Raw genomic sequence first — 55,558 nt, forward strand, 5'->3', positions numbered from 1 at the left:
CGCCGAAGCGCCGATCTTCAGCGTGGCCGACTACGGTCTCGTCGGCGATCTGTTCTCGGTCGTGCCGGAACTGGTGAAAGAGCTCGGCTAAACCGCGCCGTGTGAGTCGAACACTCGCCATATAAAAAGAGGAAAGGGCGCGACGAACGTTGCGCCCTTTTTTTGTACCCGAATACGCGATTGGGAGGAGACAGGACCATGAGCTACCGCGCACCGGTCAAGGACATGTTGTTCGTAGTGAAGGAACTGGCGGATATCGACAGCATCGCCGCGCTGCCCGGTCACGAAGACGCGGGCTTCGACACGGCGCACGCCGTCGTCGAGGAAGCCGCGCGCTTTTGCGGCGAAGTGATCGCGCCGCTGAACGTCGACGGCGACCGCAATCCCAGCGCGTGGGCGAATGGCGAGGTCACGACGACGCCCGGCTTCAAGGACGCGTTCCGTCAGTTTGCGGAAGGCGGCTGGCAAGGCGTCGTGCATCCGGCGGACTTCGGCGGCCAGGGCTTGCCGAAACTCATCGCGACGCCGTGCATCGAAGCGCTGAACTCCGCGAATCTCTCTTTCGCGTTGTGTCCGCTGCTCACGGATGGCGCGATCGAGGCGCTCCTCACCGCCGGCAGCGACGAGCAGAAGGCGCGCTATCTGCCGAAATTCATCACGGGCGAATGGACCGGCACGATGAATCTGACCGAGCCGCAGGCCGGTTCCGATCTCGCGCTCGTGCGCACGCGCGCCGTGCCGCAAGGCGACAACACGTACAAGGTCTTCGGCACGAAGATCTTCATTACTTACGGCGAACACGACATGGCGAAGAACATCGTTCATCTCGTGCTTGCGCGCACGCCGGACGCGCCCGAAGGCGTGAAAGGCATCTCGCTTTTTCTCGTGCCGAAGTTCCTCGTCAACGACGACGGCTCGCTCGGCGAGCGCAACGACGTGCACTGCGTGTCGATCGAGCACAAGCTCGGCATCAAGGCGAGCCCGACGGCCGTGCTGCAATACGGCGATCACGGCGGCGCGATCGGGTATTTGATCGGCGAGGAGAATCGCGGCCTCGAATACATGTTCATCATGATGAACGCGGCGCGGTTCGCGGTTGGCACGCAGGGCGTCGCGATCGCGGAGCGCGCGTATCAGCAGGCGGTTTCGTATGCGAAGGAGCGCGTGCAAAGCCGTCCCGTCGATGGCAGCGCGAAGGAGCCGGTGACGATCATCCATCATCCGGACGTGCGCCGCATGCTCTCGACGATGCGCGCCTATACCGAAGGCGCGCGCGCACTCGCTTACGTCGCGGCGGCGCACAGCGATCTCGCGCAGGACCATCCGGATGAGGACGCGAAGAAGAGCCATCAGGCGATCTACGAATACCTCGTGCCGATCGTGAAGGGCTTTTCCACGGAAATGTCCGTCGATGTCGCGAGTCTCGGCGTGCAAGTGCATGGCGGCATGGGCTTCATCGAAGAGACGGGCGCGGCGCAGCATTATCGCGATGCGCGCATTCTGCCGATCTACGAAGGCACGACGGCGATTCAGGCGAACGACCTCATTGGCCGCAAGACCGTGCGCGATGGCGGCCGCGTGGCGCAGGCGCTGCTCGCGCAGATCGATCAAACCATCGCGGCGCTCGCCGAGGTGGATGGCCAGCCGTTCAAGTCGATGCATCGTCACTTGAGCGCGGGAAGTTTGTCGTTGGCGCGCGCGATCGAGTTCGTCGTCGCGAAGATCAAGAGCGATCCCAATGCCGTGTTCGCGGGCAGCGTGCCGTATCTGCGGCTCGCGGGCATCGTGTTGTCGGGATGGCAGATGGCGCGCGCGATGCTCGTCTCGCAAGCAAAGCGTTCGGAAGACGAGCGCTTCCATTCCGCGAAAATCGCGACGGCCGAGTTTTTCGCGGCGCACATCCTGTCGCTTGCGCCGGGGATCGAGGCGTCGATCGTTAGCGCGAACGGCAACGAAGGCGTGCTCGCGCTGAGCGAAGATCAGTTCTGAGGGTATCTCCGCAAACGAAAACGGCGCCTCGAAGGCGCCGTCTTTTTGCGATGAAGCGAATTACGCGTTCGCGTATCCCGGACGCGTCTTCACGCCGACATCGCCGTAGTAGCGATGCACCGACAGATCGTCCGCACGGATCGCGGGCTGCTTGCCCGACATGAGATCTGCAAGCAATTGACCCGAACCGCACGACATCGTCCAGCCGAGCGTGCCGTGGCCCGTGTTGAGGAACAGGTTCGGCACCGGCGTGCGGCCGACGATCGGCGTGCCGTCCGGCGTCATCGGACGCAGGCCGGTCCAGAACGTGGCGCTCGCGGTGTCGCCGCCGCCCGGGAACAGGTCGTTCACGCACATTTCGAGTGTTTCGCGACGCGCCTGTTTCAGCTTCTTGTCGTAGCCGACGATTTCCGCCATGCCGCCCACGCGGATGCGGTCGTTAAAACGCGTGATCGCAATCTTGTACGTTTCGTCGAGCACGGTCGACACGGGCGCGCGATTTGCATCGACGATCGGCGCGGTGATCGAGTAGCCCTTCAGCGGATAGACCGGAATCTTCACGAGATCGCCGAGGAGCTTCGGCGAATACGAGCCGAGCGCGACGACATACGAATCCGCCGTCACCAGTTCCTTGCCGCAATGCACGCCGGCGATGCGGCCATTGGCGAGCGCGAGCGCGTCGATCGGCGTGTTGTAGCGGAACTTGACGCCGAGCGCTTCGGCCATCGCGGCGAGGCGCGTGGTGAACATCTGGCAGTCGCCGGTTTCGTCGTTCGGCAGACGCAGCCCGCCCGTCAGCTTGTGCGACACGGCGGCAAGCGCGGGTTCGGCCTTCTTGAGTTCGTCGGCGGTGAGCAACTCGAAGGGCACGTTCGCGTCCTTCAGCACGGCGATGTCCTTGCCCGCGCCATCGAATTGCTGCTGCGTGCGGAACAGTTGCAGCGTGCCGCCCGTGCGCCCTTCGTACGAAATGCCGGTGTCGGCGCGCAGCGCCTGCAAGCAGTCGCGGCTGTATTCGGCGAGACGGACCATGCGGCCCTTGTTCACCGTGTAGCGGTCTTGCGTGCAGTTGCGCAGCATCTGCCACATCCACTGCAACTGGTTCACCGTGCCGTCGAGACGGATCGCGAGCGGCGCGTGCTTCTCGAACATCCACTTCACGGCCTTGAGCGGCACGCCCGGCGCGGCCCACGGCGATGCATAACCCGGCGAGATCTGTCCGGCATTCGCGAAACTCGTTTCGAGCGCGGGTCCGGCTTCACGATCGATGACCGTGACTTCGTGACCGGCGCGAGCAAGGTAGTACGCGCTCGTCACGCCGACGACGCCGCTTCCGAGAATAACGATTCGCATGTGATCTCCGTCCAGATTCGTGAAACTTCCGTCTGCTCGCGCTATAAGCTGATCGACGCGACAAACTGAAGCTCGTATAGTGTTATCGACTATGGTATGGACTTCGAGGCAGTTTTAGTTATTGTATTTGGTCGATTTTCAGGAAATAACTAATGCGAACACAGCGAAATCCGGTCCGCACACTCGACAAGCTCGACCACAAGATTTTGAACATTCTTCAGGAAGACGGGCGCATCGCGATGAAGGACCTGGCGGAGCGCGTCGGACTGTCCGTTACGCCGTGCATCGAGCGTGTGAAGCGCATGGAGCGCGACGGCGTCATCCTGGGCTATTACGCGCGCGTGAATCCGACCGAGCTGGGTGCGGCGCTGCTCGTGTTCGTCGAGATCACGCTGGATCACAAAAGCGGGAACATGTTCGAGCAATTCCGGCGCGAAGTGCAGAAGATTCCCGAAGTGCTCGAATGTCATCTCGTGTCGGGCGATTTCGACTACCTGATCAAGGCGCGGATCGGCGAGATGGCGGACTATCGCAAGCTGCTCGGGGACATCCTGCTGCAATTGCCCGGCGCGGTGCAGTCGAAGAGCTACGTGGTAATGGAGGAAATCAAGGAGACGCTGAAGATTCTCGTCGAGACGTGATTTTCCGCTTGCGACGAAGCCATGATACTGTATATTTATACAGTATTAATTGTGGGATTTTTGTCGCAATGTCATCGCCGGATCGTGAATATCCTGTCGCGCCGCCCGCTCCGTTGAAGGGGCGCGGCGCGGTCACGAATGTCCAGGGCCGCTACGAGAAAGACGAGCGCGAGCGTGTCGACGACGGCTGGCTGCATGCCACGGACGCGGAGAACGAAAGCGCGCCGCCGCTGCGCACGCAGGTGTTCGAGGAGCGCGCGAAAACCATCCTTACGCGCAACAGTTCGCCGGACATCCCGTTTTCCGTTTCGCTCAATCCTTATCGCGGATGCGAGCACGGCTGCATCTACTGTTTCGCGCGGCCCACGCACAGCTATCTCGGGCTCTCGCCCGGACTCGATTTCGAAAGCCGCATTTACGCGAAGATCAACGCGCCCGAATTGCTCGAACGCGAACTGGCGAAGCCGAACTACGAGCCCGAGCCGATCGCGCTGGGCGTCAACACGGACGCGTATCAGCCGGTCGAACGCGATCTTCAACTCACGCGGCGCGTCATTCGGGTGCTGCACGACTGTGGCCATCCGTTCGCGGCGATCACGAAGAGTTCGTTGATCGAGCGCGACATCGACCTGCTCGCGCCGATGGCCGAGCGCGGCCAGATGATGGCGGCGATCACCGTCACCACGCTCGATGCCGATATCGCACGCACGCTGGAGCCGCGCGCGGCCACGCCGTCGCGACGTCTGCGCACGATTCGCACGCTTGCCGAAGCGGGCATTCCGGTGGGCGTGAGCATCGCGCCGGTCATTCCGTTCGTGACGGAACCGGACATGGAGCGTGTTCTGGAAGCGTGCGCCGAGGCGGGTGCGACGAGCGCGAGCTATATCGTGCTGCGTCTGCCGTGGGAAGTCGCGCCGCTCTTCAAGGACTGGCTCGCCGCCCATTTCCCCGACCGCGCGGAGCGGGTGATGAGCCGCGTGCGCGACATGCGCGGCGGCAAGGATTACGACTCGAATTTCGCGACGCGCATGAAAGGCGAGGGCTTGTGGGCCGACATGCTGAAACAGCGTTTCCAGAAGGCAACGAAGCGACTTGGCCTGAACGCGCGACAGCGCGGCATTCTCGATATGTCCGAGTTTCAGCGGCCCGCGCAACGAGCGTCGCCGCCGCCCAGCCCGCAACTCGATCTATTTTGACGTTTTATTGCGACAGGGTTTTCGCCGCTTCGACCTGGCTTTCGAAATAGGTCTGGAACGTGAGCGCGAGACCGGTCATCAGCAGGAATGCGCCGAACAGCAGCGAAAAGATCACGACGAAGATGACCGTCCAGCCGGAGTTGCTGCTGCGGCCCGTGTGCGCGTTGAATTGCGCGTCCCATTTGGCGTCGGGCCGCAGGCCGTACACGATGGCCGAAAGGAACGCCGCGAGCAGCGAAACCGCGCCGGGAAACGCCAGCACCCAGCCGAGAATCGAGGTGCGCTCCGTCTCGGCGAGCAGCAGAAAGCCGAACGCGCCCATGACGATGCCCACGATATGCGCCCAGCCGTACTTGTCGCGCATGCCATACAGATAGAAGCGATGCAGGCCGATATAGCCGAACAGAAACGCCAGCGCGGCGGTCAGCGTTTTCGAGCGGAAGTACGGCGGAACAGGCTTGCCGGCCGGCTTCGAGCCGGATTGCGTGGCGATGGACGAGGAAGTCATCAGCGAAAGCGGTGGTGGGAAGAGGCGGAAGCCGCTTGGCGAGCCGGCGTTGGTCCGCCATTTTAAGCCCACGGCCGGGCGCGCCACCATTGACGTCGCCGCATCGGCGCGATTTTCGGTATCAGGAAAACGCGTCGAATTCGTGCCGAACGTCACGTGACATCCAAAAAATGCGTTAAGTGTTTGGTAGGGCGTCGGAATCCAGCTATAATCGCCTGTTCTCGTTGTTCCGAACCCCCGGTTTTCAAGGATTTCAGCATGGTCATCATCCGCTTGGCTCGTGGCGGCTCGAAGAAGCGCCCGTTTTACAACATCGTTGCAACCGATTCGCGTAGCCGCCGTGACGGCCGCTTCATCGAGCGCGTTGGTTTCTACAACCCGGTCGCGACCAAGGGCGAATCGCTGCGTATCGCGCAAGATCGCCTGACGTACTGGCAAGGCGTTGGCGCGCAACTGTCGCCGACGGTCCAGCGTCTCGTCAAGCAAGCTCAGCAAGCCCAGCCGGCTGCTTGAGCGCACTGCGTCGACACCGTATCAACTGCTTGAAACCTGCCCAAAGGTTCGCCGATGTCCGCTCGCGATTCTGAATCCGGCCGCGCATCGGAAAACATCGGCCGAACGAAGCCGGGGCAAGATGAAGGCTCCGCCACGTTTGGCGCGTTCGTCCGCAAGCCGGGCGCGCGCCGCGTGGCGGGCGACGTTTCGAGCGCCGAAAGCGGCAACGACCAGCCAGAGGCAGTGATCGAGCAGGTCGAGGCTTTGCCTGAAGACGCCGTCGAAGTCGGCTTCATCGTCGATTCTTACGGTCTCAAGGGTTGGGTCAAGATCGTGCCGCACGCGAACGGCAAGCAGGGCGGCGACGCGCTGCTGAGCGCCAGACGCTGGTGGCTCGTCAAAGGCCGCGATCGCAAGTCCGCGCGCTGTCTGCAGTCGAAAGTGCACGCCGATACCATCGTCGCGCGCATTGCCGGCTGCGACGACCGCGATGCGGCGCTCGCGCTGAAGGGTCATACGGTGAATATCGCGCGTAGCGATTTCCCGAGGCTCGACAGCGACGACGAATTCTACTGGGTCGATCTGATCGGCCTCGATGTCGAAAATGAAGCAGGCGTTGCGCTTGGCCGCGTCGCCGATCTGATCGACAACGGCGCGCATTCCATCCTGCGGATCGAGTATCCGGGCACGGACAAGGATGGCAAGCCCGTCACCGAAGAGCGGCTCATTCCGTTCGTCGGCGTATATGTGAAGACGGTGGACCGGGCGGCGAAGCGTATCGTCGTCGACTGGGACGCCGATTTTTGAACATCGGCACGTTACGGAGAGAGCGATGCAGTTCGATGTCGTGACGCTCTTTCCCGAAATGTTTCGCGCGCTGACCGACTGGGGCATTACCAGCCGGGCGGTGAAGCAGGAGCGGTTCGGTCTGCGCACGTGGAATCCGCGCGATTTCACTACGGACAACTACCGCAACGTCGACGATCGCCCGTACGGCGGCGGCCCCGGCATGGTCATGCTGGCGCGCCCGCTGGAAGACGCGATCCACGCGGCGAAGGCTGCGCAGCGCGAGCAGGGCATTGCGTCGACGCGCGTCGTGATGATGTCGCCGCAAGGTGCGAAACTGGATCACGATCGCGTGATGCGCCTGGCGCAAGATCCCGGTCTCGTGTTGCTGTGCGGCCGTTACGAAGCGATCGACCAGCGCCTGATCGACCGCGAAGTGGACGAAGAAGTAAGCCTCGGCGACTTCGTGCTATCCGGCGGAGAACTCCCCGCGATGGCGCTGATGGACGCCGTAGTGCGCCAGTTGCCGGGCGTGCTGAACGACGCGCAGTCGGCGGTGCAGGACAGTTTCGTCGACGTGTTGCTCGATTGTCCGCACTACACGCGTCCGGAAGAGTACGACGGCGTGCGTGTTCCCGATGTGCTGCTCGGCGGCCATCACAAGGAAATCGACGCGTGGCGTAGGCGCGAAGCATTGCGCAACACATTCAGCAAGCGGCCCGATCTGATCGAGCGGGCCCGCAGAAGCAAGATGTTGAGCCGTGCCGACGAGGCGTGGCTCGCAGAACTCGCGAAGAACGCGTCGAAGCCTGCATAGGTTTCGAGCGGACGAGCGGGAAAATGGGGGCGTCGAGTGGTATCGGCACCTGAAGCAAACCCATCCTCTACCGGGGCCTGACTCAGTTCAAGGCACACAACTCCGGCAAGATGGCACAAGGAGTCAGTAATGAATCTGATTGAGCAACTCGAGAAGGAAGAGATCGCACGCGTTCTGGGCGAGAAGAGCATCCCCGACTTCGCGCCGGGCGATACCGTCATCGTCAACGTGAACGTGGTCGAAGGCACGCGCAAGCGTGTTCAGGCTTACGAAGGCGTCGTCATCGCCAAGCGTAACCGTGGCCTGAACTCGAACTTCATCGTCCGCAAGATCTCGTCGGGCGAAGGCGTCGAGCGTACGTTCCAGACCTACTCGCCGCTGCTCGCGAGCATCGTCGTGAAGCGTCGTGGCGATGTTCGTCGCGCGAAGCTCTACTACCTGCGCGAGCGTTCGGGCAAGTCGGCTCGAATCAAGGAAAAGCTGGTGTTCAAGAGCAAGCCTGCTTCCGCAGAGTAAATTCTTGGCCAGACGCAGTACGGAAAAAGCACCCTCGCGGGTGCTTTTTTCTTTGGTGTGTTCAAATTGAGGCTTCGACAGCCCGACTCCCGACCCGTGTCCACCGGAAAGACTTCGACTCCCCGCATTCTCGAACCCGAAAAGATGCCCGTCCTCTCGACGGGTGAGACACTCCCGTCGGTTCCGCCCGAGCGCCTCACGCCGGAAGGCTTGCGCGCGCGTTTCGCGATGAATCTCGACTGGGCGCAGGAAGAGCGCGAGCAGCGCATCAAGGCGATCGGCGGCGATCCGCGCGTGGCGTCCGTGCTGGTGCCGCTCGTCGTGCGCGAGGGCGGGCTGACCGTGCTGCTGACTCAGCGCGCCGATCATTTGTCGGATCACGCCGGTCAGATCAGCTTCCCGGGCGGCCGCAGCGAGCCCGAGGACGCGGACGCCGCCGCCACCGCGCTGCGCGAAGCTTTCGAAGAAGTGGCGCTGGGCGCGCAACATTGCGAGATCATCGGTTCGATGCCCGAATATCTGACGGGCACGGGTTTCAAAGTGACGCCGGTCGTCGCGCTGGTGAATCCGCCCTTCACGTTGAAGGCCGATACGCGCGAAGTCGCCGATATTTTCGAAGTGCCGCTCGCGTGGCTCATGAATCCCGCGAATCATGAAGTGCGTGTCTTTCGCTGGGAAGGCGGCGAGCGTCGTTTTTTTGCCATGCCATATAGTCCCGGCGAAAGGAAGGCTCCTTATTTCATCTGGGGCGTAACGGCCGGCATGTTACGCAATTTTTATCGCTTCCTCGTGGCTCGCGCGTGAGCACGCGGAAAATCCGCGTGCCTGCTGTGCGTGGCGCAATTACTCGGCGCGTCGAAGGCGTCGGGCGCTGTGCTATCGTTACGCGAAACTCGAACTAATCCGACCGTTTCGGCGCTTCGCATGACTTTTTTCTCCGTATTGCTGGCTCTCGTCATTGAGCAAATGCGCGCGTTATCGCCGCACAATCCGATTTCGGCGTTGCTTCAATATCATGCGGAATCCACCGCGCATGGTTTCGATGCCGGCAAGGAAAAGCATGGCATCGTCGCGTGGCTCGTCGTCGTCTTGCCGTGGACGCTCTTCGTGGGCCTCGTCTATTACGTGCTGTATCGGATCAACTTCGTTCTGGCGTTTTTCTGGAACGTGGTGATCGTGTACTTCACGCTCGGCTTCCGGCAGTTCAGCCACTATTTCACCGATATCCACCTCGCGCTCAACAACGACGACGTGCCGCGTGCGCGCGAAGTGCTGACCGAATGGACCGGCATCGACACGGTCGACATGCCTGTGAGCGAAATCGTGCGGCACACGCTGGTTCACGCGGTGGTGGCGTCGCATCGGCATGTGTTCGGCGTGTTCTTCTGGTTTCTGATTCCAATAGGCCCGGCGGGTGCGGTGCTCTATCGCATCGCGGAATACCTGGCGCGCGCGTGGTCGAAGCCGAATCCCGAGCGCACCGCGGAATTCTCGTCGTTCGCCCAGCGCGCGTTCTTTTTCATCGATTGGGTGCCCGCGCGTCTTACGGCGCTCGGCTTCGCGATCGTCGGCAATTTCGAGGATGCGATCTACGCGTGGCGCAATCACGCGCGCCAATGGCCGGACGCGAACGAAGGCGTGTTGCTGGCAGCGGGCAGCGGCGCGCTGGGCGCGCGTCTCGCGGGGCCGCTCGCCGAGCCGCTTTCGGTCGAAGCGCTTGCGGTTGGTGAAGCGAGCCCGCTGCCGGTCGGCGACGACTGCACGCCGCGCACGCTGCAATCGGCCGTCGGCCTCGTATGGCGCGCGGTGATTCTGTGGATGTTGCTGCTGCTGATGCTGACGATCGCCGTGTGGCTCGCGTAATCAGTCGTCGAGAGGATCGCGCGCCGTCTGGCAATTCCAGCAGACGGTGAACTGCGGCTCCAGCCATTCACCGCAATGCATGCATTTCCAGGGCCGGGCGTTCGCGTCCGGCCCTTTTCTCGCGCGCTCCAGAAGGCGCAAGGCCAACGCTTCGTCGCGATCGTCGACGATCCATATTTCCGGCGCGCACTGATCCGCCGGAATCTCGCCCATCGCGCCATTCAGATATCGGTTGTGCAGCTGGCACGGCACGCCCGCGGCCGCCAGCACGTTCACCCAATGCTGCGCCGTGATGAGATTGGGGGCGCGCGTGAGCCGCTTCATCGAACGATCTGGCTGGCTTCGTGGACGAGTTGCACATAGAGCGCGTGGCGCGCGGGACGGATCTTGCCGGCGTCGACGGCTTCGAGCACCGCGCAGCCCGGCTCGTGCAGATGATGGCAGTTGTAGAAGCGGCAGTGTCCGAGATAAGGCCGGAAATCCGCGAAGGCGCGTTCGAGCTGGCCTTCCGACAGATGATGCAGGCCGAACTCCTGAAAACCCGGCGAGTCGATCAGCGCGCCGCCGCCGGGCAAGTCGTAGAGACGCGTGAACGTGGTCGTGTGACGGCCGCTGTTGAGCGCGGACGAAATCTCGCGCGTGGCGGCGTCGGCGTCGGGAACGAGCAGGTTCACGAGCGTCGATTTGCCCATGCCCGACTGGCCGAGCAGGATCGTCGCGCGGTCTTTGAGGCGCGCGTCGAGTTGCGGATGAACCTCGCCGGGCGCCATCTTCGCTGAAAGCTCGATCACCGTGTAGCCGAGTTCGCGATACGGCGCGAGACGCGCGCGCGCGGGCGCAAGCGCGCTTTCGACGTCGATCTTGTTGAGCACGATCAGCGATTCCAGCCCGTGCGCCTCAGCCGAAATCAACGCGCGGCCGAGCAGGTCTTCGCTGAAGTGCGGCTCGGTCCCGAGCACGATCAGCAGTTGATCGAGATTCGCCGCGAACAGCTTCGACTTGAATTGATCCGAGCGATAGAGCAGGTTGCGCCGCTCGCCGATCTCGACGATCACGCCTTGATCCGCCGACGACTGCTCGTAGACCACGCGATCGCCGACGGCCAGTTCGCTCTTCTTGCCGCGCGGGAAGCACTGAAGCATTGCGCCGCCGTCTTCGGGCGTGACGAGATAGTGGCGTCCGTGCGCCGCGATTACCGTGCCTTCGAAGCGCGCGCCCACGCTCGGACGCTTGAACTCGCGCGTCATGCGGCGTGTTGCATCAAGCGGTCGATGCGCTGCGAGGCGGGCGGATGCGAGTAATAGAACGCGGTGTAAATCGGATCGGGCGTGAGCGTCGACGCGTTGTCCTCGTACAGCTTGACAAGCGCGTTCACGAGATCCTTCGGATCGGTCTGACTGGCGGCGAAGGCGTCGGCTTCGAACTCGTTCTTTCGCGAAGTCAGGCTGCCAAGCGGCGTGATGAAGAACATGAACACCGGCAGCACGAGCATGAACAGCACCAGCGCAAGCCCGTTATTGCTGCCGACGAGCGACGGCCGCACGCCGAGGCCTTCATAGAACCACGTCGTCTGGATGAGCCAGCCGAGCAGCGCGAGCATCGCGAGGCTGATGCCGAACATGACGATCATGAGCTTCAGCACGTGGCGGCGCTTGAAGTGACCGAGCTCATGCGCGAGCACCGCTTCGATCTCGTTGCCCGAAAGACGCGCGAGCAACGTGTCGAAGAACACGATGCGCTTCGCCGCGCCGAAGCCGGTGAAATACGCGTTGCCGTGCGCCGACCGGCGGCTGCCGTCCATCACGAACAGGCCTTTGGCGGCGAAGCCCGTGCGCGACATCAGATTCGTGATGCGCGCGACGAGCGCCTCGTCTTTCAGCGGCTCGAACTTGTTGAAGAGCGGAGCGATGAAGGTCGGATAGATGGTCATCGCGAGCAACTGGAAAGCGACCCACACCATCCACGTCCAGAGCCACCAGAACGTGCCCGCGCGGTCCATCAGCCAGAGCGTGAGCAAGAGGAGCGGCGCGCCGATCACGATGGCGAGCACCGTGCCCTTCACGAGGTCGACGAAAAAGAGCTTCTTCGACATGCGGTTGAAGCCGAACTTTTCTTCGACCACGAAATGGCGGATGTAATCGAACGGCAGGTCGATGACGCTCGTGATCGCAACGACCGACGCCACCAGCGCGATCTGCCCGAGATAGTCGCGGCCGAGCCAGTCTGAAATGGCGAGATCGAGCGCCTGGACGCCGCCGAGCAGCGTCAGTGCAACGAGCACGACGGCGCTCGTGACGACTTCGATCATGGTGAGGCGCGTGCGCTCGACGGTGTAATCCGCGGCGCGCTGATGCGCCGTGAGCGGGATCGTGCCGCTGAACTGCGCGGGCACGCCATTGCGATGCGCGGCGACATGGCGAATCTGGCGCGACGCGAGCCACAGCTTGGTCGAAACCATGGCGACCAGGGCGACGACGAATATCGTCGAGAAGGCTTGGGTGAAGTTGGTCATCCGGGATTCCGATTGAACTATGCGAGAATTATAGGTTCTAGGCCGTGCCGGCGCGCATTGGCTTTACCCAACTCTCAGGCCGCTTTTCATGACCGACATCTCCGCCACGTCCGAAGCAGACGAAAACGCGCTCGTGCGCAGCGACATGAACCTCGTGTGGCTCGACATGGAGATGACCGGCCTCGATCCGGACAACGATCGCATTATCGAGATCGCGGTGGTCGTCACGAATTCGACGCTCGACAAAATGATCGAAGGCCCGGTGTTCGCGATTCATCAGACGGACGAAGCGCTCGGCCGCATGGACGAGTGGAATCGCAACACGCACGGGCGCTCGGGGCTGATCGAGCGCGTGAAGGCGTCCACCGTCGACGAAGCCGAAGCCACGCGTCAGATTCGCGATTTTCTCGGCCAGTACGTGCCGCCCGGCAAGTCGCCGATGTGCGGCAATTCCATCTGCCAGGACCGCCGCTTCATGGCGCGCTGGATGCCCGAGCTGGAAACGTTCTTCCACTACCGCAATCTCGACGTCAGCACGCTGAAGGAACTGTGCCGCCGCTGGCAGCCGGCGATTTACAAGGGCTTCCACAAACGCGCGATGCACACGGCGCTCGCCGACATTCACGAGTCCATCGACGAGCTCAAGTACTATCGCGAGCATTTCCTGATTCCGTCGGCGCCCGCCGCCGCGTCTTAATTCTTCGACGGGCGCAGCGCGCTTTTCGGACGGAACGCGGCGACCACTTCGGGCCGCGTTTCGATATACGGCCCGGCGATCAGATCGATGCAATACGGCACGGCCGCGAAAATGCCCGGCACTTTCGTCTTGCCGTCCGCGTCCTTCAAACCTTCGAGCGTTTCGCGGATCGACTTCGGCTGGCCGGGAAGATTAATGATCAGCGCGGCGTGATCGGCGGTTTCGCGAATTGCCGCGACCTGCCGCGAGAGAATGGCCGTCGGCACGAAATTCAGGCTGATCTGGCGCATTTGCTCGCCGAAGCCGGGCATCGGCTTCGTGGCGACGGCGAGCGTCGCCTCGGGCGTCACGTCGCGGCGCGACGGGCCGGTGCCGCCCGTCGTCAGCACGAGATCGCAGCCGTGGGTATCGACGAGTTCGACGAGCGTCGCGGAAATGGTCGCGGCGTCGTCCTGAATCAGCCGCGTTTCGGCCCGAAACGGCGTCGTGAGCGCCTCGCCGAGCCAGTCCATGAGCGACGGCAAACCCTTGTCCTCGTAGACGCCTTGCGACGCGCGATCGCTGATCGACACCAGTCCGACTATCAGCTCGTCACGCGTCGTCATCGCGATCGTCCTCGTCTTCTTCGATATCGTCGTTTTCAGCGCCCGCCGCGTTCTTGATCCACTGGAAGAGTTCGCGGTAATAGCGCGGCGGCTTCTGCTGCTCGCGCTCCTTGCGCGTATTGCGGATCAGCGTGCGGCCTTCCTGCGGATCGGCGCCCGGATGAGTGCGGATGAATTCGGTGAGGGCGGCGTCATCGGCGAGCAGTTGTTCGCGCGTGCGCTCGATCCAGTGCAGGCGCGCGGTCTCGCCCTTGTTGACGCCGCGATACGTGTCGAGCGCCGTGCGCAGCGCCGCGATTTCTTCTTCGTGCAGCGAGCGCATTACCTTGCCGACGTACTGCACCTGACGGCGCTTGCCTTCGTGGTCGGTGATGCGGCGCGCCTCGCGCACGGCGTCGTCGAGATGCTCGGGCATCGGCATGCGTTTGAGCGCGTCTTTGGGCAGCGCGATAAGCGCCTGGCCCAGCTCCTGCAGCTCGTGCATTTCGCGCTTCAGCTGAGATTTGCTCGGACGGTCGTAGCCGTTTTCGTCGGGCTCGCGCTCGTCGTCGCGGCCGGATTCGATCGGTTGAATGCGGGTTTTTCGGTTCATCCCGACATTGTAGCTCGCGGCCCGAATGCGTCCGAGCCTTGGCGCTCGAACCACGCGCCGACGCTGCGACAAAGCTTGGCGGGTGAATGCACGCGGTCCTTGCTATGATCGCGTGATACGCCGGTCCCGCTGCCCGACGCTGGTTGACGAGCGCATCGGCCGGGAATCCCGAAGCAATCACGACATGCGCGGGCGCGACACGCCCGACTTCCAAAGGCAACCGAAAAATGGCAGCAGACATGGACGTCAAGCAACGCTACTTCCCGCATACGCAGGACGAACTGAAGGAGATCGCCTCCGACATCCTGCGCTATGCGAAGGAACTCGGCGCGAGCGATGCCGCGACCGAGATTTCAGAAGGCGAAGGTCTGTCGGTGAGCGTGCGGCGCGGCGATGTGGAGACCATCGAGCACAATCGCGACAAGATGGTCGGCGTGACCGTGTTCATCGGCAAGAAGCGCGGCAACGCGAGCACCGCGGACTTCACGCGCGACGCGCTGCGCGACACGGTCGCGGCCGCGTACAACATTGCGCGATTCACGGCGGAAGACAGCGCGGCGGGCCTCGCCGAAGCCGAATTGCTGGAGAACGCGCCGCAGGACCTCGATCTTTATCATCCGTGGGATATCGACGCCGAAGAAGCCGCCGAGATCGCGCGTCGCGCCGAAAGCGCCGCTTTCGCTGTCGACAAGCGCGTGACCAATTCGGAAGGCGCGAGCGTGTCCGCGCAGCATTCGCAGTTCGTGCTCGCGACCTCGCGTGGCTTCATGGCGGGCTATCCGTACTCGCGTCACTACATCGCGTGCGCGCCGATCGCCGCCGCTGGCCGCGACATGCAGCGCGACGACTGGTACACGTCCAAGCGCGATGCGTCCGCGCTCGCCGCGCCCGAAGCGGTTGGCCGCTACGCCGCCGAGCGGGCGCTCGCGCGACTCAACGCGAAGAGCCTCGACACGCGCAAATGCCGCGTGCTGTTCGAGGCGCCGCTCGCCGCGGGCATTCTCGGCGCGTTCGTGCAGGCGGTGAGCGGCGGCGCGCTGTATCGCAAGACCACGTTTCTCGTCGACAGCCTGGGCAAGCCGGTGTTCGCGCCGCATATCCAGATCGTCGAGGACCCGCACGTTAAGGGCGGCATGGGCAGCGCGCCGTTCGACGAGGAAGGCGTGCGCACGCAGCGGCGCAGCGTGGTCGAGGATGGCATCGTGCAGGGCTATTTCCTGTCGACGTACTCGGCGCGCAAGCTCGGCATGCAGACGACCGGCAACGCAGGCGGTTCGCACAATCTGACGATGACGAGCACGGACACGAAGCCCGAAGACGACTTCGAGGCGATGCTCAAGAAGCTCGATACCGGCCTCTTGCTCACCGAACTGATGGGGCAGGGCGTGAACTACGTGACGGGCGACTATTCGCGCGGCGCGTCGGGTTTCTGGGTGGAGAACGGCAAGATCGTGCACGCCGTGGAGGAAATCACGGTGGCGAGCACGCTGCAGGAAATGTTCCGTCACGTCGAGGCGATCGGCGCGGATACCGTCGTGCGCGGCACAAAGGAAATCGGCTCGGTGCTGATCGAGCGGATGACGGTCGCGGGCCAGTAAGGCGCGTCCGTCGATAAAACGAAGGCTCCGGAGCGCATCCGGAGCCTTTTTTCATTCCGAAGGCGCAATGCGCTCGTAGGTCACGAACGCAAATGCGAAATCGTTCGGCGCGGCCGCGCGATGCGTTTCGCGCGACACTTCGCGCCACAACTCCGGATCGGCGGCGGGAAAGCGTGTGTCGCCGTCGAAATCGGCGTCGATCTCCGTGATGATCATCTTGTCCGCACGCCCGATGGCGTCCTGATACAACTGCGCGCCGCCGATCAGAAACGCTTCCTTCGCCGGTTCCAGCGCGAGCGCCGCTTCGAGGCTCGTCACCACGTCGCAGCCCTCGTAGCGGCGCGTGCCGTCGCGTGACACGACGATATTGCGTCGCCCCGGCAGCGGCCGGCCGATGGATTCGTGTGTCTTGCGGCCCATGATGATGGGGGCGCCCATCGTCGTGCGCTTGAAGAAGGCGAGGTCTTCGGACAGGCGCCAGGGCAGTTGGTTATCGCGTCCGATCACGCCATTGCGCGCGCGGGCGACGATCAGGGTCAGCGTCGTCATGAGAGTAGAGGTCGGGCGAACTGGCGCGCGCGGACCGCGCGGCCGGGGTCACGATTCTAACCGACGCGGCCGGCGCTCGACGCGCCGCGCGGGTTCACGCTTCCGGCGATTCGTCGGCGAGCGGCCGCGTCGTGTGCGACGGCGCGGGCGGGATTTCGTCCCATAGCGTGACGCTGACGCTCGAACCAATCGGGCGATTGTCGGGCAGGCGCGTCGCGGACAGTTCGTCCGCCTCCTCGCCGTTTTGTTGCGCGCCGGGTGTTTCACCGCGCCTTAAAGAACTATCGCGTGCCATCGTGACGACATAACCAAGGTAATTATTCCCGCGACGGAAATATCCGGAAATAAAGTAATCGTTCGACCGGTATAAACGAATAAGCGGGAGTTGATTGCAGGAAAAATTTGAACGCTCGTTCAGCAATGGTATTTCTTACCTTCCGGCGCGATACAAATCGAGCGAATTGCGTGCCATCGCCCGCAGACCATTGCTGCGCAACGAATCGAGAAAATCGGGAGAAAGTCCACTGGGGGAATTCAGGTGAAAACGTTTCACTGCTGAAACATGAAGGCAGAAAAACATGAAGTTCCCGTGAAATCGGTATAAGATTTTGTCTTATTAAATTGTGCGCAAAGTTTTTAATAATCGTGTGAGAAATTCTTGACAAGCCCGTCCTGTCAAGGTTTTGTGGCTAATCCGGTGCCTCTCGCGATATTTGTTTCCGGGGCTGCTGGGTTATAGTAGTCTCTCAAAAACAGCACAGAATCAGGCATAAAGGGTTTCGTGGAAGGGTGCGTGGTGTTTCGCGCCGTGTCCCGGGGGGCGGCATATCGAGTGGCAATTCCCTCTTAAGGCGTTTGCGAGAAACGTGCGAGGGCAGCGAAGTCTGCGATGTAGCGCGAGCCTTGAACTACGTGACCTTTTCAACGAATGTTGAACAAAGGATCTGAATAATGGACGTCGCTCGGCGGCAACTCATCTATGTGACTCGCGAACCAAGCGAGGCGCTGTGCGCGCGATTCGAGGAGCGCGGCTGGCATATCGAAATCGTCGCGAACGCGCGCGACACGCGCAAGGCTTTGCGCAGCGATCTGGCGACCGGCGGGCTGCTGGATCTGTCGAGTCATTTCGAATCGCATGAACTGGCGGCATTTGAATCGTCGCTCACGATGACCAACGTGGGCTGGGTCGCGGCCACCGTTGCCGGACAATTGGAAGACGCTGCCGTGCGGCGTCTGATTCGCGACTATTGCTTCGATTACGTGACGCTGCCGACGTCGAACGACCGTATCGTCGATTCCGTCGGTCATGCGTATGGCATGGTTTCGCTGCATGACGCCGCATCGAACGACGCGCGCAGCGAAGGCCGCGCCGAGGGCGAGATGGTCGGGTCGTGCGACGCGATGCTCGCGCTGTTCCGCTCGATCCGCAAGGTCGCGATGACCGATGCGCCCGTGTTCATCTCGGGCGAATCGGGCACCGGCAAGGAACTGACGGCCGTCGCCATTCACGAACGCTCCGCACGCCGCGATCAGCCGTTCGTCGCGATCAACTGCGGCGCGATTCCCGCGCATCTTCTGCAATCGGAGCTCTTCGGCTACGAACGCGGCGCTTTTACCGGCGCGAACCAGCGCAAGATCGGCCGCGTCGAAGCGGCTAACGGCGGCACGTTATTCCTCGATGAAATCGGCGATTTGCCGCTCGAAAGCCAGGCAAGCCTGTTGCGGTTCCTGCAGGAGCGCAAGGTGGAACGTCTCGGCGGACACGGCTCGACGCCGGTGGACGTGCGCATCATCTCCGCGACGCACGTCGACATGCAGACCGCGATGATCGAAGGGCGGTTCCGCGCGGACTTGTACCATCGGCTGTGCGTACTGCAGATCGACGAACCTCCGCTGCGCGCGCGCGGCAAGGACATCGAATTGCTCGCGAAACACATGCTCGACCGCTTCAAGAAGGACGCGAGCCGGCGGCTGCGCGGCTTCTCGCCGGATGCCATTGCCGCGATCCACAACTACGGCTGGCCGGGCAACGTGCGCGAGCTCATCAATCGCGTGCGGCGCGCGATCGTGATGTCGGAAGGGCGTCAGATCACGGCGCGCGATCTCGAACTCGGCGAATACGTCGAAGTCGCGCCGGTGTCGCTCGCGCAGGCGCGCGAGGCGGCCGAGCGGCAGGCGATCGAACTCGCGCTTTTGCGTCATCGCGGACGTCTCGGCGACGCGGCCCACGAGCTGGGCATTTCGCGCGTGACGCTGTATAGGCTGTTGAGCGCGCACGGAATGCGTCACATCGAGGTCGATGCGCCCTCGGAGCATGCCACGCGCGGCTGACAGCGAAACTGCGGTCATCCACCGGACGGGCGCCATAAGGCGCCCTTTTTTCGTGCCGCTGCTCTAAGCGCCCGCATCCATCGCTTGGTAAAATCTCGTCTTTACGCCTTCCGTTCGCGAGGGCGCGCAGCATATCCCAGGGAACATCGAATGAAACAGTATCTCGAGCTCGTCCAGACGATTCTCGATACCGGCACTTGGCAGGAAAACCGCACGGGCATCCGCACGATCAGCATTCCCGGCGCGATGCTGCGTTTCGACCTGCAGCAAGGCTTTCCGGCCGTGACCACGAAAAAGCTCGCGTTCAAGTCGGCGATCGGCGAACTCGTGGGCTTCTTGCGTGCGGCGAAGAGCGCGGCGGACTTCCGCGCGCTCGGCTGCAAGGTCTGGGATGCCAACGCCAACGAGAATCCGGAGTGGCTCGAAAATCCGTACCGGCAAGGCCCGGACGATCTCGGCGACGTCTACGGCGTGCAATGGCGCAAATGGCCCGCGTACAAGATCGTCGACGCCTGCGCGGGCGATCAGATCGCCGACGCGACGAATCGCGGCTTCCAGGTCGTGACGAGCTTCGTCGAAAACGGGCGCGAGCAGGTTCTGCTGTACAAGGCGATCGATCAGTTGCGTCAGTGTCTCGACACGATCATCGAGCGCCCGACCGACCGGCGCATTCTGTTTCACGCATGGAACCCGGCGAAGCTCGACGAAATCGCGCTGCCCGCGTGCCACCTGCTGTATCAGTTCATCCCGAACGCGGTGACGCGCGAGATTTCGCTGTGTCTGTACATTCGCAGCAATGACGTCGGGCTCGGCACGCCGTTCAATCTGACCGAGGGCGCGGCGCTTCTGCATCTCGTCGGCCGGTTGACGGGCTATAAGCCGCGCTGGTTCACGTATTTCATCGGCGATGCGCATATCTACGAAAATCAGCTCGACATGCTGCACGAGCAACTGAAGCGCGAGCCGCTGCCGTCGCCGCAGTTGATCATCTCGGATCGCGTGCCGGATTACGCGGTGACGAAGCGCTACGAGCCGCAGTGGCTGGAGAAGATCGAGCCGAAGGATTTCGCGCTCGAAGGCTACAAGCATCACGACGCGCTCACGGCGCCGATGGCGGTGTAGGCCGGGTTGCGTCGGTTCGCTTGCGAAAACGCGCGGTCGAGGCCGCGCGTTTTTTTTGCGCCCTCAACCGCGATGATGCTCGTTGCCGCCGCCGTGCTGCTGCGGTTGTTGCTGCGGCTGCTGAGGCTGCTGCGCCTGTTGCGGCTGCTGATGAGGCTCCTGACGTTGCATCTGCTGCGGCGGCGCCTGACGCGCTTCCTGATGCATCGGCTGGCGCGGCGGCTCCTGATGGATTGGCGGCCGCTGCGCTTCCGGCTGCGGACGAGGCTGCGGCATCTCATGACGCGGTTGCTGCTCGACCCGCGCCTGACGATAGGCCTCCGGCTGCGGCTGATGCTGTGGCGGCACGTGTTGGGCGAATGCAGGCTGCGCCGATGGATTGGGCGCACCGCGCTCGACGTGCGGCGCGTGATTGGGCTGCGGCTGCATCGATTGCATGGGCATACCGGGCGCGCCGTGATCGACACGCGGCGCGTCGTTCGCGTGCTGCGGCGGCGCCATCGGCGGCTGTGCCTGTCGCGGTGACGGACCTGGCCGGAACGCTTGCTGCGGCGCGCGCGGTTCACCAGCGACAGCATGCCCGCGCGATGGATCGCCGTGCGAAAAGCGCGGATCGTCGCCGCCGGGTTGCGCAGCTTGAGGCGGACGCGGAACGCCATTGCCATGCGGCGGCGCAGGCTGTGCGGGGACAGGCGCGGACGGCGCACCGCGGGCAATGACGGAACGCGCCGGTCCGTGCGTCGCCACGAGATGGACTTGATCGTTGCGCGCACCGTACCCATGCGCATCGCGATCTTGCTGCGCGTACCGGTCATGGAAACCCGGCGGCGCGACCGGCGCGCGCGTCGCGACCACCGGACGGCCGAATCGGCCCTGCGGCGGCCGATAATCCGCCCGCCGCGTGCCGGGCGCAAAACTGTCGCGCGTCGGCGCGATGCCCGGCGCGCCCGCGAAAAAGCGCGGATTGCGCCAGCGCGACGGATCGACCGCATAGGGCTGGCGTCCGACCGGCTGACCACGCACGAACATGTTCGCCGGGACAGCCGTCAGCCCGCGGCGCTCGCGATAGTTCACATACGTGTTGTTGATGTGCACCGACCGCTCGACATAGACATTGCGGTTCACGCGCTCGAAGTAGCGCGGACTCCAGCCATCGTGATGTGGACGCCACGCTTCGCCCGGGCCGAGCGGGAACCACGCGATGCCGGCCGCCGCGATGCCGCCGGCCGTCAGCGCGACGTTCCAGTCGGGGCCGCCGCCATCGCCATCGCCGACAAAGCCCACGAGCGCGGGCGAATACGCGGGCGGCGCGCTTGCCTCCATCGGGCCGGGCACCCACGCCCATTGCGATCCGATGGACGCCCATCGGCCATAGTGATACGGCGCGAAGCCCCACGGCGCGTCGTCGATCCAGGTCCATCCCCACGGGTTCTGCCACGCCCAGTGTCCCTGCCGATACGGCGCCCAGTCGGCGGAAACGGCGGTCGGCACCCAGACCGGACCGTACGATGGATCGTTGCGCCACGTGCCATTGGCATCGAGATCCTGATAACCGGGGACATCGCGCGATACGTACCGCGCCGAGACCGAGCGATCCTCGGATGCGTCGCGGCCCGCAGCCCATTGATCGAACGCGTCCGGCGCGGGCGCCGCATTCGCCGATGCCTGCTGCAGATTCGTGCCCTCGAAGGTCATCTGCTGACCGCCCGCGAGCTGCACCGAGCCGCCGTCGCCATACGCGGTGACGCCGCCGCTTCGCACCGTCACGGTCGTCGCGCGGCCATCGGGCGCGACGTCCACGCGCACGTCGCCGGGCGTCGTGATGGCGAGCGCGGTGTTGGGCGTGTCGATCTCGTAGCGCGTGCCGGGCGGCAGTTCGCGCACGCGCGTCGAGAGCGTTCCCTGGGGGACTTTGAGTTGCGCGGTGTCGTCGTCGAGCGCGAGGACCGACAGAGCGGTCGACGAGCCGAGCCGCACCGCCGTCGAGCCGATATGCAGTTCGGAGCGCGCGTTCTCGTCGTTCCAGAGCTGATCGCCGGTCGTGAGCGGACGATTGATCTGCGCGTAGGTCCATTCGGACGCGCCCGCGGGTTCGGTCGTCACCGTGCCCGCCGTGTAGTTCAGCCGCGCGATGCGTCCGGGCGGATCGCCCTGTCCGGGCTGGACCGCCACCGTGGACTGAGACTGCGCAAACGCGCCGATCCCCGATGTAGATAACACCGCGCACAAGGTGGCGGCGGCGATGGTCCTGATTTTCATTGTGTTCTCCGGCGGCCGCGCGTTCGTCCCGTTCGACGCGTGGGGTTCGCGCGGCCTACCGGATCAATGTATCGCCCGCGCCTGTATCCGTACGATGCCGTTTGTAACGGCGCGCAGGTGCGCGTAACAAAGCTTTATCGCGCGGAGAGGAAGTCTTCGAAGTGCCGATGTCCCGACGGCGTCACGCGCAATATGCGGCGTTTCGCCGTGTGCTCGATCCAGCCGCGCGACTCGCACGCTTCGAGAAAGGCCGCGCCGAGCGCGCCGCCCAGATGCGGCCGTCGCTCGCTCCAGTCGATGCACGTGCACGCGAACCGTCGCCGCCGCGCGCGCTGCGCCTTCAGATCGATGCCGAGTTCGGCGAAGGCTTGCGCGCCTTCTTGAGTCGCGTCGAGCGCGGCGGGGCCGTGCGCCTGTTCGCGACGATCGGCGGCGAGCCAGTTGCGCGCGAGCATCCGGTCGAAGAGCTGCACGGCGAGTTCGCCCGCGAGATGGTCGTAGCAGGTGCGCGCGAAACGCATCTCCACGGGCACGGCGCACGGCGGGCGTTCCGGCGTGCGCTGCGGCGCGCTCGCCCGCGCGAGATTGGCGAGCGCTTCGATGGCGGCGGCGATATCCGGCGTCGCGATCCGGTAGTAACGATGCCGCCCGCTCACTTCGAGCGCGAGCAGTCCGCCTTCGGTCAGCCGCGCGAGATGCCCGCTCGCCGCCGACGGCGACAGCCCCGCGATCATCGTCAGTTCGCCGGCGGGACGCGCGGTGCCGTCCATCAGCGACCAGAGCATGGCGGCGCGGCCCGGATCGGCGATCAGCGCGCCGATGCGCGACAGTCCGGGAAAATGCCGCGCGCGGGACTCGGCGTTGTCGAAAGCGGGGTTCATGGCGATGTCCGTATCGGGCGAAGTATTCGATGCGCCCACTCTAGCGCGACCGGGCAACCGACGTTTCACCGCGCGCCGAAATGTCGATGCGCGAAGCGCGGCGCTAGAATGACCGCTGGCATTTCGAAGCAGCAGGGGAGATTTCCATGTCCAGATTCATTCTCGCGAGCGCGATGGGCGTTCTCATGCTCTGCGCGGGCTGTGCGGGCGCGCCGTCGTCATCGGCGGGCGGCGGCGGCAGCATGACGATGTACGGCACGATCGATCAGGGCATTACCGTTCACGATTGAATATTGCCGATCCTATAATCGGCATTTATTCGCAGCCTGAGACGGGTTTCCCATGAATACGCCGACCTCATCTCCGATTCCCGCGGTCCCGAAAAGCCGCGCTGAAACCACCTTCCGCTTTCTCGCCGAGCCGACTTCGGTGAATTTCGGCGGCAAGGTGCATGGCGGCGCGCTGATGAAATGGATCGACGAAACCGCCTACGCCTGCGCCGCGATGTGGTCCGGGCGCTACGCGGTCACGGTGAGCGTGGGCAATATCCGCTTCCGGCGGCCGATTCTCGTCGGCAATCTGGTCGAGTTACGTGCGCGCGTCGTGACGACGGGGCGCACCAGCATGCACATCCACATTTCCGTGCATGCGGGCGATCCGAAAGTCGGCGAGCTTGAGCAGACGACCGATTGCCTGATGGTTTTCGTCGCCGTCGACGAAAAAGGGCAGCCGACGCCCGTGCCCGCCTTCGTGCCGGAATCGGAAGAGGAGAAGCGTCTCGCGAAATACGCGATCGACGTGAAGGACGCGCTCGATGCGATCGTCGAGCTGAAGCCGGAAGAGGTCGCGGCGGGAAAGGTCTGATCCCGCCGCGTCTTCAAATTTGAACGCGCTTACCTTTTCCCCACCATATCGCCCGGCTTGACCCATTCGTCGAACTGCTCGCCGGTCACATAACCGAGCGCGAGCGCAGCGGCCTTGAGCGTGGAGCCGTCCTTGTGCGCTTTCTTCGCGATCTGCGCGGCTTTGTCATAGCCGATGTGCGGATTCAGCGCCGTCACGAGCATCAGCGATTCGTTGAGCAGACTGTCGATGCGCTTCAAGTTCGGCTCGATACCCACCGCGCAGTTGTCGTTGAAGCTTTGCGCGCCGTCCGCGAGCAGGCGGATCGATTGCAGCACGTTGTGCGCGATCATCGGCCGGAAGACGTTCAGTTCGAAGTTGCCGCTCGCGCCGCCGAAATTCACCGCGACGTCGTTGCCGAACACCTGGCAGCAGAGCATGGTCACGGCTTCGGATTGCGTCGGATTGACCTTGCCCGGCATGATCGAGCTGCCCGGCTCGTTCTCCGGAATCGACAGTTCGCCGAGTCCGCAGCGCGGTCCGCTCGCGAGCCAGCGGATGTCGTTGGCGATCTTCATCATGCTCGCCGCGACCGTCTTCAACGCGCCGTGCGCGGCGACGAGCGCATCGGCGGCGGCCATTACCTCGAACTTGTTCGGCGCGGTTTCGAAGGGCAGGCCGGTGAGCTTGCCGATTGCCTGCGCGACCTTGGTCGCGAATTGCGGATGCGCGTTCAGTCCCGTGCCGACCGCCGTGCCGCCCTGCGCGAGCTGATACAGATGCGGCAGCGCCGCCTCGACGTGCTTCATGCCGTGATCGAGCTGCGCGACGTAGCCCGAGAACTCCTGCCCGAGCGTGAGCGGCGTCGCGTCCTGCAGATGCGTGCGGCCGATCTTCACGATTGTGTCGAACGCCTTGGCTTTTGCGTCGAGCGTATCGCGCAGCGTCTTGAGCGACGGAATCAGATGCTTCTTGATCGCCACCGCCGCGGCGACGTGCATCGCGGTAGGAAACACGTCGTTCGACGACTGGCCGCGATTCACGTCGTCGTTCGGATGCACGAGGCGCTCCTCGCCGCGCACGCCGCCCATGATCTCGCTCGCGCGATTGGCGATCACCTCGTTGAGGTTCATGTTGGTCTGCGTGCCCGAGCCGGTTTGCCACACGGCAAGCGGAAATTCATCGGGATGCTTGCCGTCGATGATTTCCTCGGCCGCCTGAACGATCGCGCGCGCCTTGTTCGAATCGAGCACCTTCAGCCCTTCGTTCACTTCGGCGGCCGCGTGCTTCACGATCGCGAGCGCCGTGATCAGCTCGGGCGACTGCTTTTCCGTGGAAATCTTGAAGTTTTGCAGCGAGCGCTGCGTCTGCGCGCCCCAGAGTTTGTCGTTCGGCACGGCGATCTCGCCGAACGTGTCCTTCTCCATCCGTACGTCGCCCTTCGCGTTGTTTGACATGGCGTGAAATTCCTTACGAGTTGAATCAAAGCTGCGAGTCGACGGGCAGCAACATGAAGAGGCCCGTCATCGCGTTGCGATAAAAACCTGCTTCGGGATCGAAATTGTAGGTGACGAGACTGCCGTTCGCCTCGCCGATCCAGACGAGGCCCGACTGCGGCGCGCCCGTGCGCCGAAGCTCCTCTGTCACCGCCGCGCTCGCCAATTGCACCTGCCAGCTCACCTTCGGCGAGATGCCGTTCGCGAACAATCTGGCGGTTTCTTCCGCGATCGGCTTGCTGTGAATCACGAGCGCAAGCTCGGTGTTCAACTTCGCCGAACGCGGATCGAGATTCATGGAGCCGATCACGAGGATACTCCGATCGATCACATAGGCCTTCGCATGCAGGCTCGCGCGCGACTTCGAGCCGAACAGACCCGCGCGCGGACTGCTTTCGCCTTCGGCCTGAATCGGCTTGAATTCGTACAGCTCGACGCCGTTTTGCAGCATCGGAATACGATATGGCCCGTAGCCCGCCTGCACGGCGACGGCATCGGTCGCGGCGAGCGAATTCGTCAGCACCGCGACGCGCACGTGACGCTTGGTCACATCGGCGAGCGCCTTCACGCCCACGTCGTGCGGCACGAAATAGGGCGACAGGATCAGGAATTCGCTCTGCGCGTCTTTCAGAAGATCGACGAGACGCTCCATCGGCGGACTTTTGTAGTCGTCGCTCGGATGCTCGATCTTCGACGGCGAATCGACCCAAAACTCGGTCGGCGCCCACACGAGGCCCATTTCCTCGCGCGAAATCTGCTGCGCGAGCGGTGTCGCGTTGAGCGGTTTCGCGTTCAGCGGTTCGGCTTGCTGGCGCCAGTGCGCGCGCAGGTCGTCGCGGGTTTTGTCGAGTTCCGCGGAATCGAACTTCTGCTTGTTCAGCGCGCGCAGCGGATAGGCGAGCGAGCTGTTCCAGTAGTCGTCGAAGCTCGCGGAAATTTTCTGCGTCACCGGGCCGGCGGCGAAGACGTCGAGATCGCGGAACTGCAAGGTCGGACTCGCGCTGAAGTACTCGTCGCCGAGATTGCGCCCGCCGACGATCGCGATCTGGTTGTCCGCGATCATCGCCTTGTTGTGCATGCGGCGCGTGAAGTGGTCGAGATTCGTGAATAAATTCTGCGTGCGCTCGGAGAAGCTGCGTTGCGCGCTGCCGAACGGGTTGAAGACGCGAATCTCGATCTTGTCGTGCGAGTTGAGCGCCGCCATGATCCGGTCGATGTCCTTGAAGTTCAGATCGTCGACCAGCATGCGCACGCGCACGCCGCGATCCGCCGCGTACAGCGCCGAGCCGAGCAGAAGCTTGCCCGTGTTGTCTTCGTTGGCGATGTAGTACTGCATGTCGAGCGTCTTCGTCGCCGCGCGTGCGAGCGCGATGCGGGCCTGCAGCGCGTCGGTGCCGGTTGGCAAGAGACGCACGGCCGATTCATCCGGATGCTGCTTTTCGAGCGGCGCGAGGGCGGCCGCGAGCGGCGTCGCCTCGGCCGCTGACAGCGCGCGGCTCACCGGCCGGTCGAACGCCGTCGCGGGCGGACGCGTCGCGCAACCGGCGACGAGCGTCGTCATCGTCAGGACGACGGCTAGCTTGCGCGCGGCAGCGCTGAGTCTTCGTTTCGGCGTGACGCGCTGGTCCGCGTCCTCGTGATTTCCGTCACACTGCGCAACTTCCCACCATCCCCGGTTTTCCGACACTTCGATTCCTCGTTATGGTCGTCGCGACTTGGCGCGTTTCGACGTTTTCGTGTTTGCGGCACAAGGAAGCAAGGAGCGTTCTCGGGCCGAATTTCGAAATGATTCTATGGGAAATCGGAAAAGGACCGAATGTCGAACTGCGCGATGGGATACAGACGAAAAAAAGCCCGCTGGTTAGAGCGGGCTTGCAACCCCTGTCACAGATGTCTCAAGGAGGAGACGGGTTCATCCTAGCAATGCGTCCCACGCCGACCAACCAAGCATTGGTGCTATGCAAATCGGCGCGCGACTCGGGTGCTTATCAGACGTGGCCGTGCGGCGCGGCGCTGGCGGCGTCGGCGTCTTCCGGTTTCGGCGCGATGCCGGTCTCGATGAAGCGCCGGCTGATGCGATGAAACCGCAGCGTCATCAGCACGGCGACGCTCGCGAGCCCGGCGGCGAGTCCCCACCACAGGCCCTTTGCGCCGAGTTCGAAGTGAAACGCGAGCACGTAGCCGGTCGGAAAGCCGACGCCCCAGTAGCCGAAGGCGGCGGCGAGCATCGGAATGCGCGTGTCTTTCAGGCCGCGCAGGCAGCCGGAGCCGACCGTCTGCATGCCGTCGACGATCTGGAACACCGCCGCGACGCCGAGCAGCGACGCCGCGAGCGCGACGGTATGCGCGTTGGCGGGATCGTCGAGATGCAGATACAGGCCGACGATCACGCGCGGCACGGTGAGCAGCACGAGCCCGGAGCACATCATGAAGCCGACGCCCAGCGCCACCGCGACGAACCCCGCATGCCGCGCCGCTTCGGGCACGCCCGCGCCGACCCAGTAGCCGACGCGCACATTGGCTGCCTGACCGATCGCGAGCGGCACCATGAACGCGACCGACGCGACGTTGAGCGCGATCTGATGCGCGGCGAGCGGCGCTTCGCCCAGCAGGCCGACCATCATGCCGGTGGCGAGAAAGAGCGTCGATTCGACGCCGTAGGTGATCGCGACCGGCCAGCCGATGCTGAAAAGCTCGCCCATCAGCGGCAGGCGTGGGCGCGCGCGCACGACGAAATGCCGGTAGCGCGGCCGCAGATGCAACACTGCGACGAGCGCGATAGCAATGCCCCAGACGGTGATCGTGGTCGCCACGGCCGAGCCGAGGAAGCCTTCGCGCGGCAGGCCGTAAGCACCGTGAATCAGACCGTAGTTTAGAAAGCCATTGACGAACACGCCGCCGATCGAGATCCACAAGAGCCTGCGCGCCGCGCCGATCGCGGGCAAAAACGCGCGCATCATTCCGGCCCCGATGAGGCTGGCCGGCGTCCCCCAGCGCAGCACCGCGCAGTATTCGCCGACGTTCCTCGCGAGCGTCGCGGGTTCGTTGAACGCAAGCAGAATCGGTTCGGCGTAGCTCAGCAGCGCGAACGCGGGCACGGCGAGCAGCACGGAGAGCAGCAGCCCGGTCCAGTAGATGCCCGGCACGCGGTGATCGGCATTCGCGCCGCGCGCGTGCGCGACCGACACGGAGACGGACGTCAGCACGCCCTGCAACAGCGTCACGACGACGAAAAAGAGGTTCGCGCCGAGGCCGCCCGCAGCAAGCGCATCGGGGCCGAGCGAGCCGAGCAGGATGGTGTCGGTGACGCCCATCGCCATCTGCGAGAGCTGCGCGATGGCAAGCGGCGCGGCGAGGCGCGCCGTATCGACGGCGTGGCGCGAGAGGCTCGGCGGTCCTTGATGCGCGCGCGCGGCGCGCGTGACTTGCGGTTGCATAACGGGTCGGATCGAAACAAAAGCGGCACGTCAGTCAGTGCACTGAGCGTCGCGGACTGGAATGCGAGGGGGCACAAGCGGAGCGCAGTGCGCCACGTGCGCTGGCGGAAAACCGACGCTACAAACCCGGCGCTGAAACACGAACGAAAGACAACTAGCTTATTGCCTCGCGCGCGGCGTGTCGATGACGCGTTCGCTTATTGCCGGATTTTGGCAATCGCGCGGCGTGTGCGCGCAAGGCCGTGCGCCAAGTCGTGGCGCGGCTACTCCGGCGCGCGCACGTGGATCGTCTGGCCGTCGAGTTTCACTTTCTGACCCGCGCGGATTTTGCAGGTTTTGCGCATCTCCACACGACCGTCGACGGAGACATCGCCCATTGCGACGCGCGCCTTCGCCGAGCCGCCGCTGTCCGCGAGACCCATCAGCTTGAGCAGATTGTGGAGTTCGATGAAGTCGCCCGTGAGCGTGAATTGGAGTGGCGGCATGAGGCGGGGCGACGCGCGAAACGCGGAAGAAAGACTCAATGATAAACCACGCCCGGGCATGCGCCGTGCGTATGGCCATTGCGGGACCGGTAATCGGAACGCAAGGGAAGTGGTTGGCAATTGTAGCCAGATGAAACCGTCGGTAACAGTGACTGGTTTTCGAGAACTCGCCCGATTAGTCGCCGGTCCGACCGTTTGATCGATGCAGCTTCGGTCATCTTTCGAATCGACAAAAGTCGCGCGGATCGCTCGTTTCATTGTCTCGGAGCGCCGCCGACGCCAACTAAAGAGAGGACTAGCTCATGACTCGCACACGAATCCTTTTGATCGGCACAGCCATCGCCACGTTCGCTGCCTCGGGCGCCTACGCGCAAACCGCGACGCAGCCCGCGCCGGTTCAACCGCAAGCAATGCAGGCCCAGACCACGCAACCGATGACACCGCCGCAGCAGAATCTCGTCGCGCCCGCGCCGACCGATCCGCTCGTCCAGCGTCGTAACGCGAACGCGCAGGCGAATGCCGAATATCGCGCGTCGAAGAAGGCGTCGAAGTCCGAACTGAAGGCGGAGAACCAGCAGGCCAAGGCGCAATACAAGGAAGAGGTGCAGAACGCGAAGATCAACCGCAAGGCCGACAAGGATGCCGCCAAGGCCGAATTGAACGCGACCGCGCCGACCGCGCCGAAGGACACCGGCCTGCAACACTGAGCCTGAATCGCCGCGAGGCCGCGTTTCACGGCGCTCGCGGCATCGAAAAAGGGAGAAGACCATGAATCGAAAAACCAATGCATTGCTGGCCGCGCTGATCGCTGGAACGTTCGCTAGCGCGAGCGTGGCATCGTTCGCACAGACGACGTCCGACGCCCCGAGCGCCGCTGATCAGAAGGCCGCGAAGGAACAGAGCAAGGCCGACAAAAAGGGCGCTGTCGCGCAAGCCAAGGCCGACAAGAAAAAGACCGAAGCGCAGTCCGACGCCAACGAAGCCGCCGCCGACGCGAAAGTGAAGAACGCGAAGAAGGCAGACTAACGCCGTCTTTTGCGGCAATCCGAGCCCGGTTCCTCGCGAACCGGGCTCGTTGCTTTTGGGGCCAAAACCTTAGCCACGCCAAAGACTTGCGCGCGCGGGTTGTATGGATATACAGTGTGCGTCACTCATTTCCCGCCGCCTTTCCGCCACGTGCTCACGCTCCCCGACACCGCTGAATCCACCGCTGAATCTGCCGCTAAGCAAGTCGCCGACTACCTCGCGAAGCTCAATGAGGCGCAGCGTCAAGCCGTCGAATTCGGAGTCGACGAACCGGGACGCGCGGGCGGGCCGCTGCTCGTCATCGCGGGCGCGGGCTCGGGCAAGACGAATACGCTCGCGCATCGCGTCGCGCATCTGCTGGTGAAGGGCGCCGATCCGCATCGCATCCTGCTGCTCACGTTTTCGCGCCGCGCGGCGCTCGAAATGACGCGGCGCGTGTCGCGCATCGCGACGAACGCGCTCGGCAAGCGAAGCGCCATCGCGCAGGGTCTCACGTGGTCGGGCACGTTCCACAGCGTCGGCGCGCGGCTTCTGCGCGATTACGCCGATCTCGTCGGACTCGCGCCGTCGTTCACGATCAACGATCGCGAGGATTCCGCCGATCTCATGAACCTCGTGCGGCACGAGTTGGGTCTGTCGTCGAAGGAAAAGCGCTTTCCCGCGAAATCGACATGCTTCGCGATCTACTCGCGCGTCGTCAATACGGGCGCGTCATTAGCGACCGTGCTCGATCAGTCGTATCCGTGGTGCCGCGAATGGGAAGCGGATTTGAAGCGTCTGTTCGCCGCATACGTGGCCGCTAAACAGGCGCAAAGCGTGCTCGATTACGACGACCTGCTGCTCTATTGGTCGCATCTCGCGGCGGAGCCATCGGTGGCGGCGGATCTCGCGAGCCGTTTCGATCACGTGCTCGTCGACGAATATCAAGACACGAACCGGCTGCAGGCGTCCATCCTGCTCGCGATGAAACCGGACGGGCGCGGCCTCACGGTTGTCGGCGACGATGCGCAGTCCATCTATTCGTTTCGCGGCGCGACGGTGCGCAATATCCTCGATTTTCCCGGCCATTTCGATCCGCCGGCCGCGACCGTCACGCTCGATCGCAACTACCGTTCGACACTGCCGATTCTCGAAGCGTCGAACGCCGTGATCGGGCTCGCATCGGAGCGCTACACGAAGAATCTGTGGACCGACAAGGCATCGGCGCAGAAGCCGCGCGTGGTGTGCGTCGCCGACGAAGCCGACCAGGCGCGCTATGTCGTCGAGAAAGTGCTGGAAGCGCGCGAGGCGGGCATGAAGCTCAAGGCGCAAGCGGTGTTGTTTCGCGCCGCGCATCACAGCGCGACGCTCGAAATCGAACTCACGCGCCGGAACATTCCGTTCGTGAAGTTCGGCGGGCTCAAGTTTCTCGATTCCGTCCACGTGAAGGACGTGCTCGCGGTGCTGCGCTGGGCGGAGAATCCGCGCGATCGCGTCGCGGGCTTTCGGGTCGCGCAGTTGTTGCCGGGCGTCGGGCCCGCGATCGCCGGGCGCTTGCTGGATAGCGTGAGCGCGCCCGACGCGGTGGCATCGAACGCGATGGCCGCGTTCGCCGCGCCCGCGCGCGCCAGCGAGGACTGGCCGCGCTTCGTCGGCCTGATGGCGAAGCTTTGCGGCCGTGAATCGGGCTGGCCCGCCGAGTTCGAAATGATCCGGCGGTGGTACGAGCCGCATCTGGAGCGCAATCACGAAGACGCGGCGATTCGCATCGGCGACGTGTTGCAGATGGAAAGCATCGCGGCGACGTATCCCACGCGCGAGCGCTTTCTCACCGAGCTCACGCTCGATCCGCCCGACGCGACCAGCGACGAATCCGGCGTGCCGATGCTCGACGAAGACTATCTGATTCTCTCGACGATCCATTCGGCGAAGGGTCAGGAATGGCGCAACGTGTTCGTGCTGAACGGCGTCGACGGCTGCATTCCGTCCGACCTGGGCACGGGCAGCGACGAGGAAATCGACGAGGAGCGGCGGCTGTTATATGTTGCGATGACGCGCGCGAAGGAAGATCTGCACATCGTCACGCCGCAGCGTTTCTACGTGCACAACCAGACGCATCTCGGCGACCGGCACGTGTGGGCGCAACGCACGCGCTTCATCCCGGAGCATCTGATGCGCAATTTCGAAGCGGCCGCGTGGCCGCCGGTGATCGCGCCCGCCGCGCCGACGGCAGCGGGTCTGGCGGCGGCCGCGAAAGCGAAGATCGATATCGCGGCGCGCCTGAAAGGAATGTGGGACTGACTCGAAGCGCGCTCAGCGCTGCGCGCCCGAGGCACGCGGCGCGCGCGGCGAAGGCGAGAAAATGCTGCGCAGCCACGCGGCGAAGCGCGTGAAGCCGTCGTACGGTTCGTCGATGAAAAGCTCCGGCCGCAGCGCGCGCAGATATTCCAGCACTTGCTGCGCTTCCTGCTTCTGGATCGAGCCGTAGACAATGCCGAGCCGCAGCAGACAACGCAATTCGCCGAGCTTCTCGCGCGCGGTCGAACCGACGCTCGTTTCCACCGAAATCTTCGTTTCGTACACGCGCTGACGCAGCGAATCGGCGAGACGCCACGCGGGCGTCTGCATCTTCTCCTCGACTTCACGAATATCCGCCGCCGCTGATTTGATCTGCGCGGCGAGCACGTCGACCTGCGACACGTCGCCGTTCGCCTCGGTGACGATCGCCGTCGCCCATTCGCGCGACGCCCTGACGAGATCCTCGGCGGTCCAGTCGGCGCGAATCGCGAACGCGAAGCCGTGCTCCGCCGCCTGGCGGATCAGGATTTCGACGACGTCCGGAAACTCCTTGTCGAGCGCGCGCTTGGCCCACGCATATTGACCGTGCGTGAGCATGCGCTGCACCGCCTGCTCGGTGAGCGGCGTGTTGTTGTCGAGGAGCTTCGCGCGCAGGAAGTCCTCGAACGACGGCGTGACGAATTGCGGATCCAGCTTCAGCGACAGACGCGTGAACGCTTCGAAATCGCGATGCAGCGAAGCGATCGTTTCGTCGCGAAACGAAAGTGTGATTTGACGCATGTTGGTTCCCGGTTCCGCCTCCGGATTTCGAAGGCGGGAAAAGCTGTCGGCGCCGCTTCTCGGGCGGAGTCCATTCGTTTCTGATATCGGCGCGCTTTCCGGGAACTTGAGGATTCTTCGATGCTTTTTGAAAGCCGTTTAATGGCTGATCGGGCGGAAACGTCTAACGCAGCACGGCGAACTGCCACACGAAAAACACCGCGAGCGATACCGCGATGGTCAAAAGCGGCCGTTTCGTGAGCACGCAAACGATAATCGCGACGATCGCCGCCACGAGTTGCGGATTGCGCCAGGTGATTTCCGCGCCGTTGCCGTGCGGCGAGACGGTCATCGGCACGATGATCGCGGTGAGCACCGTCACCGGCACGAACGAGAGCGCGGTGCGCACGATCGGCGGAAAGGGCAGGCGTTCGCCCAGCACGAACACGGCGGCGCGGATCGCGAACGTAACGGCCGCCATGCCGAATATCAACGTGACGTAGTTCATTGCGTGCGCTCCTTGGCGTTCTTCAGACGATGCTTCGCTTGCGGCCGGTTTTCCATCAGCGTGAGCAGCATGCCCACCGCCACGCCGACGAACACCGCCGCGAGCAGGCCGAGCTTGTACGGCCAGCCTTGCCACGCGAACGACAGCACGCCCGACGCGAGCGCCGCCGCGACGAAGCGCACGGCGACCAGTTGCGGCACGATGATCGCGATGAACGTGGCGACCATCGCGAAGTCGAGTCCGAGCGACTTCAAACCGGGAAACGCCGCGCCGAACAGCAGGCCGAGGAGCGTCCACAACTGCCAGTTCAGGTACATCGCGACGCCGGAGCCGAAGAAGTAATGCGGTCCGGTTTCGCCCGGCGCGCGCTTTTGATAGTGCGCATACGCAACGGCGAAGACTTCGTCGGTCATGATGCCCGCGAGCGCCCAGCGCCAGCGGCGCGGCAGATGCGCGACATACGGCGCGAGCGTCGCGGAATACAGCACGTGACGCAGGTTGACGACGAGCGTCGTCGCCCAGATGACGGCGAAGCTCGCGTGCGACGCGATCAGGCCGACCGCGATGAACTGCGCGGAGCCCGCGAACACCACGAGCGACATCAACTGGCCGTGCCAGAGCGCGAGCGGACTTGCCGTGACGAGCGTGCCGAAGATCACGCCGAAGGGCGCGGCGCCGATCATCATCGGGATGGTGTCGCGGGCGCCGGCGGCGAATTCGCGCAGCGCCGATTCGGGCGGACGAGCGGACGATTGAGCGGGTGATGCTTTCAAGATTTCCTCCTATGGAAGCGAGGATACGCAAAACGCCGGCCGACATGCTTGTACGTTCTTGCGCTTTCCCGGCGTGTTTGCGCGATCAGCGCCAGCGGCCGGGCGGCACGCCGAACGTTCGCTTGAAATGACGCGTGAAGTGACTCTGATCCGTGAAGCCGCTCGCCGCCGCGACATCGGTCACGGACGCGCCCGCGCGCAACGCCGGCAGCGCGCGCACGATGCGGACCTGATTGCGCCACGCGTGCGGCGCGAGACCGGTTTCGCGCGTGAAAAGGCGCGCGGCGTGGAAGGTCGAGAGACCGACCGTCTGCGCGAGTTCGGCGAGCGTGACCGGTTCGAGAAGATCGTCGGCGAGGCGGGATTTCATCTTCGCGACGCGGTGCGCGTCGGCGGCGAGCGGTGCGATGCCGGGGCGTTCGAGCGCGTGACGGCCGAGCAGGGTCGTCACGGCATCGACGAGCGCCAGTTCCGCGGCCAGCGGATCGACGCCGTTTTCCAGCAGGCGATGCGCGACCAGCAAACGCCGCGCGAGATCGGGATCGCGAATGATCTCGTCGGGAAACCACGGCGACGATTCCGGCCGGCCCGACATGTCCCGCGCGAGATTTTCGACTAACGGCACCGGCAGATAGAACACGCGATAGCGCCAGCCCGCATCGACTGCGCGCGCGCCGGTATGCACCTCGCCCGGATTGATCACCGGCACCGAACCGGCCTCGGCCACGTGATGCGCGCCGCGATAGTCGAAGCACTCCGCGCCCGCTTCGATCACGGGCACCGTGTACGCGTCGTGCCAGTGCGGCGAAAACTCGTGATCGTAGTACTCGGCCGTGACCATGTCCGCGTCCGGCACGAGCGGCGTGCGCCAGTAGCGTGCGGCATTGCGGAAACGGTCGGCGTGCATGGTCGGGCGATTCTGAGATGAGCGGAATCGCTCAGTTTACAACTTTGCCTCGCGCCGGGCCGGACAGTTGCGCGTCACTTCACCGGTATGGACGTGCCTTCGGGCATCGGCACCGCCGTCACACTGTTTTTCGGGCTGCCAGTCGCGACCCGGTCGCTGTAAGTCAGATAGACGAGCGTATTGCGCTTCGTATCGACGATGCGCACCACATGCAGCGTCTTGAAGATGAACGACATGCCGGCGGAAAACACGTCGGTTTTCTGCTTGAGCGGTTCGGCGATCCTGATCGGCCCGACCTGACGGCAGGCGATCGACGCTTCGGTCGGATCTTCGGCGATGCCGAGCGTGCCTTTCACGCCGCCCGTGCGCGCGCGGGACACATAGCAGGTCACGCCATGAACGAGCGGATCGTCATACGCATCCACGCTCACGCGATCCGAGCCGGTGAAGCGGAAATTCGTGTTGACGCTGGCGATTTCCTCCGCGTGCGCGAGTCCCGCGCCGAAGAAGACAGCAAGCGATGCGGCGAGCGCGAGGACGGAGCGGTTCATCGTCATCCTTCGAAAAAGAGAAAGGGCGTCGTATTGTATCGACGCCCTTGGCTCTTCGATGCATCTCTTGCTCGCATGCGTTCAATGAAAGATCAGGTAAAGAATCACCAGCACGATCACGGGCACGCCGAGCAGCCATCCGAGTAGGTAAGGCATGTTGTCCTCCTTCGCATGTTGTTGTTGACGATTCAAGTATCGCGAGGAAGAGCGGGGCGCGTTAGCCGTGCGTGTCCGAAATGCGTGTAGGCGATGTCCTATCATCACTTTCTTACGGCTTACAGATTCGTAATGTGATCAGACTTACGCGACCCGGTTTCGCTTCGCCGGGACGTCGCGATACAGCGTGCGTACGTAATCGAGATGCGCGCCCGCGCACTCGCGCGCACGCGCCGGATCGCGCGCGACGATCGCATCGAAGATCGCGCGATGCTGCGTCATTAGATTCGCTTCGACATCGTCGTCGTAATCGACGAGACGGTGCGAGGTGAGCATCGATTCCCGCACCAGTTCGTTGAGCCCGTGCATCACGTGCGTGAGGGCGACGTTGTGCGTCGCGTCCGCGATGGCGAGATGGAACGCCGCGTCCTTTTCCGCGATGCGCGTGCTTTTGTCGGCGACGGCGGTTTGCAGCGCGTCGAACGCGGCGGCGATGCGCGCCAGATCGGTCTCGGTGGCCCGTTCGGCGGCGTAGGCGGTCGAGAGCGTTTCGAGGCCGTGACGCAGTTCGAGCACGTCGGCGCTCGCGTTCGGCTGTTGTTCGAGCAGCGCGGCGAGCGGATGCGACACGAGCGGCGCCGTCACATCCGATACGACGAAACCGCCGCGCCCGACCGCGCGAATGAAGCCGTCCGATTCCAGCCGGATCAGCGCCTCGCGCAGCGACGGGCGCGACACGTTCAACTGCTCGGCCAGATCGCGCTCGGCGGGCAGGCGCTGACCGGGCAGCAGCGCGCCGTTCGAAATCAATTCCCGAATCTGCCCCGACACGACATCGGAAAGACGCACGCGGGCGTAGGAATGGGCATGGACGGGCTGAAATGTCATCGTTCGACGGAGGTTCAGGATAGAAACCGGGGAATGTCCGAGTTTGACACGAAAGAAGCGCGTCATTAAAGTCTTGGTCAGACCAAGCTTACCAAATTCCCCACATATGGATCGTCATGAAAGTTGCCCTGTTCGTTCCCTGTTTCATCGACGCGTTCTATCCGCAGATCGGCATCGCCACGCTCGAATTGCTCGAACGGCTGGGCGTGGAGGTCGACTATCCGCAGGATCAGACGTGCTGCGGCCAGCCGATGGCCAACAGCGGCGCGCACAAGGACGCCGCCGGCGCCGAGCGCGTGTTCGCCCGCAATTTTGCCGACTACGACTACGTCGTCGGACCATCGGCGAGTTGCGTGCATCACGTGCGCGAGCACTTGACGGCGATCGAGCAGACGAGCGCCGTGCAGAAGGTGCGTCGCAATACCTACGAACTCGTCGAATTTCTGCACGACGTGCTGAAGGTGCGCGAGTTTCCGTGGGCCGAATTTCCGCACAAGGTCGGGCTGCACAATAGTTGCAGCGCCGTGCGGCATCTGCGCGAGACGTCGAATTCGGAAGTGGCGGGCACGCCGTACTCGAAGCCGCGCGCGCTGCTCGAAGGCGTGAAGGGCATCGAGTTCGTCGCGCCCGCGCGTCCCGACGAATGCTGCGGCTTCGGCGGCACGTTCTCGGTGACGGAAGAGGCCGTCTCCGTGCGCATGGGGCAGGACAAGGTGCGCGATCATGTCGGCGCGGGCGCGGAGTACATCGTGTCGGGCGACATGTCGTGTCTCATGCATCAGCAAGGTTGCGCCGAACGCATGAAACTCGACGCGCGCTTCATTCATATCGCACAGGTTCTGAACGGAGCGAGCGCATGAGCAAGACCATACGGGTCGATCACGCGAAGGCGGCGGGCGCGTTCCTGCAGAAGGCCGATCACGTCGCATTCCACGACAAACGTCTGTGGGACTTGCGCAGCAAGCGCGACGCGCAGGCGCACGGCATCCCCGAATGGGAGGCGATGCGCGATCTCGCGTCGGGGATCAAGGAACACACGCTGTCCAATCTCGCCGATTACATCGCGCAGTTCGTCGATCGGGCCGAGAAAAACGGCGTCGTCGTGCATTTCGCGGCGAACGCGCAGGAGCACAACGAACTCGTCTACACGTTGATGAGCGAGCGCGGCATGACATCGCTCGTGAAGAGCAAGTCGATGCTCACCGACGAGTGCTACATGCGCGACTATCTCGAACCGCGCGGCATCACGGTGATGGAAACCGATCTCGGCGAGCGCATCCAGCAGCTCGATCATCAGGACCCGAGCCATATGGTCGTGCCCGCGGTGCATAAGCTGCGCGCGGACGTGGCCGAGTTGTTCGGCAAGACCATCGGCACCGATCCGAACAACAGCGACATCCACTATCTCGCCGAAAGCCAGCGCATGAACACGCGGCCGTATTTCGTGCGCGAGAAGACGGCGGGAATGACCGGCTGCAACTTCGCGGTTGCGGAGACGGGCACGGTCGTCGTGTGTACGAACGAAGGCAACGCCGATTTGTCGGCGAACGTGCCGCCGCTGCATATCGCGTCAATCGGCATCGAGAAGATCATTCCGACGATCGCCGATCTCGGCGTGTTCGTGCGCATGCTGTCGAGGAGCGCGCTCGGCTCGCCGATCACGCAGTACACGTCGCACTTTCGCGCGCCGCGTCCGGGCACGGAGATGCACTTCATCCTCGTCGATAACGGCCGCTCCGAACGGCTCGCGATGGACGACTTCTGGTACTCGCTCAAGTGCATCCGTTGCGGCGCATGCATGAATACGTGTCCGGTGTATCGGAGAAGCGGCGGGCTGTCGTATGGCGGGACCTATTCGGGGCCGATCGGCGCGATCATCAATCCGACGCACGATCTGAAACGCTATAGCGCGCTGCCGTTCGCCTCGACGATGAACGGCAGTTGCACGAACGTGTGCCCTGTGAAGGTGAACATCCACGAGCAGATCTACAAGTGGCGCGAAGTGATCGCCGAGAAGCACGAAGTGCCGTTCGTGAAGCAGGAAGTCCTGAAGATGGCCGGACGCCTGCTCGCGAGTCCGACGCTGTATCGCGCGACGGTCGCATCGCTGGGCGGCGCGCTGAAGCGTCTGCCCAACTTCATGCTCTACAACCCGCTCAACATCTGGGGGCGCGGGCGCGATCTGCCCGAAGCGCCCGCCGAGACTTTTCACGAGTGGTACAGGAAAAACCGGAAGCTCGATAAATGACGACTCGCGAAGCTTTTCTGTCGAAGATCCGCGCGGCGCAGCCCGCATCGCGCGCCCGCCCCGACGTGCCCGTGTTCCCGGCGCCCGCTGGCGATCTGAAGGCGCGCTTCACGGCCGCGCTGGCTGCAATGGGCGGCACGTGCGTCGAAGCGGCGAGCCTGAGCGACGTGAACGCGCTGATCGCATCGCGCTTTGCGGATGCGAAGGTGACCGCATCGGCGGTGCCGGGCGTCGATGGCACGCGGCCGCTTTCACCCGACACCGTTCCGGCATCGCTTCAGGACGTCGACGTGGGCATCGTGAGAGGGCGCTTCGGCGTGGCCGAAACCGGCTCGGTGTGGTTCAGCGAGCAAGAATACGTCGTGAACGCGATCGGCTATCTGTCGCAGCATCTCGTCGTGCTGCTCGATCCCGCGCTGCTCGTCGAGGGCTTGCAGCAGGTGTATCGACGCGACGATTTCGCATCGGCGCGCTATGCGGTACTCGTGACGGGACCGTCGGCCACGGCGGATATCGAAGGCGTGCTAATTCGCGGCGCACAGGGCGTGCGCTCGCTGACCGTGGTCTGGCTTGCGTGAGGCGTCGTTGGTTTCAGAAAACCGCGACAACGCGTGAGCAGCGCGAGCGCAAAAACAAAAAGCCCAGTCAAGCGACTGGGCTTTTTGATTGAAGCTTTTGGCTCCCCGACCTGGGCTCGAACCAGGGACCTACGGATTAACAGTCCGGCGCTCTACCAACTGAGCTATCGGGGAACAACTGAAACACGTGCGACTAAGTTAAAAAACCCAGCCGATTGACTGAGTTCTTTTGAAATCTATTTGCTGGAGTTTTTGGCTCCCCGACCTGGGCTCGAACCAGGGACCTACGGATTAACAGTCCGGCGCTCTACCAACTGAGCTATCGGGGAACAACTGAAACACGTGCGACTAAGTTAAAAAACCCAGCCGATTGACTGAGTTCTTTTGAAATCTATTTGCTGGAGTTTTTGGCTCCCCGACCTGGGCTCGAACCAGGGACCTACGGATTAACAGTCCGGCGCTCTACCAACTGAGCTATCGGGGAACATCTACAGCAGAGAAGCGGAATTATAGGGGGCTGTTTTTAGCGTGTCAACGCTCAATCTTCATGCGACACGCATTTTTGCAATCGAATGATGCTCGCGCGTGGGCGATGGCCCGTATCAACGTTCGAGCAGATTCAGCTTTTCCTTGACGTCCTTGAACTCGTCCGCCTCGGGAAGCGACCCCTTGGTTTTCGTGATGCTCGGCCAGCCACGCGCGAGATCGGCGTTCAGTTCGGTGAAGTGTTGCTGGTCTCCGGGCACGTCTTCTTCAGCGTAGATTGCGTTCACCGGGCACTCGGCCACGCAGACGGCGCAGTCGATGCACTCGTCGGGATCGATCGCGAGAAAGTTGGGACCTTCGCGGAAGCAATCCACCGGGCACACGTCCACGCAATCGGTGTACTTGCACTTGATGCAGCTTTCGGTCACAACGTGAGTCATTCAGGCTCCTGCATGCGGAATTCGTGGGGGCGGCGCCTTGGGCGGCTACATAGGCCGGGAGGTGCGCGTGCCGAAACGCATATTGTAGCGTAACGGTAAAAGCGGGCACGAGCCGCACGACGCGCCCTTTATATCGATTCGTGATGTATGTATGCGCGGCTTCGTAAAAGGGTGGCGCATGGGTCATGTCCTCGCGCGCATTCGGGTAACATGGCCCCAAAGGCACAAGGCCTCGCGCTGGCGAGAAGGCTCGGCGCGCAGTCACTTCGCGTGGATGTTCCAGTCAGAACCATGATCATCAATTCGCTGCTCGATACCGACCTCTACAAGTTCACGATGATGCAGGTCGTGCTGCATCACTTCCCGGCGGCGCATGTCGAATATCGCTTCCGCTGCCGCACGCCCAGCGTGGATCTCGTGCCGTATATCGACGAGATTCGCGACGAGGTGCGTCAACTCTGCAATCTACGCTTCAAGGAAGAGGAGCTGGATTATCTGCGGCGCATGCGCTTCATCAAGAGCGACTTCATCGATTTCCTCGCGCTCTTCCATCTGAACGAAAAGTCCATTCGTATTGCGCCGTCGCCGAAGAAGAACGGCGAGATCGACATCGAGATCGAGGGGCCGTGGCTGCACACGATTCTCTTCGAGATTCCGGTGCTCGCGATCGTCAACGAAGTCTATTTCCGCAACACGCAGCGCAAGCCCGAATTCGAAACCGGCCGCGAGCGCCTGCGCGAAAAGATCAAGCTGCTCGCCACGCCGCCCGAATATTCCGACTGCAAGATCGCCGATTACGGCACGCGCCGCCGCTTTTCGGGACAGTGGCACGAGGAAGTCGTCCTGACGCTGAAGGACAGGCTCGGCGCGCAGTTCGCCGGCACGAGCAACTGCTTTTATGCGATGAAGCACGGCTTGCGGCCGCTTGGCACGATGGCGCACGAGTACTTGCAGGCGTGTCAGGCACTCGGTCCGCGCCTGCGCGACTCGCAGATCTTCGGCTTCGAGATGTGGGCGAAGGAATATCGCGGCGACCTCGGGATCGCGCTGTCGGACGTCTACGGCATGAAGGCGTTCCTGCGCGACTTCGACATGTACTTCTGCAAGCTGTTCGACGGCGCGCGCCACGATTCCGGCGATCCCTTCGACTGGGGCGAGCGCCTCATCCGGCATTACGAGGAAAACCGCTGCGATCCGCGCACGAAGGTTCTCGTGTTCTCCGACGCGCTCGATATTCCCAAGGTGCTGCAACTGTACGAGCGTTTCCGCGGGCGTTGTCAGCTCGCTTTCGGCGTCGGCACGAATCTCACCAACGATCTCGGTTATCAGCCGCTGCAGATCGTCGTGAAGATGGTTCGCTGCAATGGTCAGCCGGTCGCGAAACTCTCGGATTCCCCCGGCAAGAACATGTGCGACGACAAGGCGTATCTCGCCTATCTGCGTCAGGTGTTCGGCATCGAGCAGCGGGTGGGCGAGGACTGAGCGCCACGCATTCGTGCATTCGTGCATTCGGCCTATGCCGTTCGGCCGAGGTTCGTGCGTGTATGCCGCTCGCTATAATTCGGACGCGTCGTCGATCAATCCGGCGCGCACGAATCTCAAGCACGCCAACACGAGGACGGCACCATGGATACATCGGCCGCGCGCCGCAATATTCTCGCGCGCATTCGCAGCGCGCAGGGCCGTCGCGGCGCCGCAACGGATGCCGAGCGCGCTACGGCGCAAGAGTACGTGGAGCGTCATCCGGAAGGTCCGCGTCCGCCGTTGCCTCACACGCGTGCCGAACTGATCGCGCGCTTCACACTCGAAGCGGAGCGTCTTTCCACGACGGTTGCCGAAGTCGAGTCGCTCGACAATGCACCCGCCGAAGCCGCTCGCTATCTTCAGTCGCTGAATCTTTCCCTTTCCGGCGATGTCGTCGCGTGGCCGGCGCTCGCGCATTTGCGCTGGGCCGACGCGGGCATCCAGGCATCGTTTCGCAAGCCCGCCGACGCCGATCTCGTCGGCATCACCGGGTGCTTTTGCGCGACGGCGGAAACCGGTTCGCTCGTGTTGCTCTCGGGCGCCGAGACGCCCGCATCCGGCGCGCTTTTGCCCCAGACGCATATCGCGATCGTGCCGGCATCGCGCATCGTCGCCGCGCATGAAGATGCGTTCGCGTTGATGCGCGCCGAGCGGGGCGAGTTGCCGCGCGCGGTGAACTTCGTGTCGGGACCGTCGCGCACCGGCGATATCGAACAGACCATCGTGCTCGGCGCGCATGGGCCGTATCGCGTGCATGTGATCATCGTGCGCGGAGCGTGAGTCACATGCGGCGTCTGGTTTTTTGCGCGATGGGCGCAACGCTCGCGCTGATCGCCGCGCCCGCCGCCGCCACCGCTGCCACGCACGACGGCGCGACGCTCGCGGCGACGTGGAGCATACCGTTCATCGGCATGCTGCTTTCCATCGCGGTGTTTCCGCTCGTCGCGCCGAAGCTTTGGCATCACCATTTCGGCAAGATCGCGGCGGCGTGGGCAATCGCGTTTCTCGCGCCGTTCGCGCTCGCGTTCGGATTCGGCACGGCGGCCAGCGTGCTCGTCCATGCGATGCTCGAAGAATACGTGCCGTTCATCGTGCTGCTGGCGTCGCTTTATACGGTCGCGGGCGGTATTTGCGTGCGCGGCAATCTGCACGGCTCGGCGCGTCTCAATACCGGATTGCTCGCGCTCGGTACCGCGCTCGCGAGCGTCATGGGTACGACGGGCGCTGCCATGCTGCTGATCCGCCCGCTCTTGCGCGCGAACGACAACCGCAAGCATGTCGTGCATGTCGTCGTGTTCTTCATCTTTCTCGTGGCGAATGCGGGTGGTTCGCTCACGCCGCTCGGCGATCCGCCGCTCTTCCTCGGCTTTCTGAACGGCGTCGGCTTCTTCTGGACGACGGTGCATCTCGCGCTTCCCATGCTTTTCGTCTGCGCCGTGCTTCTCGCCGTGTTCTACGCGCTGGACAGTTTCTACTGGCGCAGACACGACGCGCGATCCGCCTTTCTCGATCCGACGCCCGATACGCCCCCGCTCGGCATCGACGGCAAGATAAATTTCGCGCTGCTCGCGGTGATCGTCGTGCTCGTGTTGATGAGCGGCGTCTGGAAACCCGGCATCGTGTTCGACGTGTTCGGCACGCATGTCCAATTGCAGAATCTCGCGCGCGACGTGCTGCTCGTCGTCGTGCTGCTCGCGTCGCTCGTGCTCACGCCGAAAAGCGCGCGCGCGGGCAATGCGTTCGACTGGGCGCCCATCGAGGAAGTCGCGAAGCTGTTCGCCGCAATCTTCGTCACCATCGCGCCCGTCATCATGATCCTGCGCGCGGGTGAATCGGGCGCGTTCGCGGGCATCGTGCACGCGGTGTCGGATGCGCACGGCAAGCCCGTCGACATCGCCTATTTCTGGGCGACCGGTCTTCTGTCGTCGTTTCTCGACAATGCGCCGACCTATCTCGTCTTCTTCAATCTCGCGGGCGGCGATGCCCGCACGCTCATGACCACCGACGCCACGACGCTCGCCGCCATCTCCGCGGGCGCGGTCTTCATGGGCGCGAACACGTATATCGGCAATGCGCCGAATTTCATGGTGAAGGCGATCGCCGAATCGCGCGGCGTGCGCATGCCGGGTTTCTTCGGCTTCATTGCGTGGTCCGGCGCGATTCTCTTGCCGCTTTTTGCTGTTTTCGGCTGGCTATTTTTCTAGGAGCAATCGATGAAGAAGGTACTTGTCGCGCGTCCCACTTTTCCCGATGTGATCGAGCGCCTCGAACAGTATTTCGATGTCGACACGAACCGCGGCGACGTGCTCCCGCAGGAAGAATTCGCACGGCGTCTGGCCGACAAGGACGGCGCGTTCACGGCGGGCGAGTGGGTCGGCGAGAAAGAGCTGGCGGGCGCGCCGAACCTGAAAGTCGTCGCGAACATGGCGGTCGGCTACAACAACTTCGACATGCACGCGTTCGACGCGCACAAGGTGCTCGGCACCAACACGCCCAACGTGCTGAACGAAACCACGGCCGATTTCGGCTGGGCGCTGATGATGGCGGCGGCGCGTCGCGTCACCGAATCCGAGCACTATCTGCGCGCGGGCAAATGGCAGAAGTGGTCCTTCGATTCGTTCCTCGGCGCCGATGTCCACGGCTCGACGCTCGGCGTGATCGGCATGGGGCGCATCGGGCAGGCGCTCGCGCGGCGTGCGGCCGGCTTCAACATGCGCGTGATTTATCACAACCGTTCGCGCGTCGCGCCGGAAATCGAGCGCGAGTTGAATGCCGAGTACGCGTCGAAGGAAGACCTGCTCAAGCGCGCCGATCATGTCGTGCTCGTCGTGCCTTATTCCAAGGAGAGCCATCACACGATCGGCGCGGCCGAACTCGCGCTCATGAAGCCGACGGCGACGCTCACGAATATCGCGCGTGGCGGCATCGTCGACGACGCGGCGTTGATCGCGGCGTTGCGCGAGAAGCGCATCGCGGCGGCGGGCATCGACGTGTTCGAGGGCGAGCCGAACTTCAATCCGGATTTCCTGCTGCTGGACAACGTCGTGCTGACGCCGCATATCGCGAGCGCGACCGAAGGCACGCGCCGCGCGATGGCCAATCTCGCGGCCGACAATCTCATCGCCGCACTGGGCGAAGGCCCGCGCGCCGGTAATCCGCCGAACCCAATCAATCCGGACGTACTAAAGAAATGATGGAACTGCTGGTTGGCGCGGTCGCCGTGTTGGCGATCGCGCTCGTAGTCTTGCTTGTCGCGCTCATCATGACGATGCGGCGCAACTCGAACGCGGTCATCTTCGACGAGTTCGAAGCGCTCACCGACCGCGTCAACGACATGGGCGAGGCCCACACGCGCGCGCAGGAACGGCTCGAACGCGGCTTGCGTGGCGATATCGCGGAAAACGCGCGCGTGTCGCGCATGGAGTCGCAGAGCGGCTTCGCGCAATTCCATCAGACGCTTTCGACGCAACTGGCGAACACGTCGAACGTGCAGAACGCGCAATTCGATGCGCTCGCGCAGCAACTCGCGCAACAGAGCCAGCAGGCGCGCGAGGAGCAAAGCAACGCGCTGAAGCGCTTCGCCGATTCCGTGTCGTTGCATCTCGCGCAACTTTCCGAAGCGAACGAGCGGCGGCTCGCGGAAGTCCGCGCGACGCTCGAAGCGCGCCTGAAGGACATCGAGGCGAACAACTCGACGAAGCTGGACGAAATGCGTCGCACCGTGGACGAGAAGCTGCACGCGACGCTTGAGCAGCGGCTCGGCGAGTCGTTCAAGCTCGTCTCCGACAGGCTGGAGCAGGTGCATCGCGGGCTCGGCGAGATGCAGACGCTCGCGGCGGGCGTCGGCGATCTGAAGAAGTTGCTGAGCAACGTCAAGACGCGCGGCATCTGGGGCGAAGTGCAGCTCGAAGCGCTGCTGGAACAGTTGCTCACGCCCGACCAGTACGCGAAGAACGTCGCGACGATTCCAAAAAGCAACGAGCGCGTAGAGTTCGCGATCAAGCTGCCCGGCCGCCACGACGCGCCGGGTGCGCCGGGCGATGTGGCCACGCCGGTGTGGCTGCCCATCGACGCGAAATTTCCGCGCGAGGACTACGAGCGCCTGATCGATGCGCAGGAACGCGCGGACCCGGTCGGAGTCGAGGACGCGTCGCGCGCGCTCGAAGGGCGTTTGCGTGCCGAGGCGAAGTCGATCGCGCAGAAGTACGTGGCGCCGCCTCACACGACGGACTTCGCATTGCTCTTCCTGCCGACGGAAGGCCTCTACGCGGAAGTCTTGCGCCGCCCGGGCTTGAGCGATTCGTTGCAGCGCGAGTATCGCGTGACCATCGCCGGACCGACGACGCTGACCGCGCTCCTAAACAGCTTGCAGATGGGTTTCCGCACGCTGGCCATCGAGAAGCGTTCGAGCGAGGTGTGGCAGGTGCTGGGCGCGGTGAAGACCGAATTCGGCAAGTTCGGCGAAGTGCTGGCCAGAACGAAGTCGCAGCTCGAAACCGTGACGCGCTCGATCGAAGCGGCGCAGACGCGCACGCGGCAGATGGGCAAGCGCCTGCGCGATGTCGAGGCGTTGCCGGGAGAACAGGCGGCGGGGCTGCTGGGCGATGCGTTGGGCGACGCGTTGGCCGATGCATCATCGCCCGAAGGCGACGACGAGCCCTGAGTTACGCGTTACGAGGCGAGTTGTTCGAGCGTCTCGCCCGTCACGCGCACGATGCGCCAGTCGGGCAGTACGGTCGCGCCCATCTTTTCATAGAAGTCGATGGCGTTTTGGTTCCAGTCGAGCACCGACCATTCGAAGCGGCCGCACTGGCGCTCGACCGCGAGTGCGGCGAGCTTCTTCAGCATCAGCGTGCCGAGACCACTGCCGCGCATCGACGGACGCACGTACAGGTCTTCGAGATACAGGCCGCGCTTGCCGAGGAAGGTCGAGAAGTTCTGGAAGAAAAGCGCGTAGCTGACGACTTCGCCCTCGACTTCTGCAACGAGTGCTTCGGCGGCGGGCCGTGAGCCGAACAGCGCATCATGCACGCCTTCTTCCGTCGCGATGAACAGATGCGTGAGTTTCTCGAACTCCGCGAGTTCGTACATCAGCCCGAAGATCGCGGCGACGTCGGCGGGCGTGGCCGCGCGGATGGCCGGGGCGCTCACGCTTCCTCCGGCGCGTCGGAGAGCACGATCTCGATGCCGCCGAAGCGCGACGCCACCCAGTTGTACGCGTGGCACGCGATCCACAGCAGGATGAAACCGAGAATCGCGTTCAGCAGCAGCGCGCTCGTGACGGTGCTCACTTCCACCGAGCCGTATCGCACGAACGCGACCACGACGCCGAGCAGCACGATGGGCACGCTGAAGGTCAGGTACACGAGGATCAGCGCCTTGGCGGTCTGTCCCGGTGCGATGAATGAAATCTGCTTTTTCATGGAAGGAAATCCCCGTCTATCGATGTAGGAATGTGGACTGGCGACGCCCGGTGCCGCGCTTGGGTCAGATCAGGCCGTCGAATGGCACGATTTCGACTTCGTCGCCCGCGTCGATGTCGCCGCGCGCGTGCTCGAGCACGAGGAAGCAGTTGGCTTCGCTCATCGAACTCAGCACGCCGGAACCCTGCGGGCCGGTGGTGACGACGCGAAAGCGGCCGTCGTCGTCACGCGTCGAGATGCCGCGCTGGAACTCGGTGCGGCCCGCGCGCTTTTTCATCGGCTCGGCGGCGATCGCGCGGATGACCGTGAGCGGCTGTCGCGTCGCGCCCGACATCGCCAGCAGCGCCTCGCGCACGATGAAGTAGAACGTCGCCATCACGGCGACCGGGTTGCCCGGCAAGCCGAAGAAGAGCGCCGACTCGCCCGTTCCCGCACGCTCGCCCGACCACAGGCGGCCGAACGCGAGCGGGCGGCCGGGGCGCATCGCGATCTTCCAGAAGGCGACGTCGCCGAGCGAATTCATCAGCTCGCGCGTGAAGTCCGCATCGCCGACCGACACGCCGCCCGAGCTGATGACGACATCGGCGTTCTCGGTCGCACGGCGGAGCGCCTTTTCGAGCGATGCACGATCGTCGCGCACGATGCCCAGATCGACCGTTTCGACGCCGAGCCGCTTGAGCATCGCGAAGAGCGTGTAGCGATTGCTGTCGTAGAGGCTGCCGGGGCTCAGCGTTTCGCCGACCGAGCGCAGTTCGTCGCCCGTCGAAAAAAACGCGACCGTGAGGCGCTTGCGAACCGGCACTTCGCCGATACCGAGCGACGCGAGCAAACCGAGATCCGATGCGCGCACAACGCGCCCCGCGAGCAGCGCCGGCTTGCCTTTCGCGAGATCTTCGCCCGACAGGCGGCGGTTCTGACCAGCACGGATCGCCGTGGATGAAAAGCGGATGGTCTCGCCTTCGCGCGTGACGAGTTCCTGCGGCACGACCGTGTCGCAGCCCGGTGGAATGAGCGCGCCCGTCATGATGCGCACGCACTGATCCGCGCCCGGCGTGCTTTCGAATGGCCGCCCGGCGAGCGCCGTGCCCGCGATGGACAAGCCGACGGTACTGCCGCCACGCGAGAGCACCTCGCCGGAGAACGCGTAACCGTCCATCGCCGAATTGTCGTAAGCGGGCACGTCGATGGGCGAGACCACATCTTCGGCGAGCACGCGACCGAGTGCGTCGTGCAGGCCCACGCGCTCGACCTGCACGTCCCGCGTGCGCGGCATGGCCCACTGACGCACGATTTCCTGCGCGGCTTCGACGGGCAGCGCATCGGGATCGTAGTGGGCGACGCAGGCGGAGAATTCCTTGGACGTGGTCATGAATCGGCGTGGATCGCGGCCGGAGTCCGGCGAAGAAGCAGCCACGAGGCCGCGCGGTGGTTGAGCGCCCGAACGCCGGATTGCCGCAACGGCGGAGGTCAGCGCACAGTCGGGTTGTCAGTCGATTTGAATGAGTCAGCGGCGTTCGAGATCGGCCAGCTGCTGTAAATCGTTGATATTGTAAAACGCGCGTTCATCGCGAAATTGGACTTCCACCGCCTTGTGGCGCGCGTACCACGCGCGGACCTTGCGCTCGCCCGCGTCGAGCCAGGCGTCCAGATCGTCGGCGAGCGAGGTGCGCAGCAACGCGAAAACGGGATGGGCCGTGACGTCGCCCGACGCATCGATCGTTGCTGCATACGCAACATTGCCGCCATGCGCGTCGAGCGCTTGCATCAGCGCCGCGCCGATGTGTTCGTCGACGAAAGGAGCGTCGCAAGGCGCGGTCAGGACGAATTCGGTGGTCGCGGCGCGCAGCGCGGCGGCGATGCCGGCGAGCGGTCCCGGGAAATCCGCGCGCGTGTCCGCGACGACGCGCGCGCCGAATGCCGCGCCGAGGCGCTCGTAATCTTCGACGGAACGGTTCGCGCTGATCAGGAGCGCGCTCGCCTGAGGCGCGATGCGCCGCATCACGTGCAGTGCGAGCGGTTCGCCGCGAAACGGCTGCATGCCCTTGTCGACGCCGCCCATGCGCGAGCCGCGCCCGCCCGCGAGCACGAGCGCGGTAACGCTGGACGATGAATGAGCGTTCAGCACGAGCGAACCGTCGCTCAGCCGCCGATGTACGACATTTCGACGCGGCGCGCATCTTCACGCGATGGCGCCGTTGCGCTGCCGCGCAATTGCGAATAGCGGTCGCCGCGCGCCTCCCAGATGTGCGCGATGGCCGACGCGACTTCCTCGTCGCTCGCGCCGCCGCGAATCAGGCCGCGCAGATCGTGGCCGCCAACCGCGAAGAGGCACAGATAAAGTTTGCCTTCCGTGGAAAGCCGCGCGCGGGTGCAGGAGTCGCAAAACGCGCGCGTAACGCTCGAAATCACACCGATTTCGCCGCTGCCGTCGCGATAGCCCCAGCGTTGAGCGGTTTCCGCCGCTGTATGGGCTTCGAGCGGTTCGAGCGGAAAGTGAGCGTCGATGTGCTCGACCACCTGCGCCGAAGGCAGCACTTCGCTCATGTTCCAGCCGTTCGACGCGCCGACATCCATGTATTCGATGAAGCGCAGAATCGTGCCGCTGCGTTTGAAATGGTGCGCCATGGGCACGATTTCCTGGTCGTTCGTGCCGCGTTTCACGACCATGTTCACTTTGATCGGGTCGAGCCCGGCGGCTTGCGCCATCTCGATGCCATTCAGCACGTCGGCGACTGCGAAATCGGCGTCGTTCATGCGGCGAAAGAGCGAATCGTCGAGCGCGTCGAGGCTGACGGTGACGCGTGACAAACCCGCGTCCTTCAGCGAGCGGGCCTTGCGTGCGAGGAGCGAACCGTTCGTGGTGAGCGTGATGTCGAGCGGGCGGCCTTCCGGCGTGCGCAACAGCGCCAGCCGTTCGATCAGGAATTCGATGTTCTTGCGCAGAAGCGGCTCGCCGCCCGTGAGGCGAATCTTTTCCACGCCATGCGCGACGAACACGCGCGCGAGCCGCTCGATTTCTTCGAACGAGAGCAGGGCGGCGTGCGGGAGAAACTGATAGTGCTTGTCGAACACTTCGCGCGGCATGCAGTACACGCAGCGGAAGTTGCAGCGGTCTGTCACGGAAATGCGCAAATCGCGCAACGGGCGCGCGAGCGTGTCCGTGAGCAGTCCGGACGGCGATGTAACGACGCCGGAGAAATCCGGAATCGCGCTGACATCGGCGAGAGGAATGATGCGTCGGGACATGGTTGCTCGCGGTCGGCTCGGCCGTGCGGCCTAGTTCGATTGATGGTTGGACTGTTCCATTTTAGCGGAACCGGGGCATCGGGACGCACTGACACGAAGTCGCGGTTTTCCCGCGGTTCAGCCGCGTTAGGGGACGACAAAGAAAAACGCCATCGACCGGGATCGATGGCGTTCTTGGTTTTTGCCCGAACGCCTAAGCGAACGGGTCGCGCGAGCGCGTTTAGTGGGCTTGTTGCTTGCCGGTTTCCACTTGCTGCATCGGCGTGGCGTCGGCGGGCGGGAGCGCTTTGCGCTCGCGCGGCGCGCGCACCGCCTCCGGCTCACGCGCGGCGGCGGCGCTCGCCTCGCGCAGCTTGCCTTCGTCGGTGTTCACCCAGACGAGGCCCGCCTGCTCCAGCATCGGCTGAAGGGTTTCGACGGCGATCGGCTTCGACGTTGCGGGTGCGGACGGCGCAGCGGCCTTCACCGGCTCCGCGACGACTGCGACAGGCGTTTGCGCAACCACTGGCGCGTGCGTCTGCGTTTCCGCGATTTCGACCGGCTTCACCGGTTCGACGGCCGTCGCATCGGGCGTCGGCGCGACGGCGGCGGTTTTCACCGGCTCGGCGATCTCGGCCGGCTCAGCCACGACAGGCTCGATGGGGACCGGCGCGGTTTCGACGGGCTTCGCAGCTTCGACGGGCTTCGGCTCCTCGGTCGCGACGGGCACGAACGGATCGGACGAATTCGTCTCGGCGACTTTCGACGACGCACCGAACGGATTTTCGACCGCCGGCGCCTGAGCGGGCTTGGCGAAGAGGTCGAAGTTCGTCGGTTCGGGCGTTTGCGCCTTCAGTTCGAAAGGCTCGGCCTCGGCGGCCTTCGCGACCGGTGCTTCTTCGGTTGCGGCGGGCGCTTGCTCTTGCGGCTTCGCTTCGACCGGCTGAGCGACCGGCTGCTGCGCCGACGGCTCCGTCGGCTGCGGTGCGGCAGGGCGGGTTTCGCGGCGCGCGGCTGCTTCCTGCGCGGCTTCGGCGTCGAACACGCCAGCTTGCGCGGAGGTGCTTTCCGCGAAGCCTTCCGATTCGGCGACGTCGGCCGCGTGGTTCACCGTCATGCCGTCCTCGTCGCGCTCGCGACGACCGCCACGACGACCGCGGCGACGGCGACGACGCTCCTCGCCATCACGTCCGCCAGCCTGATCGTATGCCGCATCGATGCCAGCTTGCTGCGCGTCGGCATTGGCTTGATCCGCTTCGACGATGTCCGACGGCACCGTTTCGCCTTGCGTCAGCGCTTCGACGGCGGCCTCCGGCTGCGGCTTGCGACGCTCGCCCCGTTCCGCGCGCTCGGTGCGCTCGCCACGGTCGGGACGCTCGCGGCGTTCCTGACGTTCGGCCGCTTCCGGACGGGCGGCGCGTTCCGCGTCGCGGTCGCGCGCTTCACGCGGCTCACGTGCTTCACGCGGCTCACGTGTTTCGCGCGGCTCGCGTGCTTCGCGTGCTTCGCGCGGCTCACGTGTTTCACGCGGCTCACGTGCTTCACGCGGTTCGCGCGCTTCACGCGGCTCGCGGACTTCCCGCAGCTCGCGTCCCTCGCGACCGCCACGCGCTTCGCGATCTTCACGACGGCCGCCCTGGCGCGTTGCGCCGTTGGCCCCCGTCGCCGTTCCTGCCGCCGCTCCTTCACGTCCGGCGCCACCGCCACGGCGATTGCGATTACGATCGCCGCCTCCTGTGCGTTCACCGCGCTCACGCGGCGCGCGCGTGGCCGGTTGCGCTTCGACCGGAGCAGGCGCGGGTTGCGCCTCAGGCTGAATACCGAAAAGATTCTTGATCCACGCGATGAACCCGCCGCTCGCCGGAACGGACGTCGGCACCGGCGCGGCCTCGACGGGCGCGGGCTTCACCGGCGCGCTCGGCGCGGGCTTCTCGGGCGTGATGCCCTTCACGGCCGCTTCCTGCTTCGGCTTCACTTCCTCGGTGCGCTTGCTGTAGCCGGTTTCCGACTCGAGTTCGCTCGCCGCTTCCACGGCCATCTTCCACGAGGCGCGCGGTTCGTCCAGACGCGCATCGTCGTGACGCAGACGCTCCAGCTTGTAGTGCGGCGTTTCGAGATGCTTGTTCGGGATCAGAACGACGTTGACCTTGAAGCGCGACTCGATCTTGTTGATTTCCGAGCGCTTTTCGTTCAGCAGGAAGGCGGTCACTTCGACCGGCACCTGGCAATGGATTGCCGCGGTGTGTTCCTTCATTGCTTCTTCCTGAATGATCCGCAGCACTTGCAGCGCGGACGATTCGGTATCGCGGATATGGCCCGTGCCATTGCAGCGCGGGCACGTCACGTGGCTGCCTTCCGACAACGCCGGACGCAGCCGCTGACGCGACAGTTCCATCAGGCCGAAACGCGAAATCTTGCCCATTTGTACGCGGGCGCGGTCGTGCTTCAACGCATCTTTCAGGCGCTGCTCGACTTCGCGCTGGCTCTTGGCCGACTCCATGTCGATGAAGTCGATCACGATCAGGCCGCCCAGGTCGCGCAGACGAAGCTGACGCGCGACTTCGTCGGCGGCTTCGAGATTGGTGCGCGTCGCGGTTTCCTCGATGTCCGCGCCCTTGGTCGCGCGCGCCGAGTTCACGTCGATGGCGACGAGCGCCTCGGTGTGATCGATCACGATCGCGCCGCCGGAAGGCAGCGGCACGGTGCGCGAGTACGCGGTTTCGATCTGATGCTCGATCTGGAAGCGCGAGAAGAGCGGCACGTCGTCGTGATAGCGCTTCACCTTCGAGACGTTGTCGGGCATCACGATATCCATGAAGGCGCGCGCCTGATCATGGATTTCGGTCGTGTCGATGAGGATTTCGCCGATATCCGGCTGGAAGTAGTCGCGAATCGCGCGAATGACGAGGCTCGATTCGAGATAAATCAGCATCGGCTGGCCGGCGACGCCGCTTTGCGACGCGGCTTCGATCGCGCGCCACAGTTGCATCAGGTAGTTCAGGTCCCACTGCAGCTCTTCAGCCGAACGGCCGATACCCGCCGTGCGCGCGATGATGCTCATGCCTTCCGGCAGTTCGAGCTGCGCCATGGTTTCGCGCAGTTCCTGCCGCTCGTCGCCCTCGATACGGCGCGACACGCCGCCGCCGCGCGGGTTGTTCGGCATCAGGACGAGGTAGCGTCCGGCCAGCGAGATGAACGTGGTCAGCGCCGCGCCCTTGTTGCCGCGCTCTTCCTTCTCGACCTGAACGATGAGTTCCTGGCCTTCGCGCAACGCATCTTGAATGCGCGCGGAGCGCATCTCGACGCCATCGCGGAAATACTGGCGAGCAACTTCCTTGAACGGCAGAAATCCGTGGCGGTCCTCGCCGTAGTTGACGAAGCAGGCTTCGAGCGACGGCTCGATGCGAGTGATGACTCCCTTGTAGATATTGCCTTTGCGCTGTTCGCGCCCGGCGGTTTCGATGTCGATGTCGATGAGCTTCTGCCCATCGACGATGGCGACGCGCAATTCTTCTTGCTGCGTCGCGTTAAACAGCATTCGTTTCATGAAACGGCTCCAGAATGGCTCCGTCCTCCCTCGTCGTGCGAGTCGGCGTCTGTGATGTGAATCGTCACGCGCGCGAAGCGGGAAGGTGGGCGTGCCACGCTTTTTTGTGTGTTGTCACAAAGCACGCTGGAGCGGGACTTCTGGCGGGAGAATTGCCGAAAGCAGGCTGCGGCTCCCAAATTGGGACGGCCGCGCCGTGGGGCGCATTGCGAAGCAACTGCGAGACGTTCGACGTATTCGCTCGGCCCGTGGCGAGGATGAACGGCGGCGCTGCGGTTCCGCGTCTCAAAATGGACGCGCCGAACCGACTCGCGCTCTTGCAAAGAGCCTGATTCCTCCCAACGGCGGCTGCGGGGAAGAGCGGTCTCGCGCAAACCAGCGCGATGCTTCGTGACCGATCCTCTTTGCTGCCATGCCGCGCCGGCGCGGCCGCGGGCTCGATTGCTCCCGTCGGCGCGCGGCCGTGTGTCTCGCCTCGTTTGCGGCGTCGTCGCACTTCGCAGAAATCAGCGCAGCAGCGATTTTCGCCGTCAGTTGTTCGCAAAACCGGCGAGCGTCGATTTGCCTTTTTCTCCCGCTCGCTGGCAGGGCCGATTTGGGCTGGCATCCGGCTTTTTCGCCGGGCGCCGTCGCTTCTCGCCGATAAAATTCTTTTTTACCAAAAATCCGTT

55 protein-coding genes and 3 tRNA genes are annotated in these 55,558 nt (G+C 63.9%); 27 read left to right on the forward strand and 31 right to left on the reverse strand.

From position 1 onward, the window contains the following. Positions 1-198: 198 nt before the first annotated feature. Entirely contained in the window at positions 199-1,989 is a 1,791-nt protein-coding gene (locus AWB82_RS05620) for an acyl-CoA dehydrogenase (protein ID WP_086966177.1), read from the forward strand. A gap of 60 nt (positions 1,990-2,049) precedes the next feature. Here AWB82_RS05620 and AWB82_RS05625 read toward each other — a convergent pair whose 3' ends face one another. Next, positions 2,050-3,342: a D-amino acid dehydrogenase gene (locus AWB82_RS05625; RefSeq protein WP_086966178.1), complete on the reverse strand. Its 1,293-nt coding sequence runs from the start codon at positions 3,340-3,342 to the stop codon at positions 2,050-2,052. A 152-nt stretch (positions 3,343-3,494) separates the two neighbouring features. Between AWB82_RS05625 and AWB82_RS05630 the strand changes: the two genes are divergently transcribed. Beyond that, positions 3,495-3,983 carry an Lrp/AsnC ligand binding domain-containing protein gene (locus AWB82_RS05630; protein WP_086966179.1) on the forward strand — a complete coding sequence of 163 codons (489 nt, stop codon included), beginning with the start codon at positions 3,495-3,497 and terminating at the stop codon, positions 3,981-3,983. A gap of 68 nt (positions 3,984-4,051) precedes the next feature. Next, entirely contained in the window at positions 4,052-5,179 is a 1,128-nt protein-coding gene (locus tag AWB82_RS05635; RefSeq protein WP_086966180.1) for a PA0069 family radical SAM protein, read from the forward strand. Between the two features lie 4 nt (positions 5,180-5,183). On the opposite strand, the gene AWB82_RS05640 is transcribed toward AWB82_RS05635, so the two are convergent. Next, positions 5,184-5,687, reverse strand: a complete 504-nt coding sequence (locus AWB82_RS05640; RefSeq protein ID WP_086966327.1) for a TM2 domain-containing protein — start codon at positions 5,685-5,687, stop codon at positions 5,184-5,186. On the opposite strand from AWB82_RS05640, the gene AWB82_RS37580 reads away from it, so the two are divergent. From AWB82_RS37580 to AWB82_RS05670, 7 genes are all read left to right on the forward strand, one after another. Beyond that, positions 5,671-5,847: a hypothetical protein gene (locus AWB82_RS37580; protein ID WP_159462559.1), complete on the forward strand. Its 177-nt coding sequence runs from the start codon at positions 5,671-5,673 to the stop codon at positions 5,845-5,847. The two genes, AWB82_RS05640 and AWB82_RS37580, sit on opposite strands and share 17 nt — an antisense overlap. Before the next feature lie 98 nt (positions 5,848-5,945). Next, the gene (gene rpsP, locus AWB82_RS05645; RefSeq protein ID WP_086966181.1) at positions 5,946-6,200 is read left to right on the forward strand and encodes a 30S ribosomal protein S16; all 255 of its coding nucleotides are present in this window, start codon (positions 5,946-5,948) and stop codon (positions 6,198-6,200) included. A gap of 54 nt (positions 6,201-6,254) precedes the next feature. Further along, the gene (rimM, locus tag AWB82_RS05650) at positions 6,255-6,989 is read left to right on the forward strand and encodes a ribosome maturation factor RimM (RefSeq protein WP_086966182.1); all 735 of its coding nucleotides are present in this window, start codon (positions 6,255-6,257) and stop codon (positions 6,987-6,989) included. A gap of 25 nt (positions 6,990-7,014) precedes the next feature. Continuing rightward, positions 7,015-7,785, forward strand: coding sequence for a tRNA (guanosine(37)-N1)-methyltransferase TrmD (gene trmD / locus AWB82_RS05655; protein WP_086966183.1), 771 nt, complete (start codon positions 7,015-7,017; stop codon positions 7,783-7,785). Positions 7,786-7,914: 129 nt separating this feature from the next. Next, positions 7,915-8,301 carry a 50S ribosomal protein L19 gene (rplS, locus tag AWB82_RS05660; RefSeq protein ID WP_086966184.1) on the forward strand — a complete coding sequence of 129 codons (387 nt, stop codon included), beginning with the start codon at positions 7,915-7,917 and terminating at the stop codon, positions 8,299-8,301. Between the two features lie 144 nt (positions 8,302-8,445). Beyond that, positions 8,446-9,105, forward strand: coding sequence for a CoA pyrophosphatase (locus AWB82_RS05665; protein ID WP_086966185.1), 660 nt, complete (start codon positions 8,446-8,448; stop codon positions 9,103-9,105). A 120-nt stretch (positions 9,106-9,225) separates the two neighbouring features. Further along, on the forward strand, positions 9,226-10,164 hold the full coding sequence (locus AWB82_RS05670) for a CobD/CbiB family protein (protein WP_086966186.1): 939 nt from the start codon (positions 9,226-9,228) through the stop codon (positions 10,162-10,164). Here the strand turns inward: AWB82_RS05670 and AWB82_RS05675 are convergent, their stop codons facing one another. From AWB82_RS05675 to AWB82_RS05685, 3 genes are read right to left on the reverse strand one after another with little or no spacing between them, the layout of a single operon-like run. Then, entirely contained in the window at positions 10,165-10,488 is a 324-nt protein-coding gene (locus tag AWB82_RS05675; RefSeq protein WP_086966187.1) for a putative signal transducing protein, read from the reverse strand. Next, positions 10,485-11,411: a ribosome small subunit-dependent GTPase A gene (gene rsgA / locus AWB82_RS05680; RefSeq protein ID WP_086966188.1), complete on the reverse strand. Its 927-nt coding sequence runs from the start codon at positions 11,409-11,411 to the stop codon at positions 10,485-10,487. The genes AWB82_RS05675 and rsgA overlap by 4 nt, the downstream gene beginning before the upstream one ends. Continuing rightward, positions 11,408-12,676 (reverse strand): M48 family metallopeptidase, encoded by a 1,269-nt coding sequence (locus AWB82_RS05685; protein ID WP_086966189.1) that lies wholly within the window; start codon positions 12,674-12,676, stop codon positions 11,408-11,410. Before AWB82_RS05685 ends, rsgA begins: the two co-directional genes overlap by 4 nt. A gap of 88 nt (positions 12,677-12,764) precedes the next feature. Between AWB82_RS05685 and orn the strand changes: the two genes are divergently transcribed. Further along, the gene (orn, locus tag AWB82_RS05690) at positions 12,765-13,373 is read left to right on the forward strand and encodes an oligoribonuclease (RefSeq protein ID WP_086966190.1); all 609 of its coding nucleotides are present in this window, start codon (positions 12,765-12,767) and stop codon (positions 13,371-13,373) included. On the opposite strand, the gene mog is transcribed toward orn, so the two are convergent. Beyond that, complete coding sequence (mog, locus tag AWB82_RS05695) at positions 13,370-13,978, reverse strand: molybdopterin adenylyltransferase (RefSeq protein ID WP_086966191.1); 609 nt, start codon at positions 13,976-13,978, stop codon at positions 13,370-13,372. The genes orn and mog overlap by 4 nt on opposite strands. Next, positions 13,965-14,570: a ribosome biogenesis factor YjgA gene (gene yjgA / locus AWB82_RS05700; RefSeq protein WP_086966192.1), complete on the reverse strand. Its 606-nt coding sequence runs from the start codon at positions 14,568-14,570 to the stop codon at positions 13,965-13,967. Before yjgA ends, mog begins: the two co-directional genes overlap by 14 nt. Before the next feature lie 227 nt (positions 14,571-14,797). Here yjgA and pmbA point away from each other — a divergent pair, with 227 nt between their 5' ends. Continuing rightward, positions 14,798-16,168, forward strand: a complete 1,371-nt coding sequence (pmbA, locus tag AWB82_RS05705) for a metalloprotease PmbA (RefSeq protein WP_086966193.1) — start codon at positions 14,798-14,800, stop codon at positions 16,166-16,168. A 51-nt stretch (positions 16,169-16,219) separates the two neighbouring features. Here pmbA and AWB82_RS05710 read toward each other — a convergent pair whose 3' ends face one another. Both AWB82_RS05710 and AWB82_RS38205 read right to left on the reverse strand, forming a co-directional pair. Next, positions 16,220-16,717 (reverse strand): dihydrofolate reductase, encoded by a 498-nt coding sequence (locus tag AWB82_RS05710; protein WP_086966194.1) that lies wholly within the window; start codon positions 16,715-16,717, stop codon positions 16,220-16,222. 94 nt (positions 16,718-16,811) lie between these two features. Beyond that, positions 16,812-17,138: a hypothetical protein gene (locus AWB82_RS38205; protein WP_235023189.1), complete on the reverse strand. Its 327-nt coding sequence runs from the start codon at positions 17,136-17,138 to the stop codon at positions 16,812-16,814. A 530-nt stretch (positions 17,139-17,668) separates the two neighbouring features. Between AWB82_RS38205 and AWB82_RS05720 the strand changes: the two genes are divergently transcribed. Both AWB82_RS05720 and AWB82_RS05725 read left to right on the forward strand, forming a co-directional pair. Beyond that, positions 17,669-19,048: a sigma-54 dependent transcriptional regulator gene (locus tag AWB82_RS05720; protein WP_086966196.1), complete on the forward strand. Its 1,380-nt coding sequence runs from the start codon at positions 17,669-17,671 to the stop codon at positions 19,046-19,048. Between the two features lie 150 nt (positions 19,049-19,198). Then, positions 19,199-20,170, forward strand: coding sequence for a thymidylate synthase (locus AWB82_RS05725; protein ID WP_086966197.1), 972 nt, complete (start codon positions 19,199-19,201; stop codon positions 20,168-20,170). Between the two features lie 63 nt (positions 20,171-20,233). Here the strand turns inward: AWB82_RS05725 and AWB82_RS05730 are convergent, their stop codons facing one another. Then, positions 20,234-22,429: a DUF6600 domain-containing protein gene (locus AWB82_RS05730; protein WP_086966198.1), complete on the reverse strand. Its 2,196-nt coding sequence runs from the start codon at positions 22,427-22,429 to the stop codon at positions 20,234-20,236. A 134-nt stretch (positions 22,430-22,563) separates the two neighbouring features. Next, on the reverse strand, positions 22,564-23,310 hold the full coding sequence (locus AWB82_RS05735; protein ID WP_086966328.1) for an ArsR/SmtB family transcription factor: 747 nt from the start codon (positions 23,308-23,310) through the stop codon (positions 22,564-22,566). Positions 23,311-23,456: 146 nt separating this feature from the next. On the opposite strand from AWB82_RS05735, the gene AWB82_RS37905 reads away from it, so the two are divergent. Together AWB82_RS37905 and AWB82_RS05740 are read left to right on the forward strand one after the other, a co-directional pair. Next, positions 23,457-23,600, forward strand: coding sequence for a hypothetical protein (locus tag AWB82_RS37905; RefSeq protein ID WP_200818050.1), 144 nt, complete (start codon positions 23,457-23,459; stop codon positions 23,598-23,600). 52 nt (positions 23,601-23,652) lie between these two features. Further along, entirely contained in the window at positions 23,653-24,174 is a 522-nt protein-coding gene (locus AWB82_RS05740) for an acyl-CoA thioesterase (protein ID WP_086966199.1), read from the forward strand. Positions 24,175-24,203: 29 nt separating this feature from the next. Here the strand turns inward: AWB82_RS05740 and fumC are convergent, their stop codons facing one another. From fumC to AWB82_RS05760, 4 genes are all read right to left on the reverse strand, one after another. Further along, a complete protein-coding gene (gene fumC / locus AWB82_RS05745; RefSeq protein ID WP_235023190.1) occupies positions 24,204-25,610 on the reverse strand; it encodes a class II fumarate hydratase in 1,407 nt (468 codons plus the stop codon). A gap of 25 nt (positions 25,611-25,635) precedes the next feature. Continuing rightward, positions 25,636-27,210 carry a phospholipase D family protein gene (locus tag AWB82_RS05750; RefSeq protein ID WP_086966330.1) on the reverse strand — a complete coding sequence of 525 codons (1,575 nt, stop codon included), beginning with the start codon at positions 27,208-27,210 and terminating at the stop codon, positions 25,636-25,638. A 427-nt stretch (positions 27,211-27,637) separates the two neighbouring features. Then, positions 27,638-29,086: an MATE family efflux transporter gene (locus tag AWB82_RS05755; protein ID WP_086966200.1), complete on the reverse strand. Its 1,449-nt coding sequence runs from the start codon at positions 29,084-29,086 to the stop codon at positions 27,638-27,640. A gap of 263 nt (positions 29,087-29,349) precedes the next feature. Further along, positions 29,350-29,571 (reverse strand): RNA-binding S4 domain-containing protein, encoded by a 222-nt coding sequence (locus tag AWB82_RS05760; RefSeq protein ID WP_086966201.1) that lies wholly within the window; start codon positions 29,569-29,571, stop codon positions 29,350-29,352. Positions 29,572-29,873: 302 nt separating this feature from the next. Between AWB82_RS05760 and AWB82_RS05765 the strand changes: the two genes are divergently transcribed. The 3 genes from AWB82_RS05765 to AWB82_RS05775 all read left to right on the forward strand — a co-directional run bounded on the left by AWB82_RS05765 (position 29,874) and on the right by AWB82_RS05775 (position 32,877). Further along, complete coding sequence (locus tag AWB82_RS05765) at positions 29,874-30,278, forward strand: hypothetical protein (protein WP_086966202.1); 405 nt, start codon at positions 29,874-29,876, stop codon at positions 30,276-30,278. A gap of 61 nt (positions 30,279-30,339) precedes the next feature. After that, positions 30,340-30,597: a hypothetical protein gene (locus AWB82_RS05770; RefSeq protein WP_086966203.1), complete on the forward strand. Its 258-nt coding sequence runs from the start codon at positions 30,340-30,342 to the stop codon at positions 30,595-30,597. 150 nt (positions 30,598-30,747) lie between these two features. After that, entirely contained in the window at positions 30,748-32,877 is a 2,130-nt protein-coding gene (locus AWB82_RS05775; RefSeq protein WP_086966331.1) for an ATP-dependent helicase, read from the forward strand. 12 nt (positions 32,878-32,889) lie between these two features. Here the strand turns inward: AWB82_RS05775 and AWB82_RS05780 are convergent, their stop codons facing one another. From AWB82_RS05780 to AWB82_RS05805, 6 genes are all read right to left on the reverse strand, one after another. Continuing rightward, a complete protein-coding gene (locus AWB82_RS05780; protein ID WP_086966204.1) occupies positions 32,890-33,654 on the reverse strand; it encodes a DUF4088 family protein in 765 nt (254 codons plus the stop codon). Between the two features lie 163 nt (positions 33,655-33,817). After that, complete coding sequence (locus AWB82_RS05785; protein WP_086966205.1) at positions 33,818-34,141, reverse strand: AzlD domain-containing protein; 324 nt, start codon at positions 34,139-34,141, stop codon at positions 33,818-33,820. Beyond that, the gene (locus tag AWB82_RS05790) at positions 34,138-34,827 is read right to left on the reverse strand and encodes an AzlC family ABC transporter permease (protein ID WP_235023193.1); all 690 of its coding nucleotides are present in this window, start codon (positions 34,825-34,827) and stop codon (positions 34,138-34,140) included. Before AWB82_RS05790 ends, AWB82_RS05785 begins: the two co-directional genes overlap by 4 nt. 172 nt (positions 34,828-34,999) lie before the next feature. Then, on the reverse strand, positions 35,000-35,821 hold the full coding sequence (locus AWB82_RS05795) for a helix-turn-helix transcriptional regulator (RefSeq protein WP_086966206.1): 822 nt from the start codon (positions 35,819-35,821) through the stop codon (positions 35,000-35,002). A gap of 74 nt (positions 35,822-35,895) precedes the next feature. Next, positions 35,896-36,372, reverse strand: a complete 477-nt coding sequence (locus AWB82_RS05800) for a CreA family protein (protein WP_086966333.1) — start codon at positions 36,370-36,372, stop codon at positions 35,896-35,898. Positions 36,373-36,672: 300 nt separating this feature from the next. Continuing rightward, complete coding sequence (locus tag AWB82_RS05805) at positions 36,673-37,416, reverse strand: FadR/GntR family transcriptional regulator (RefSeq protein WP_086966207.1); 744 nt, start codon at positions 37,414-37,416, stop codon at positions 36,673-36,675. Positions 37,417-37,532: 116 nt separating this feature from the next. Here AWB82_RS05805 and AWB82_RS05810 point away from each other — a divergent pair, with 116 nt between their 5' ends. Genes AWB82_RS05810 through AWB82_RS05820 form a run of 3 tightly spaced genes read left to right on the forward strand, consistent with a single transcriptional unit; the run spans position 37,533 to position 40,242 of the window. Then, a complete protein-coding gene (locus AWB82_RS05810) occupies positions 37,533-38,276 on the forward strand; it encodes a (Fe-S)-binding protein (RefSeq protein ID WP_086966208.1) in 744 nt (247 codons plus the stop codon). Further along, the gene (locus tag AWB82_RS05815; protein ID WP_086966209.1) at positions 38,273-39,664 is read left to right on the forward strand and encodes a lactate utilization protein B; all 1,392 of its coding nucleotides are present in this window, start codon (positions 38,273-38,275) and stop codon (positions 39,662-39,664) included. Before AWB82_RS05810 ends, AWB82_RS05815 begins: the two co-directional genes overlap by 4 nt. Next, the gene (locus tag AWB82_RS05820; protein ID WP_086966210.1) at positions 39,661-40,242 is read left to right on the forward strand and encodes a LutC/YkgG family protein; all 582 of its coding nucleotides are present in this window, start codon (positions 39,661-39,663) and stop codon (positions 40,240-40,242) included. The genes AWB82_RS05815 and AWB82_RS05820 overlap by 4 nt, the downstream gene beginning before the upstream one ends. Before the next feature lie 98 nt (positions 40,243-40,340). Here the strand turns inward: AWB82_RS05820 and AWB82_RS05825 are convergent. The 4 genes from AWB82_RS05825 to fdxA form a co-directional block, all read right to left on the reverse strand. Beyond that, positions 40,341-40,416 (reverse strand) — tRNA-Asn (locus AWB82_RS05825). Positions 40,417-40,495: 79 nt separating this feature from the next. Beyond that, positions 40,496-40,571 (reverse strand) — tRNA-Asn (locus AWB82_RS05830). 79 nt (positions 40,572-40,650) lie between these two features. Next, positions 40,651-40,726 (reverse strand) — tRNA-Asn (locus tag AWB82_RS05835). Positions 40,727-40,844: 118 nt separating this feature from the next. Continuing rightward, positions 40,845-41,168, reverse strand: a complete 324-nt coding sequence (gene fdxA, locus AWB82_RS05840; RefSeq protein WP_086966211.1) for a ferredoxin FdxA — start codon at positions 41,166-41,168, stop codon at positions 40,845-40,847. Between the two features lie 291 nt (positions 41,169-41,459). Here fdxA and pncB point away from each other — a divergent pair, with 291 nt between their 5' ends. The 5 genes from pncB (at position 41,460) to AWB82_RS05865 (ending at position 47,355) form a co-directional block, all read left to right on the forward strand. Next, positions 41,460-42,650: a nicotinate phosphoribosyltransferase gene (pncB, locus tag AWB82_RS05845; protein WP_086966212.1), complete on the forward strand. Its 1,191-nt coding sequence runs from the start codon at positions 41,460-41,462 to the stop codon at positions 42,648-42,650. Between the two features lie 144 nt (positions 42,651-42,794). Then, on the forward strand, positions 42,795-43,472 hold the full coding sequence (locus AWB82_RS05850) for a LutC/YkgG family protein (RefSeq protein ID WP_086966213.1): 678 nt from the start codon (positions 42,795-42,797) through the stop codon (positions 43,470-43,472). Between the two features lie 5 nt (positions 43,473-43,477). Continuing rightward, a complete protein-coding gene (locus tag AWB82_RS05855; RefSeq protein ID WP_086966214.1) occupies positions 43,478-44,896 on the forward strand; it encodes a sodium:proton antiporter in 1,419 nt (472 codons plus the stop codon). Between the two features lie 9 nt (positions 44,897-44,905). Then, entirely contained in the window at positions 44,906-45,886 is a 981-nt protein-coding gene (locus AWB82_RS05860; RefSeq protein ID WP_086966215.1) for a 2-hydroxyacid dehydrogenase, read from the forward strand. Next, positions 45,883-47,355, forward strand: coding sequence for a DNA recombination protein RmuC (locus AWB82_RS05865; RefSeq protein WP_086966216.1), 1,473 nt, complete (start codon positions 45,883-45,885; stop codon positions 47,353-47,355). Before AWB82_RS05860 ends, AWB82_RS05865 begins: the two co-directional genes overlap by 4 nt. A gap of 8 nt (positions 47,356-47,363) precedes the next feature. Here the strand turns inward: AWB82_RS05865 and AWB82_RS05870 are convergent, their stop codons facing one another. The 6 genes from AWB82_RS05870 to AWB82_RS05895 form a co-directional block, all read right to left on the reverse strand. After that, positions 47,364-47,783, reverse strand: a complete 420-nt coding sequence (locus AWB82_RS05870) for a GNAT family N-acetyltransferase (RefSeq protein ID WP_086966334.1) — start codon at positions 47,781-47,783, stop codon at positions 47,364-47,366. A gap of 56 nt (positions 47,784-47,839) precedes the next feature. Further along, entirely contained in the window at positions 47,840-48,115 is a 276-nt protein-coding gene (locus AWB82_RS05875) for a hypothetical protein (RefSeq protein ID WP_008342276.1), read from the reverse strand. 64 nt (positions 48,116-48,179) lie between these two features. Then, on the reverse strand, positions 48,180-49,484 hold the full coding sequence (moeA, locus tag AWB82_RS05880) for a molybdopterin molybdotransferase MoeA (RefSeq protein WP_086966217.1): 1,305 nt from the start codon (positions 49,482-49,484) through the stop codon (positions 48,180-48,182). Between the two features lie 135 nt (positions 49,485-49,619). Then, positions 49,620-50,240 carry a molybdenum cofactor guanylyltransferase MobA gene (mobA, locus tag AWB82_RS05885; protein ID WP_086966218.1) on the reverse strand — a complete coding sequence of 207 codons (621 nt, stop codon included), beginning with the start codon at positions 50,238-50,240 and terminating at the stop codon, positions 49,620-49,622. A 14-nt stretch (positions 50,241-50,254) separates the two neighbouring features. Continuing rightward, entirely contained in the window at positions 50,255-51,361 is a 1,107-nt protein-coding gene (gene moaA, locus AWB82_RS05890; RefSeq protein ID WP_086966219.1) for a GTP 3',8-cyclase MoaA, read from the reverse strand. A 220-nt stretch (positions 51,362-51,581) separates the two neighbouring features. Then, a complete protein-coding gene (locus AWB82_RS05895) occupies positions 51,582-54,887 on the reverse strand; it encodes an Rne/Rng family ribonuclease (protein ID WP_086966220.1) in 3,306 nt (1,101 codons plus the stop codon). Between the last annotated feature and the right edge of the window lie 671 nt (positions 54,888-55,558).

Origin of the sequence: Caballeronia glebae (genome assembly GCF_001545035.1) — a bacterium.
In the GTDB taxonomy this organism is placed as follows: domain Bacteria; phylum Pseudomonadota; class Gammaproteobacteria; order Burkholderiales; family Burkholderiaceae; genus Caballeronia; species Caballeronia glebae.

Coding starts and splice junctions, on each gene's coding strand:
- AWB82_RS05780 (WP_086966204.1), bottom strand. CDS start 33,654: ATGCGTCAAATCACACTTTCGTTTCGCGACGAAACGATCGCTTCGCTG.
- mog (WP_086966191.1), bottom strand. CDS start 13,978: ATGACGACGCGTGACGAGCTGATAGTCGGACTGGTGTCGATCAGCGAT.
- AWB82_RS37905 (WP_200818050.1), top strand. CDS start 23,457: ATGTCCAGATTCATTCTCGCGAGCGCGATGGGCGTTCTCATGCTCTGC.
- AWB82_RS05640 (WP_086966327.1), bottom strand. CDS start 5,687: ATGACTTCCTCGTCCATCGCCACGCAATCCGGCTCGAAGCCGGCCGGC.
- AWB82_RS05820 (WP_086966210.1), top strand. CDS start 39,661: ATGACGACTCGCGAAGCTTTTCTGTCGAAGATCCGCGCGGCGCAGCCC.
- AWB82_RS05750 (WP_086966330.1), bottom strand. CDS start 27,210: ATGACGACGCTCGTCGCCGGTTGCGCGACGCGTCCGCCCGCGACGGCG.
- AWB82_RS05815 (WP_086966209.1), top strand. CDS start 38,273: ATGAGCAAGACCATACGGGTCGATCACGCGAAGGCGGCGGGCGCGTTC.
- AWB82_RS05760 (WP_086966201.1), bottom strand. CDS start 29,571: ATGCCGCCACTCCAATTCACGCTCACGGGCGACTTCATCGAACTCCAC.
- AWB82_RS05725 (WP_086966197.1), top strand. CDS start 19,199: ATGAAACAGTATCTCGAGCTCGTCCAGACGATTCTCGATACCGGCACT.
- trmD (WP_086966183.1), top strand. CDS start 7,015: ATGCAGTTCGATGTCGTGACGCTCTTTCCCGAAATGTTTCGCGCGCTG.
- AWB82_RS05675 (WP_086966187.1), bottom strand. CDS start 10,488: ATGAAGCGGCTCACGCGCGCCCCCAATCTCATCACGGCGCAGCATTGG.
- pmbA (WP_086966193.1), top strand. CDS start 14,798: ATGGCAGCAGACATGGACGTCAAGCAACGCTACTTCCCGCATACGCAG.
- pncB (WP_086966212.1), top strand. CDS start 41,460: ATGATCATCAATTCGCTGCTCGATACCGACCTCTACAAGTTCACGATG.
- orn (WP_086966190.1), top strand. CDS start 12,765: ATGACCGACATCTCCGCCACGTCCGAAGCAGACGAAAACGCGCTCGTG.
- fdxA (WP_086966211.1), bottom strand. CDS start 41,168: ATGACTCACGTTGTGACCGAAAGCTGCATCAAGTGCAAGTACACCGAT.
- AWB82_RS05710 (WP_086966194.1), bottom strand. CDS start 16,717: ATGACGACGCTGACCCTGATCGTCGCCCGCGCGCGCAATGGCGTGATC.
- AWB82_RS05620 (WP_086966177.1), top strand. CDS start 199: ATGAGCTACCGCGCACCGGTCAAGGACATGTTGTTCGTAGTGAAGGAA.
- AWB82_RS05895 (WP_086966220.1), bottom strand. CDS start 54,887: ATGAAACGAATGCTGTTTAACGCGACGCAGCAAGAAGAATTGCGCGTC.
- AWB82_RS05855 (WP_086966214.1), top strand. CDS start 43,478: ATGCGGCGTCTGGTTTTTTGCGCGATGGGCGCAACGCTCGCGCTGATC.
- moaA (WP_086966219.1), bottom strand. CDS start 51,361: ATGTCCCGACGCATCATTCCTCTCGCCGATGTCAGCGCGATTCCGGAT.
- AWB82_RS05870 (WP_086966334.1), bottom strand. CDS start 47,783: ATGTACGAACTCGCGGAGTTCGAGAAACTCACGCATCTGTTCATCGCG.
- AWB82_RS05665 (WP_086966185.1), top strand. CDS start 8,446: ATGCCCGTCCTCTCGACGGGTGAGACACTCCCGTCGGTTCCGCCCGAG.
- AWB82_RS05635 (WP_086966180.1), top strand. CDS start 4,052: ATGTCATCGCCGGATCGTGAATATCCTGTCGCGCCGCCCGCTCCGTTG.
- rsgA (WP_086966188.1), bottom strand. CDS start 11,411: ATGACGCGCGAGTTCAAGCGTCCGAGCGTGGGCGCGCGCTTCGAAGGC.
- AWB82_RS05735 (WP_086966328.1), bottom strand. CDS start 23,310: ATGAACCCCGCTTTCGACAACGCCGAGTCCCGCGCGCGGCATTTTCCC.
- AWB82_RS05770 (WP_086966203.1), top strand. CDS start 30,340: ATGAATCGAAAAACCAATGCATTGCTGGCCGCGCTGATCGCTGGAACG.
- rimM (WP_086966182.1), top strand. CDS start 6,255: ATGTCCGCTCGCGATTCTGAATCCGGCCGCGCATCGGAAAACATCGGC.
- AWB82_RS05755 (WP_086966200.1), bottom strand. CDS start 29,086: ATGCAACCGCAAGTCACGCGCGCCGCGCGCGCGCATCAAGGACCGCCG.
- moeA (WP_086966217.1), bottom strand. CDS start 49,484: ATGACCACGTCCAAGGAATTCTCCGCCTGCGTCGCCCACTACGATCCC.
- AWB82_RS05765 (WP_086966202.1), top strand. CDS start 29,874: ATGACTCGCACACGAATCCTTTTGATCGGCACAGCCATCGCCACGTTC.
- AWB82_RS05860 (WP_086966215.1), top strand. CDS start 44,906: ATGAAGAAGGTACTTGTCGCGCGTCCCACTTTTCCCGATGTGATCGAG.
- yjgA (WP_086966192.1), bottom strand. CDS start 14,570: ATGAACCGAAAAACCCGCATTCAACCGATCGAATCCGGCCGCGACGAC.
- AWB82_RS05875 (WP_008342276.1), bottom strand. CDS start 48,115: ATGAAAAAGCAGATTTCATTCATCGCACCGGGACAGACCGCCAAGGCG.
- rplS (WP_086966184.1), top strand. CDS start 7,915: ATGAATCTGATTGAGCAACTCGAGAAGGAAGAGATCGCACGCGTTCTG.
- AWB82_RS05730 (WP_086966198.1), bottom strand. CDS start 22,429: ATGAAAATCAGGACCATCGCCGCCGCCACCTTGTGCGCGGTGTTATCT.
- AWB82_RS05630 (WP_086966179.1), top strand. CDS start 3,495: ATGCGAACACAGCGAAATCCGGTCCGCACACTCGACAAGCTCGACCAC.
- AWB82_RS05625 (WP_086966178.1), bottom strand. CDS start 3,342: ATGCGAATCGTTATTCTCGGAAGCGGCGTCGTCGGCGTGACGAGCGCG.
- AWB82_RS05865 (WP_086966216.1), top strand. CDS start 45,883: ATGATGGAACTGCTGGTTGGCGCGGTCGCCGTGTTGGCGATCGCGCTC.
- AWB82_RS05790 (WP_235023193.1), bottom strand. CDS start 34,827: ATGATGATCGGCGCCGCGCCCTTCGGCGTGATCTTCGGCACGCTCGTC.
- AWB82_RS05810 (WP_086966208.1), top strand. CDS start 37,533: ATGAAAGTTGCCCTGTTCGTTCCCTGTTTCATCGACGCGTTCTATCCG.
- AWB82_RS05785 (WP_086966205.1), bottom strand. CDS start 34,141: ATGAACTACGTCACGTTGATATTCGGCATGGCGGCCGTTACGTTCGCG.
- AWB82_RS37580 (WP_159462559.1), top strand. CDS start 5,671: ATGGACGAGGAAGTCATCAGCGAAAGCGGTGGTGGGAAGAGGCGGAAG.
- AWB82_RS05720 (WP_086966196.1), top strand. CDS start 17,669: ATGGACGTCGCTCGGCGGCAACTCATCTATGTGACTCGCGAACCAAGC.
- AWB82_RS05850 (WP_086966213.1), top strand. CDS start 42,795: ATGGATACATCGGCCGCGCGCCGCAATATTCTCGCGCGCATTCGCAGC.
- AWB82_RS05670 (WP_086966186.1), top strand. CDS start 9,226: ATGACTTTTTTCTCCGTATTGCTGGCTCTCGTCATTGAGCAAATGCGC.
- AWB82_RS05795 (WP_086966206.1), bottom strand. CDS start 35,821: ATGCACGCCGACCGTTTCCGCAATGCCGCACGCTACTGGCGCACGCCG.
- AWB82_RS05740 (WP_086966199.1), top strand. CDS start 23,653: ATGAATACGCCGACCTCATCTCCGATTCCCGCGGTCCCGAAAAGCCGC.
- AWB82_RS05685 (WP_086966189.1), bottom strand. CDS start 12,676: ATGACCAACTTCACCCAAGCCTTCTCGACGATATTCGTCGTCGCCCTG.
- fumC (WP_235023190.1), bottom strand. CDS start 25,610: ATGTCAAACAACGCGAAGGGCGACGTACGGATGGAGAAGGACACGTTC.
- AWB82_RS05800 (WP_086966333.1), bottom strand. CDS start 36,372: ATGAACCGCTCCGTCCTCGCGCTCGCCGCATCGCTTGCTGTCTTCTTC.
- rpsP (WP_086966181.1), top strand. CDS start 5,946: ATGGTCATCATCCGCTTGGCTCGTGGCGGCTCGAAGAAGCGCCCGTTT.
- AWB82_RS05805 (WP_086966207.1), bottom strand. CDS start 37,416: ATGACATTTCAGCCCGTCCATGCCCATTCCTACGCCCGCGTGCGTCTT.